The organism is Vibrio sp. 10N.261.52.C2 (assembly GCF_041471425.1).
In the GTDB taxonomy this organism is placed as follows: domain Bacteria; phylum Pseudomonadota; class Gammaproteobacteria; order Enterobacterales; family Vibrionaceae; genus Vibrio; species Vibrio crassostreae_C.
In genome coordinates, this window is the sequence record NZ_JBFROH010000040.1 from 1 (window position 1) to 57,671 (window position 57,671).

The 57,671-nt window shown below is 43.3% G+C and carries 48 protein-coding genes (1 of these 48 running past the window's edge); 22 read left to right on the plus strand and 26 right to left on the minus strand.

All coding sequences use genetic code 11. From position 1 onward, the window contains the following. Positions 1-445: 445 nt before the first annotated feature. The 6 genes from AB4307_RS15785 (at position 446) to AB4307_RS15810 (ending at position 8,875) form a co-directional block, all read left to right on the plus strand. Complete coding sequence (locus tag AB4307_RS15785) at positions 446-658, plus strand: DUF1656 domain-containing protein (RefSeq protein WP_017059802.1); 213 nt, start codon at positions 446-448, stop codon at positions 656-658. A gap of 10 nt (positions 659-668) precedes the next feature. Next, positions 669-1,535 carry an HlyD family secretion protein gene (locus AB4307_RS15790; protein WP_372132440.1) on the plus strand — a complete coding sequence of 289 codons (867 nt, stop codon included), beginning with the start codon at positions 669-671 and terminating at the stop codon, positions 1,533-1,535. Between the two features lie 9 nt (positions 1,536-1,544). Continuing rightward, on the plus strand, positions 1,545-2,900 hold the full coding sequence (locus AB4307_RS15795) for an FUSC family protein (RefSeq protein WP_372132442.1): 1,356 nt from the start codon (positions 1,545-1,547) through the stop codon (positions 2,898-2,900). 326 nt (positions 2,901-3,226) lie between these two features. Then, positions 3,227-4,885 carry a hypothetical protein gene (locus AB4307_RS15800; protein ID WP_372132445.1) on the plus strand — a complete coding sequence of 553 codons (1,659 nt, stop codon included), beginning with the start codon at positions 3,227-3,229 and terminating at the stop codon, positions 4,883-4,885. A 218-nt stretch (positions 4,886-5,103) separates the two neighbouring features. After that, on the plus strand, positions 5,104-7,338 hold the full coding sequence (locus AB4307_RS15805) for a carboxylesterase family protein (protein WP_372102679.1): 2,235 nt from the start codon (positions 5,104-5,106) through the stop codon (positions 7,336-7,338). Between the two features lie 79 nt (positions 7,339-7,417). Continuing rightward, positions 7,418-8,875: a phospholipase D family protein gene (locus tag AB4307_RS15810; protein WP_372132448.1), complete on the plus strand. Its 1,458-nt coding sequence runs from the start codon at positions 7,418-7,420 to the stop codon at positions 8,873-8,875. A gap of 94 nt (positions 8,876-8,969) precedes the next feature. Here AB4307_RS15810 and AB4307_RS15815 read toward each other — a convergent pair whose 3' ends face one another. The 7 genes from AB4307_RS15815 to AB4307_RS15845 all read right to left on the minus strand — a co-directional run bounded on the left by AB4307_RS15815 (position 8,970) and on the right by AB4307_RS15845 (position 18,122). Further along, a complete protein-coding gene (locus AB4307_RS15815; RefSeq protein WP_371725484.1) occupies positions 8,970-9,719 on the minus strand; it encodes an aspartate/glutamate racemase family protein in 750 nt (249 codons plus the stop codon). A gap of 228 nt (positions 9,720-9,947) precedes the next feature. After that, a complete protein-coding gene (locus AB4307_RS15820) occupies positions 9,948-11,666 on the minus strand; it encodes an autotransporter assembly complex protein TamA (RefSeq protein ID WP_029235239.1) in 1,719 nt (572 codons plus the stop codon). A gap of 231 nt (positions 11,667-11,897) precedes the next feature. Further along, entirely contained in the window at positions 11,898-13,187 is a 1,290-nt protein-coding gene (locus AB4307_RS15825; protein WP_017059810.1) for a DEAD/DEAH box helicase, read from the minus strand. Between the two features lie 201 nt (positions 13,188-13,388). Then, the gene (locus AB4307_RS15830) at positions 13,389-14,129 is read right to left on the minus strand and encodes a DUF1223 domain-containing protein (RefSeq protein WP_017059811.1); all 741 of its coding nucleotides are present in this window, start codon (positions 14,127-14,129) and stop codon (positions 13,389-13,391) included. A 175-nt stretch (positions 14,130-14,304) separates the two neighbouring features. Beyond that, complete coding sequence (locus tag AB4307_RS15835) at positions 14,305-14,493, minus strand: hypothetical protein (RefSeq protein WP_017059812.1); 189 nt, start codon at positions 14,491-14,493, stop codon at positions 14,305-14,307. A gap of 313 nt (positions 14,494-14,806) precedes the next feature. Further along, positions 14,807-15,808 (minus strand): TerC/Alx family metal homeostasis membrane protein, encoded by a 1,002-nt coding sequence (locus AB4307_RS15840; RefSeq protein WP_017059813.1) that lies wholly within the window; start codon positions 15,806-15,808, stop codon positions 14,807-14,809. A 574-nt stretch (positions 15,809-16,382) separates the two neighbouring features. Then, positions 16,383-18,122, minus strand: coding sequence for a bifunctional metallophosphatase/5'-nucleotidase (locus AB4307_RS15845; protein ID WP_372132450.1), 1,740 nt, complete (start codon positions 18,120-18,122; stop codon positions 16,383-16,385). A 238-nt stretch (positions 18,123-18,360) separates the two neighbouring features. Between AB4307_RS15845 and AB4307_RS15850 the strand changes: the two genes are divergently transcribed. Then, on the plus strand, positions 18,361-20,112 hold the full coding sequence (locus AB4307_RS15850; RefSeq protein WP_017059816.1) for an ATP-dependent endonuclease: 1,752 nt from the start codon (positions 18,361-18,363) through the stop codon (positions 20,110-20,112). 171 nt (positions 20,113-20,283) lie between these two features. Here the strand turns inward: AB4307_RS15850 and AB4307_RS15855 are convergent, their stop codons facing one another. Together AB4307_RS15855 and AB4307_RS15860 are read right to left on the minus strand one after the other, a co-directional pair. Continuing rightward, positions 20,284-20,778 carry a DUF1097 domain-containing protein gene (locus AB4307_RS15855; RefSeq protein WP_010429538.1) on the minus strand — a complete coding sequence of 165 codons (495 nt, stop codon included), beginning with the start codon at positions 20,776-20,778 and terminating at the stop codon, positions 20,284-20,286. A gap of 203 nt (positions 20,779-20,981) precedes the next feature. Beyond that, positions 20,982-21,887, minus strand: coding sequence for a LysR substrate-binding domain-containing protein (locus AB4307_RS15860; RefSeq protein ID WP_104216361.1), 906 nt, complete (start codon positions 21,885-21,887; stop codon positions 20,982-20,984). A 273-nt stretch (positions 21,888-22,160) separates the two neighbouring features. On the opposite strand from AB4307_RS15860, the gene focA reads away from it, so the two are divergent. Next, positions 22,161-23,612 carry a formate transporter FocA gene (gene focA, locus AB4307_RS15865; protein ID WP_136978570.1) on the plus strand — a complete coding sequence of 484 codons (1,452 nt, stop codon included), beginning with the start codon at positions 22,161-22,163 and terminating at the stop codon, positions 23,610-23,612. A 274-nt stretch (positions 23,613-23,886) separates the two neighbouring features. Here focA and AB4307_RS15870 read toward each other — a convergent pair whose 3' ends face one another. The 3 genes from AB4307_RS15870 to AB4307_RS15880 all read right to left on the minus strand — a co-directional run bounded on the left by AB4307_RS15870 (position 23,887) and on the right by AB4307_RS15880 (position 25,391). Then, positions 23,887-24,456 (minus strand): YceI family protein, encoded by a 570-nt coding sequence (locus AB4307_RS15870; protein ID WP_017064630.1) that lies wholly within the window; start codon positions 24,454-24,456, stop codon positions 23,887-23,889. Beyond that, positions 24,453-24,992, minus strand: coding sequence for a cytochrome b (locus tag AB4307_RS15875; RefSeq protein WP_017067366.1), 540 nt, complete (start codon positions 24,990-24,992; stop codon positions 24,453-24,455). The genes AB4307_RS15870 and AB4307_RS15875 overlap by 4 nt, the downstream gene beginning before the upstream one ends. Positions 24,993-25,145: 153 nt before the next feature. Beyond that, on the minus strand, positions 25,146-25,391 hold the full coding sequence (locus AB4307_RS15880) for a DUF2164 domain-containing protein (protein ID WP_229647529.1): 246 nt from the start codon (positions 25,389-25,391) through the stop codon (positions 25,146-25,148). A 252-nt stretch (positions 25,392-25,643) separates the two neighbouring features. On the opposite strand from AB4307_RS15880, the gene AB4307_RS15885 reads away from it, so the two are divergent. Beyond that, positions 25,644-26,279 (plus strand): hypothetical protein, encoded by a 636-nt coding sequence (locus AB4307_RS15885; protein WP_017069925.1) that lies wholly within the window; start codon positions 25,644-25,646, stop codon positions 26,277-26,279. Positions 26,280-26,855: 576 nt separating this feature from the next. Beyond that, a complete protein-coding gene (locus AB4307_RS15890) occupies positions 26,856-27,593 on the plus strand; it encodes an EAL domain-containing protein (RefSeq protein ID WP_372132455.1) in 738 nt (245 codons plus the stop codon). A gap of 199 nt (positions 27,594-27,792) precedes the next feature. On the opposite strand, the gene AB4307_RS15895 is transcribed toward AB4307_RS15890, so the two are convergent. Genes AB4307_RS15895 through AB4307_RS15905 form a run of 3 tightly spaced genes read right to left on the minus strand, consistent with a single transcriptional unit; the run spans position 27,793 to position 32,992 of the window. Then, positions 27,793-30,852 carry an efflux RND transporter permease subunit gene (locus AB4307_RS15895; protein ID WP_372132458.1) on the minus strand — a complete coding sequence of 1,020 codons (3,060 nt, stop codon included), beginning with the start codon at positions 30,850-30,852 and terminating at the stop codon, positions 27,793-27,795. Continuing rightward, positions 30,849-31,904: an efflux RND transporter periplasmic adaptor subunit gene (locus AB4307_RS15900; protein WP_372083710.1), complete on the minus strand. Its 1,056-nt coding sequence runs from the start codon at positions 31,902-31,904 to the stop codon at positions 30,849-30,851. The genes AB4307_RS15895 and AB4307_RS15900 overlap by 4 nt, the downstream gene beginning before the upstream one ends. Further along, the gene (locus AB4307_RS15905) at positions 31,904-32,992 is read right to left on the minus strand and encodes an efflux RND transporter periplasmic adaptor subunit (protein ID WP_372132461.1); all 1,089 of its coding nucleotides are present in this window, start codon (positions 32,990-32,992) and stop codon (positions 31,904-31,906) included. Before AB4307_RS15905 ends, AB4307_RS15900 begins: the two co-directional genes overlap by 1 nt. 150 nt (positions 32,993-33,142) lie before the next feature. On the opposite strand from AB4307_RS15905, the gene AB4307_RS15910 reads away from it, so the two are divergent. Further along, on the plus strand, positions 33,143-33,886 hold the full coding sequence (locus AB4307_RS15910) for a TetR/AcrR family transcriptional regulator (RefSeq protein WP_136974618.1): 744 nt from the start codon (positions 33,143-33,145) through the stop codon (positions 33,884-33,886). 115 nt (positions 33,887-34,001) lie between these two features. Here AB4307_RS15910 and AB4307_RS15915 read toward each other — a convergent pair whose 3' ends face one another. The 3 genes from AB4307_RS15915 to AB4307_RS15925 form a co-directional block, all read right to left on the minus strand. Further along, positions 34,002-35,273 carry a DEAD/DEAH box helicase gene (locus tag AB4307_RS15915; protein ID WP_017059829.1) on the minus strand — a complete coding sequence of 424 codons (1,272 nt, stop codon included), beginning with the start codon at positions 35,271-35,273 and terminating at the stop codon, positions 34,002-34,004. 57 nt (positions 35,274-35,330) lie between these two features. Continuing rightward, positions 35,331-35,942 carry an acyl carrier protein phosphodiesterase gene (locus tag AB4307_RS15920; protein WP_017059830.1) on the minus strand — a complete coding sequence of 204 codons (612 nt, stop codon included), beginning with the start codon at positions 35,940-35,942 and terminating at the stop codon, positions 35,331-35,333. Between the two features lie 205 nt (positions 35,943-36,147). Next, positions 36,148-36,276: a hypothetical protein gene (locus tag AB4307_RS15925; RefSeq protein WP_017059831.1), complete on the minus strand. Its 129-nt coding sequence runs from the start codon at positions 36,274-36,276 to the stop codon at positions 36,148-36,150. 446 nt (positions 36,277-36,722) lie between these two features. On the opposite strand from AB4307_RS15925, the gene AB4307_RS15930 reads away from it, so the two are divergent. Together AB4307_RS15930 and AB4307_RS15935 are read left to right on the plus strand one after the other, a co-directional pair. After that, positions 36,723-37,946, plus strand: coding sequence for an aromatic amino acid transport family protein (locus AB4307_RS15930; RefSeq protein ID WP_102393231.1), 1,224 nt, complete (start codon positions 36,723-36,725; stop codon positions 37,944-37,946). A gap of 148 nt (positions 37,947-38,094) precedes the next feature. After that, positions 38,095-39,519, plus strand: a complete 1,425-nt coding sequence (locus tag AB4307_RS15935; RefSeq protein WP_372132464.1) for a methyl-accepting chemotaxis protein — start codon at positions 38,095-38,097, stop codon at positions 39,517-39,519. A 408-nt stretch (positions 39,520-39,927) separates the two neighbouring features. Here the strand turns inward: AB4307_RS15935 and AB4307_RS15940 are convergent, their stop codons facing one another. From AB4307_RS15940 to AB4307_RS15950, 3 genes are all read right to left on the minus strand, one after another. Next, the gene (locus tag AB4307_RS15940; RefSeq protein WP_372132467.1) at positions 39,928-40,653 is read right to left on the minus strand and encodes an HAD-IA family hydrolase; all 726 of its coding nucleotides are present in this window, start codon (positions 40,651-40,653) and stop codon (positions 39,928-39,930) included. Between the two features lie 302 nt (positions 40,654-40,955). Then, on the minus strand, positions 40,956-42,764 hold the full coding sequence (locus tag AB4307_RS15945) for an HD domain-containing phosphohydrolase (RefSeq protein WP_372132470.1): 1,809 nt from the start codon (positions 42,762-42,764) through the stop codon (positions 40,956-40,958). A 60-nt stretch (positions 42,765-42,824) separates the two neighbouring features. Beyond that, positions 42,825-43,319 (minus strand): hypothetical protein, encoded by a 495-nt coding sequence (locus AB4307_RS15950; protein ID WP_372132473.1) that lies wholly within the window; start codon positions 43,317-43,319, stop codon positions 42,825-42,827. Positions 43,320-43,567: 248 nt separating this feature from the next. On the opposite strand from AB4307_RS15950, the gene AB4307_RS15955 reads away from it, so the two are divergent. The 4 genes from AB4307_RS15955 to AB4307_RS15970 all read left to right on the plus strand — a co-directional run bounded on the left by AB4307_RS15955 (position 43,568) and on the right by AB4307_RS15970 (position 49,666). Further along, positions 43,568-44,047, plus strand: a complete 480-nt coding sequence (locus tag AB4307_RS15955; protein ID WP_017064645.1) for a CreA family protein — start codon at positions 43,568-43,570, stop codon at positions 44,045-44,047. A 129-nt stretch (positions 44,048-44,176) separates the two neighbouring features. Continuing rightward, the gene (locus AB4307_RS15960; RefSeq protein WP_372132475.1) at positions 44,177-45,481 is read left to right on the plus strand and encodes an inosine/guanosine kinase; all 1,305 of its coding nucleotides are present in this window, start codon (positions 44,177-44,179) and stop codon (positions 45,479-45,481) included. A gap of 294 nt (positions 45,482-45,775) precedes the next feature. Then, positions 45,776-47,524 (plus strand): formate--tetrahydrofolate ligase, encoded by a 1,749-nt coding sequence (locus AB4307_RS15965; protein WP_372132478.1) that lies wholly within the window; start codon positions 45,776-45,778, stop codon positions 47,522-47,524. A 237-nt stretch (positions 47,525-47,761) separates the two neighbouring features. Further along, a complete protein-coding gene (locus AB4307_RS15970) occupies positions 47,762-49,666 on the plus strand; it encodes a sensor domain-containing diguanylate cyclase (RefSeq protein WP_372132481.1) in 1,905 nt (634 codons plus the stop codon). Positions 49,667-49,729: 63 nt separating this feature from the next. Here AB4307_RS15970 and AB4307_RS15975 read toward each other — a convergent pair whose 3' ends face one another. After that, complete coding sequence (locus AB4307_RS15975; protein ID WP_017069882.1) at positions 49,730-50,335, minus strand: beta-phosphoglucomutase family hydrolase; 606 nt, start codon at positions 50,333-50,335, stop codon at positions 49,730-49,732. Between the two features lie 87 nt (positions 50,336-50,422). Here AB4307_RS15975 and arfB point away from each other — a divergent pair, with 87 nt between their 5' ends. Continuing rightward, on the plus strand, positions 50,423-50,833 hold the full coding sequence (gene arfB / locus AB4307_RS15980; protein WP_017059842.1) for an alternative ribosome rescue aminoacyl-tRNA hydrolase ArfB: 411 nt from the start codon (positions 50,423-50,425) through the stop codon (positions 50,831-50,833). Positions 50,834-50,926: 93 nt separating this feature from the next. On the opposite strand, the gene AB4307_RS15985 is transcribed toward arfB, so the two are convergent. Continuing rightward, positions 50,927-51,244 carry a helix-turn-helix transcriptional regulator gene (locus tag AB4307_RS15985; protein ID WP_017059843.1) on the minus strand — a complete coding sequence of 106 codons (318 nt, stop codon included), beginning with the start codon at positions 51,242-51,244 and terminating at the stop codon, positions 50,927-50,929. A gap of 200 nt (positions 51,245-51,444) precedes the next feature. Between AB4307_RS15985 and AB4307_RS15990 the strand changes: the two genes are divergently transcribed. Further along, complete coding sequence (locus AB4307_RS15990) at positions 51,445-51,771, plus strand: DEAD/DEAH box helicase family protein (protein ID WP_017069881.1); 327 nt, start codon at positions 51,445-51,447, stop codon at positions 51,769-51,771. 91 nt (positions 51,772-51,862) lie between these two features. Here AB4307_RS15990 and AB4307_RS15995 read toward each other — a convergent pair whose 3' ends face one another. The 3 genes from AB4307_RS15995 to AB4307_RS16005 all read right to left on the minus strand — a co-directional run bounded on the left by AB4307_RS15995 (position 51,863) and on the right by AB4307_RS16005 (position 55,399). Further along, a complete protein-coding gene (locus tag AB4307_RS15995; protein ID WP_372132483.1) occupies positions 51,863-52,915 on the minus strand; it encodes a S1 family peptidase in 1,053 nt (350 codons plus the stop codon). A gap of 279 nt (positions 52,916-53,194) precedes the next feature. After that, on the minus strand, positions 53,195-54,328 hold the full coding sequence (gene gcvT / locus AB4307_RS16000; protein ID WP_372132485.1) for a glycine cleavage system aminomethyltransferase GcvT: 1,134 nt from the start codon (positions 54,326-54,328) through the stop codon (positions 53,195-53,197). Positions 54,329-54,775: 447 nt separating this feature from the next. Then, a complete protein-coding gene (locus AB4307_RS16005; RefSeq protein ID WP_017059847.1) occupies positions 54,776-55,399 on the minus strand; it encodes a helix-turn-helix domain-containing protein in 624 nt (207 codons plus the stop codon). A 440-nt stretch (positions 55,400-55,839) separates the two neighbouring features. On the opposite strand from AB4307_RS16005, the gene glyA reads away from it, so the two are divergent. The 3 genes from glyA to gcvP form a co-directional block, all read left to right on the plus strand. Beyond that, positions 55,840-57,132 (plus strand): serine hydroxymethyltransferase, encoded by a 1,293-nt coding sequence (glyA, locus tag AB4307_RS16010; protein WP_017072175.1) that lies wholly within the window; start codon positions 55,840-55,842, stop codon positions 57,130-57,132. Between the two features lie 51 nt (positions 57,133-57,183). Next, positions 57,184-57,564, plus strand: coding sequence for a glycine cleavage system protein GcvH (gcvH, locus tag AB4307_RS16015; protein ID WP_017072176.1), 381 nt, complete (start codon positions 57,184-57,186; stop codon positions 57,562-57,564). A gap of 89 nt (positions 57,565-57,653) precedes the next feature. Further along, positions 57,654-57,671, plus strand: the 5' portion of a protein-coding gene (gene gcvP, locus AB4307_RS16020) for an aminomethyl-transferring glycine dehydrogenase (RefSeq protein WP_372132488.1). Its footprint extends 2,862 nt past the window's final position; the window shows 18 of its 2,880 coding nt (coding positions 1-18); it begins with the start codon at positions 57,654-57,656; its stop codon lies beyond the right edge, outside the window.

The window sequence follows — 57,671 nt, forward strand, 5'->3', positions numbered from 1 at the left end:
TAAGGAGTAAATAATCTAACGAATAACTTAATAATGATATTTGTTGGATTATTCAAAATAAATAAAGCATCTCGTTGCTTCGAACCGAATATTAAGAACAAAAGGTTTTATGATGTAATCCCATTTGATGGATCAAATCATCACTTTAACTGTTCGCATAGTTTTTGAAGTGCAATTTACATCTTAAGTGATTATTTTAAATAGATTTATCTTAAACCGGCAAAAGTAGATGATTTTCGAAATCAATTTCAATTAAGTGTTTCCACTTCAAGAACGACAACCTACCTACCGTTGTTTTACTGGCTTACGGCTCTCAACAAAGAGGCAGTTGGCATAATCACCGAATAAAGTTGGATTTTGATGGGTACGATCCTCTATAAGCGATTATCACAATAAATCGAACTCCGTTACCGTTGCATTCATCAAACAAATAGAGAACAGAACCATGAATACCATGCCGCATGAGCTTGTGTGGGATGAAGTCTACTTCCCACCGCTGTTATTGGTTATCGCACTGGCTTACATACTGACAATGCTAACAGGGTCAATCGCGACACGGTTTGGCCTTCATAAGTACGTCGCCTTTCCTGCAATAGCAGAACTGAGCTTGATCGTGATTTTTACTGGCGCTATCGGCCATTTTATTACCATTTTTTGAGGCACTTACTGTGATCAAACGTTATCTCATCACACTTTTATTATTGGCTGCTGCGGGAACTGTGGTTTATAGCTATTACCAGTCGTACTCAAGTAACCCATGGACCAGAGACGGACAAGTCAGCGCTTATATCGTCTCGATTACACCTCGAGTCACGGGTCAAGTCATTGAAGTGCATGTCGAAGACAACTCGAAGGTAAAAAAAGGCGATCTTCTTTTTGAGATCGATCCGAGTATTTACAAGGCGACCTACAGAAAAGCACTTGCGACTCAAAAACAAGCAACTGCCCTACTCGCCAAAGCCAAAAACGAAGAGCAACGCGCGTTGAATTTAGAGAAAAGAACGCCCGGTGCCGTGCCCGTGCTGACACTAAACAACTTGAACAACGCGGTAGAAACCAGCGCCGCAAATGTCGAACTGGCAAAAGCGAACGTAGAAGAAGCACATCTAAACCTTGAGTACACCAAGGTATATGCGCCTACTAACGGCTATATCACCAATCTGAACCTACGTGTTGGCTCTCAAGTTGTCGCGAATTCACCTGTGGTTGCGCTAATTGATGAAGATAGCTTCTGGATTGAAGGTTATTTCAAAGAGACTGATTTAGTCGGTGTCGATGCTCAGGACACTGCTTATGTGACCTTAATGATGCACAACAATGTTCAGCTAGAAGGACATATCAAAAGTATTGGTTTTGGTATCGCGAAGCAAGACGGCAGCACAGGTAATGATTTATTGCCAAACGTGAATCCAAACTTCCAATGGATACGCCTAGCTCAACGCATCCCTATCAAAGTGAAGTTAGACAAAATACCAGAAGACGTACAACTGCGTGTTGGTATGACTGCCTCGATCAAAATAATCAAAAATAGCTAGGTGATTCTTATGTTCACTGCATCGACTAAAGACGCGATTAAAGTCGCACTCTCTATAGTTATCGCAATCTGCCTAGCGTTGTGGTTTGGTTGGGAAAAACCGTATTGGGCTGCGATAGCCGTCGCAGTGATGGCATTGAACGAGAGCTTCGCCCATTCAATAAACAAAGGCCATAACCGGTTAATGGGAACCTTGTTAGGGACCGGTTCTGCCTTTTTCCTCATTGCGATGTTTTCACAAGATCGATTTTTGTTTCTAACATTTCTTACCGTGTTCTTAGGCACTTGTATTTTCATGTCTAGTGACGAGAAATACGGCTACATCTTTTCAATAGGATTTACCGTGTGTTCGATTGTTGCTTGTCTGGGCGGGTTTGATAACCAAACCACCTTTCACTTTGCTGTACTTAGACTTCAAGAAACACTATTAGGTGTTGTTGTGTTCTCTATTGTGTATCGCATCGTGTGGCCTGTGAATACTGAACTCAACTTTGTACAACGTTTCGAAACCAGTAAACAAGCGTTGTTAGATGCGATGGAAAAAACAGACAACATCGACATTGCCGCACTTGAAAGCAACACCGCGAATATTGATAAGCTGTATCAACTTTTAGATCTGCCACTGACCGGAAGCTACCACCTTAAAGAGAACATCCAAACATGGCGCTTGCGTATCGATGAAATGGCACATATCCAAGATACATTACTCAAACAAAGTAACAGCGAATCAGACTTAGATATCCAATGGGCAGTTCTTACTCACAACTTGAAGACGTTCGATGTATTAACACCAGAACAATCTCTTGTTGAGGGTGAACTCAATGTCACAGGTGATCATAAAGACGTGTCTTGGCATCATGCACATCGCACGTTTGTTGAACATTTGAATGAAGATGGGCGCAAAGTGCTGCAAGGCGTGTCGATGTTTATCACATCGCTGTTGGTTTGGATTTATCTTCCAGTTCCAGGTGGTTTCATATTTCCTATGTTAGCCGGTGTATTCTCTTCTATGGTGCCGACCATGCCACCAAGCGTTATTAAGGACGCTTTTTATGGTGTGTTGGGTACAGGGTCGGTGGTTCTGTTGCAATACATCTTTGTGATGCCATTAATGACAGAACTATGGGAGCTGGGACTATTCTACTTCCTTAACATTATGGTGATATGGAAAGTGTTCGCGACACCTAAGCTCATGGTACACCGAATATTGGGTATTAACTTATTAGTTGTTCTCACATCTGGTGCGCTCAACCTCACACCTGTTTATGGAATTGAAACGCCACTTTTGATGCTCGTAAACATTTTGATTATTCTGATGATAGCGAAGTTGTTTACTGATCTATTTAGAGTGAGGGTAACTGCTTAGAACTAAATGCGCTTAACAACTCACAACAAAACGGTCTGCCAAGTATTTTTACTTCACAGGCCGTTTTTTTATCTATTGAAAATCATTATAAATCAATTGATTAACGATAATTATTACTAAGTGAGGATAGCGTCCATCAAAAGCGATTAACGCGATCTGCCACCTCCTCTTAAAATCCTCTCATTGATTGACGCAATGCATTTTTAGTCGCGACATTCACACTAGCAATCCTAACGGATAAATACATAACAACTGAACACGACGTTCAGTATTACATCGACTGTTTGAGTCTCGAAGGTTTGAGGCCACTCAGCGTGGAAACCGTCATGAGTTTTTTTGAAATACGCACCAGCGCCTGTAAGACCCATACTCTTTCTGTGTTAGCGAGCGCCCTATTACTTACCACCCCCAATTTTGCGTCTGCGGCAGAAACCAAGACTTACAGCGAAGTTATGGAAAAAGGTCGAGCACTATTTGACAAATATGGCATCAGTCATGATTTACCAAAGCTAGCAATCAGTTCGCTCGTACAGGGCGAACACCTAGTTGAACACGCACATCGAACCATACAAATTGGCGATGAGGTTCGTGACTCAAGCGTCTATCTGATAAAAAACACAGACAGCAAAGGCAACATCGACCTGCGCATCAAATACAACCCGCAAGAGCTGGATGAAAACGAAAAACTGATCGATGAAATTGAAGAGTTTACGCGCACTGAGTATCGACTAAGAAATTATGCAGAAAGCTTCGATCCATCGTCAGTGAAAGTCAATGAAAAAGACAACGGCGACGTGACCATTAGCTTCAACTATTCGAAATACGGCTTACCACAAGACATCGCCTATTTCCGTTTCTTGAATGTTGATATTGAACTTGTAGGCGGCACACCAAAACGCATGGTAATCACCAACGACAAGCCATTTAATCTTGGTAAGTCAAAAGTCGATACCTATTACCAAGTGATTGATTTCCAAACGTTAGACTCTGGTAAAGTCGTTATTGAACGTAAGACAACTAACATCGAGGGTACGTCTAAAACGAAACCGATGACCATGAGCGCTGTAACTGAACCCGTCGCAATTTATGAAGACGACAACGGCGTTAATGTCCTGCATGAAGAGCGTCTAAAAGAAGTTTCAGATCCTCGTATGCAAGAAGCGAGTGTTAAGTTAGATCGAGTATTCCCTTTAATGGGTGACATGGTGCGTCGTCAAGGTATCGATTTGCCATTACCATTCGGTGTTTCAGTTGCTTATCGCAATCAAGACATGAACCTTCCTATGACCGATTACGTCATTAGCGGTGTGCGCTTGAATGACCTATTCGACCCTGAAGATAGCGTTGCAACGGTTAAAGCAGAAAGTCTTTCAATACGTGGTGATGTGAATATTCTGCCGTTCTGGAATGTATTCGGATATGTAGGAAAGGTAAACGTTGATGCGAATGTTGATGCCTCTTACACCGGCGCTGCGGGAGAATATCTACAAGATAAACTCAATAACAAATTACCTGGTCTAGGCGACAAACTGTGCGAGGGCGTATCAGCACTGTGTAACAGTGGGCGTTTAAATGTACCACTCCATCTCGAATATGACTTACGCGGTGCGGGTACAACATTATCTGTTGGTTACAAAGAGTTCTTTGCCTCAGTGACGGGTACCTATTCACAAACCCGTCTGAAAGGGATGGATGATTGGGGTGACGGCATTGTCACGATTCAGCCAATGTTGGGCTACCAATTAGTTGATTATCGCGCTCAATTCTTCGTTGGTGCTGAATACCAAGGTTTAGATTCACGTATGCAAGGTACTGTAAAGACAGACGATATTGAGTTTGATTACGACGTTGGTGTCGACATTAACCAGTGGGCATTTTTAACCGGAGTCAACAAACAGATTGGCAAGCATTACAACATGACCGTGTTGTACAACAAAGGTGAAACTCGTTCGGCTGTGACATTGAACCTTGGCTATCGCTTTTAGACTAAATCTAACCAAATTTCTGATGTGAACCTACGTTGTATTAGGTCGACATCATACAAATGAAAACGCGCCAACGTTGGTTATCCAGTAGATAACACACGAAGAAACACAACGTCAAATGCTCCAAAGACGGAGCCATCACCTTATGGATCTACAGGTTTGACGGTATCGATGCGCGGTTCGTTATTTTACCGAATTCTATTGTGGACACATTTTTTATGACTATTGCATATCGTTCTCTCATCGCACTCGCTATTGCGGCCGCTCTTGCTGGCTGTGACACAGACGTTGAACCAACGGTTCCAAAGCCAGATAAACCTGAACCTCTCGTACCTGCACCTGCAGAAACCTTTACCACTCAAATCGGCGATGTGATGATTACTGCGACCAAAGAAGAGCTGGTGATTACATCTAATACCGAAGACGACAAACTGGCTTCTGTTGAGTCTTTTAAAGGCATTAAGTTTGCCGACGCAGAGCGTTTTGAGCACAGTGACATTGTTGATCTTGAGGGTGACATTGATGCGACTGCGTTTGGTGATGCTTGTCCTCAATTAAAGACCGTTTCACAGATACAATCTGAAGACTGTTTGAACCTTAACATCTGGCGTCCAGTAGGCGTAGATGCTGATGCTGATCTACCGGTTTATGTATTCATCCACGGTGGTGATTTTGAATACGGTTCTGGTGCAGAGCCGCTCATCCAAGGTGATACGGTTGTAGCGCAAGGCGCCGACGAGGGTAACCCGTTTATTTACGTGACATTTAACTATCGTCTAGGTCTACTGGGTTCAATGTGGGTTGACCATGAAATGGGCGGTAACTTTGGTATTGGTGACCAAAAGCGTGCGATGCAGTGGGTTAACAAGAATATTGATAAGTTTGGTGGTAGCACTGAAAACGTCACTTTGATGGGCCAAGGTTCAGGAGCGATGTCGGTTGGCATACTTCAACAAGATAACGTAGTCGATTCGATAGTTAATGCTGATGGTGACGTAAAGTACTTTGAACGCGCTATTATGCAGAGTAACCCATACGGTTTTGAATATAAAAGCAATGCAACAGCACAAAATAGTAGTGTTGCTGTATGCGAGGCATTAGAGACAACCGATACGAAGCCTGAGCTGAATGGCTTGAAAGTCGCTTTAAAAGCTATACTGGCTTTAAACATATTGCCAGAGGATATTCAAGATACTTTAGAATCTATCGCTGATGATCAGCCATATTTAGCACCTGTAACTGTATGTGCAGATGACTCTATCGAGCAGCAACAAAATTTAACACTAGACAAGATTCTCGATGCGCAACGTAACACCTTACTTTCACCTGTAAACAAGGTACTAAATTGGGTTGAAGGCAGTGTGTTAGGGGTCATAAATGATGATAACAATACTCCAATGTCGAATTTATTGCCATTTGCACCATATATTGACAGCAATGGTACAAATCAAGGTTTACACCTGACCAGCCAACCGATATCAGAAGATTTTTCTGTACCGACAGTCATTGGTAACAATGAAAAAGACGCGGATACGATGGCTATGCTGCCTAGTCTGACATTCCTAATTCCAACCATTTTGGAGCTATTAAAGGAAGATGTAGACAACGGTACTTTTGAATCGCTAAGCGAAAACAATCAAGGTTTAGAACTCGCGGTATGGCTGCAACTTGATGGCAATAAGCAACGCATTATCGATATGGTGTCAGCAATGTCTTCTGAAGAAGTTCAAGCGCAGATTGAACTCGGTGATGTGCTGAATTTACTACCATCCACCGCATATGAAGCCGTGACCAAGCTATTTTTTGGCCTAGGTAACTCTGACATGAACAACGAATTACTGGAACTTGCAGACTACAAGCCTGAGTTGGAAAATGAACTGGGTGGTGCAACACAGAACATGACTGAGTTCAAAATGCTGATGAATGACATGCTATTCCAAGCGCCAGCACGTAACCAAGCGATTCGTTCAACTGAAAATGCAGACGTATACGCGCCAGTTTCAATGTACCATTTTGCGTTCAAGCCTAGCTTCAACGTTTGGACATACAATACTCAAGGTGAAGATGGCGATTTAGATATCGGTGACCTGCTAAAAACGTTTGCTTGTATCTCCGGTGCTTGTGGTGGTTCAGAACTGCCGTTTATTTTCAACAAACCGTATAAACTAGACGGTTCAGAAGTGAGCCTAAGTTCAAAAGACCAAGCTCTGATGAACGACATGTCTCGCCTATGGTTCAGCGACAATCTGTTTACAGACTATGAGTACAGCCAGCAACAAGATAACGTACTGTTCGTCGATGGTGATGGTCAAATAACCATTGAAGACGATTGGGATGCTCTATTCAACGAATCTGAAGATGGCAGTATGCCTAACGGTAGACTTCAAGGCTTAAATGATCTTGGGCTAACCTTAAAATACATGCCTGATTACGAAGTTCCTAACCAGAACTAACGCTTAGTCACCAATCACTCCCACAATGGCCAGTTGTCTGGCCATTGTCACCTATACCCTATTTTTACGGAACATCACAATGTACTTCACACGTATTCACGCGCTGATAGTGCTATTTTTGTCGATCTTAGTTACTGGCTGCGCCCAACCTTACCCCGATGTTGAACCCGACTTCGAAGCTAACTGGCAAAGCACAGAACATCAAGCTCAAATCTATTTGATCCCTAGTGCACCTGAAGCCTTTGCGCGCCGCATTGATCTGGTTCGCCAAGCAAAACACTCGATTGATATGACTTACTTCTCTTGGGAAAACGACACTCTAGGGCTGATGCTGTTAAACGAGCTGAAACACGCCGCTGACCGCGATGTGGCCGTGCGCCTCACACTGGATGACTTGTTGGTATTCAATGACAAATGGCTTGCGGAGTTGGACTCACACGCCAATATTGAGATTCGACTGTTCAACCCTTTTGAGTCACGTAAAGCTGGCTGGATTGGTCGTGCGCTCAACTTCTCTACTCATCAAAAACAGTTAGATAATCGACTGCATGAGAAATACTTTAACGTTGATCACCAATCGATGATCCTCGGTGGGCGCAACATCGGTGATGACTACTTTGGCTACAGCGAAAGTGCCAACTTCTTTGATATGGATGTGCTGTTTAAAGGCGACGTGATTGCTGCTTTCGACCGAAACTACCAAGCGTTGTGGAACAGTGAGCATGTAGTGCCAATTCAAGAACGCATTAAAATCAAAGAGAAAGAGCAATACCAAGCGTTCACCAAAGCGTTGAACAAAGGTGAAAAGAATCAAGCATTGATCACGTCTGAAGTCGAAAGGCAGATAAAGAGCTTAAACCAACCGAAGTTCATTTCAGCCTCTGTCACGCCGGTATTTGACTCACTGGAGAAACTCAATGACAACAAGCCCTACTTTCGCCAACGTATTGAACACTTGATGAAGCAAAAAGTAGCGACGCCAACTAAGGCTATAATTTCTACGCCTTATATGGTGCCAAGCGATAATCAGTTTGTGTTTGTCGATGCGCTCAGAGAGAACCAAGCCGAAGTCACTTTACTGACCAACTCATCGGCTTCCAATGATTCAGGCTTTGTACCAGCTTATTACGAAAAACACCGTGAGACTCTACTCGACAAGGGCGTAAGTATCTATGAGTACAAAAGCCAAGCGATCAATGATGATCACTACTTTCATGTTGATACCTACTACCACAACAAGACAGTAATTTTAGATGAGCGTGTCACCTATATTGGCTCTTCTAACTTCGATCCAAGATCAGACTTTCTCAACGTTGAGTTTGGGGTGTTGGTTGACAGTGAAGAGTTTGCGAAGCAAGTGACACACTACTTAACACGTCAGAAAGAGGAGTTGTTCTGGGCTGTGTCGCGAGAACAATCAGGTGACACCATCTGGGCTTCAGAGGAACAAATCCATACTAAGAACCCGAACTACAGTTCATGGAACAAGGTACCTGATTGGTTATTTCGAAAAATGAATGGCGAGTTCGAGCTTTAAGTGTTCAGCTTCGAATCTTAATTTTCTCCAGTCCAAATGTAAAAAAGCCGCGTAATTCGCGGCTTTTTCATGTTTCAAATACACGTATCTGAGCTTATAGACGGTAGGTCATCGCTCTTTGGGCTACGTAGTTCACCATATCAAGCGTTGTGAAGATCGAATTAACATCATTAATGTTGTAATCCACATGTCCACGCTCCACATATTGCTCAGCGAGACGGTAAATATCAACGACACGCTCAGCTACCGCTTCCATAGGATCAATAAAAGTGACTGTTGGAAATGCCGTTTCAAGTTGCTTTCTAACCAAAGGAAGTTCCGTGCATCCCCAAATAACCGTATCAACGCCCTTCTCTACGATGGATTGAATCGCTACAGCAAGCAGTGCGGCATTACGCTCAAACTCGCCCGCTTTGATCCCGTTGGTTTCTCGGATTGCTTGTCCACACTCTGTCATCTCACCGGTTACTTCACCATAGATAGCACTATGCACGTTATGCTCTTGCTCAAAGGAATCTGGCTTAACGAACACCAGATTCGCGTCCGTTAGGTAACGATCATAGATTCCCGAATTGTATGTGCCGTTGGTACATAAAATACCAACAACAGATTCAGAGTTCTGCTCTTTGATTTGATCAACCGTGGTTTGAAGCATGTCGACGATATAAACGTTGGTGTGCTTTTGAACCTCAGGTCTAAAGTAATGAGCGGTGTTACAGGTCATTACGCCAAACTGAACATTGGCATGTTCTAAAATGCACGCTGACTCAATCAGTTCAGGCACAGGATCGGTACCTTCAGATCGATCGGGGATATCTGAGTTTTTCACCACTATCATGGCCATGTGGTCTTAGTCTTTAAGTGCGCCGTGTTCAATTTCTTTCTTGGCGACGATATCTTGGAACAGAGCATCTGCTTCAGGGCCCATATTACCAAATACACCGAATCGTAGCTTTTTCATTGTTTTTACCTTTGTGTTTGCTAAAGCACAAAGGTTATTACGCTCTTTCGATTTACTTGAATCCTATTAGATGGTTCGCATCCTCGCGAGTGCATAAACAGCGTACAAAAATCAGAATTGAGTACCAAAGGAAAAATGAATACGAAATTCGTCGCCTTCAGGCGCATCTAAGCCGTAAGCAAAATCGAGCTTAACTGGCATTAACTGTGAGTTCCAAATCAAACTCACGCCCGTCCCACGCTTCCAATCCGCTTGTTGATCAAATGCATCACCCACATCAAGAAATGCGCCCAACCAAATTGAACGATAGACTTGATGCTGATATTCGAGCCCAGCAGTTAACATATAACGTGCCCCCGTTAGTTCACCATTCTCGTCTCTAGGGGAGATAGATTCGTAACCATAACCTCGCAGGTTTCCATCGCCACCAGCAAAATACCGCAGTGACGACGGCACATCAGATAATGATTTGGCAATGTTGATGCCTACGTTGGAGCGGAAATGGAGCTTCTGCCTGTCACTAATATCCCATGAAAGGACACTGTTTCCTTCCAACCGCAACAGCCTTGAGTCAGAGAACAGACTAGGGTCAGAATACTCGACAGAATAGATGTGTCGATGATTGAGCTCCAACTGATCATTTTTACGATCAACCTGAGAAAAACTGATGCCAGGTAACAGTAATTGCGATTGCTCTTCCTCAGACGCCTGACGGTACTGTTCGTGCAAGTATTTGACATAAATGGTGCTTTGCCAATCACTGTCTAATTGCCAGTAACGTTCGAACTTAAGATCGTTTGTAAAGCTATTGGTGTCTCGATGATCAATTCGTTTCGATTCAAACTGAATACCAAAGTAATCCGTTGTGACTTTCTCTGTGGGGATTTTGTACCCCAACTGAAGTGATTGCTCCTGTTCAGACAAATATGTCTGTGTTTCAAAGCTGTGGCCTCTCCGGTTATACCAAGGCTTTGACCAACTGAGAGAGGCGCGTAAACCGAGATCTGTAGAATAGCCGCCACCGACCTGCACGATATTTCGAGAACTTGGCTCGGCAATGATTTCAATTGGAACTTCTAGGTTGTCATCAAGTTTGTCAAAGTCACCATGTACGATGACACTTCGAAACCATTGAGTGTCTGACAAATCAGATTGCAGTTCACCTAACTTGATGGTGTCAAAGTCATCACCTTTTTTAAAGGTGGGTATTTTCTCGATACGAGTAGGGTCAACCCCATCATCAGGAATACTTATAGAACCGAACTTGTAGCGTGGACCACTTGCAAAATACAAGTGTATATTCGCGATGTTCTCGCTAGGAATAACTTCAATCTTTGACTCGATAAACCTGCCGTCAAAATAACCTTTCCGCTTTGCTAAAGAGAAAATCGCACGCTTAGTTTGGTCGTATTCTTGGTGAGACAAAGTTAAACCTGAGCCTAACTTGCTTTGATTGAGTATATTGATGAACTCCGCATCTAGGCTAGCTTCACCTGTTATTTTTACTATCGATTCTGCGATGCGCATGACAGGACCAGAATCGATGTTAATGATCACGTTATCAGAATCATTGAGGTCGATATCGAGCTGTGGGTGATAATAACCATAAGGGTTGAGTGCATCTTGAATACGTTTAGATAGCTTCGTTTTCGATAGCTGTGATGCAGGAACATCGGCTAAAGGTTCTAAATATAATTCTACATTTTCGGTGAGAGTTTTATTAACCCCTTTAACCTCAAATTCAGCAGCACTAGAAGAGTGTTGGGTAAACAGGAAAAATGAAGTGGCCAGCACTAATTGTTTAATCGAGGTCTTCACGCGGTTACCCAATTGCTCAAAACCCGAACAGGTTATAAGCAAAGCGTTAAATCGCTGAATCTCTTATGGAGGACGCTATCCTTCGAACGGCTTATCGGGTTGTTTAACACTGCAACAGTCGTTTATTAACGACTCAAATCCCAGCCCTACAGACACAAAAAAGGCGCAATTAAGCACCTTTTGAATGTCTATTACTTATTGATTTATATGGCTTGCTGATTTATATGGCTTGCTGACTCAAGATCAGTTGTTGTTCAGCCACACATCTTGGTTTTTTGGAGCTTTCTTCTTCTTTTTCTTCTTGCCAGTACCGGCCGGTGGCGCAACAGGTTTTAGTGCTGCGATCAGTTCAGCTGTCGCTTCTTCATCCACTTCAAAGCCTTCAATTTGCTCACGCTCAAGACGAATCTTGTTCTTCTTCTCGATGATTTTGAAGTGGTGGTAATCTTCGTGATCGATCAGAGATAACGCAAGACCAACTTCACCTGCACGACCACTTCGGCCGATACGGTGCATGTAGTCTGACGGGCTACGCGGTAAGTCAAAGTTGATTACCACTGGAAGCTTCTCAATATCCAGACCACGTGCCGCGATGTCTGTCGCGATCAGAACGTCAATCTCGCCAGATTTGAAATCTTCTAGGATACGAGTACGTGAACCTTGCCCTTTATCGCCGTGGAATACTTCTGCGATGATACCGCGCTTGTAAAGCTTGTCTGCTAGGTGCTCACAGCTGTTCTTCGCATTAACGAAGATCAGAGCTTGGCGCCATTCATGTTGTTGAATTAGGTGTGCGAGTAACGCTGTCTTGCGACCTTTTTCTACTTCGAATACACGTTGAACCAGTGTGCTCGCATTGGCACTTTGAAGTTGAACTTCAATTGGATCGCTTAGAAGTTCGTGAGTCAGCGTTTTAACTTGCTCTGGGAAAGTTGCAGAGAACAACAAGGTTTGTTTTTTGCTCGGCAAGAGCTTCAAGATTGCATCAAGTTCTTCGGTAAAACCTAGGCTTAGCATTCGGTCAGCTTCATCAAGCACTAACGTTTTCACTTTATCTAGTTTGATAGCGTTGCTCGAAATAAGGTCAAGCAGACGACCCGGTGTTGCCACCAAGATATCAGTGCCGCCACGTAGCGCCTGCATTTGAGTGTTTACCGATACACCACCAAACACACAAACCGTTTTAATCGCGCCATTGAAATGCACAGCGTAAGATTTAACGCTGTCAGCCACTTGCTTAGCAAGTTCACGAGTAGGAACCAAGATAAGGCCAGAAACAAAGTTACCTTTGCCTGAACGACGGTCCAGAGGGGCATCTTCATGAATCTTTTGTAACAGTGGAAGAGCAAATGCTGCGGTTTTACCTGAACCGGTATTTGCGCCTGCAATTAAATCGCGTCCTGCTAACACACTTGGAATAACTTGCGCTTGGATAGGCGTTGGCTGTTGGTATTCAAGCTCAGATAAACGAGCCATCAAAGGAGAGATTAAGCCAAGATCAGAGAAGTTGGTTGGTGTAGTGGTGTTAGTCATTAATTGCAGGAACTCAAAGCTAAAATAATAGCGCGCTATATTAACGTATTTCAGCAGTATTACGTAACTAAATCGCCCTTTCGCTTCTATTTCACTGATTAATATCCGTCAGACGCGAAGTTATCGATGTGAGAACCTCGATACTCGCCGTACCAACTTCGTCTAAGAGTATTCCAGCTACACAATTGTCGTGGGTTGCAGTTAGTTCAGCCAACCTGCTACCGTTTGTTCCGGTGCATACGAATTCGGCTCGGTTAACCAAACAGCGACTGCGTCTGGTGTAGCGACAAGTGGCTCAAAATTGATATTAAATTGCCATTCAGACTCACCACGCTGATAACCATCGTAAACCACAACAAAATCATGTTCGAGTTTCTTACCCCTGTTCTCGCCCGCCTTAACGCTGGTGACTTCGTTCATCGCCAGCAAAGCTATATGAGCAACATAATCCCCTTTGCCTTCGTAACTTACGCTGAACGTATCGCCTTTATAGTTGACCGTTAGCTTGGGGTTATTTTGTTGTTTGAGCGAAGGCAACGTTCTGTCTAACCAGTTAAAGTAACCGCGCCACTCTTTTCCATCGACAACAAAGCCGGGTGTGTAAACCCCACTTGTTACTCCATAAGCTTTGTACAAGCGTTGCTTCTGACTAAACGCCTTACTCGCGAACTTGTCGCCCCAACCTAAGTAATCCCAATAATCGACGTGATAGGCAAGCGGAATAACTTGTGTCCAAAGTTTTGGATGGTCTTCAAAAGTACTGAGGTACTGATCAGCAGGTGGACAACTTGAACAACCTTCTGAGGTGAAGAGCTCGATAACCTGTGCGGGCTGGCCTTCATTACTCCAGGTTTGTGCAAGCGACACTGAGGAATAGAAGCCGATCGGTAAGGCAAATAAACAAAGTTTAATCAATGATGAATTGCGTTTGGCGTGTGACATACCGAGATCCTTGTACAAAGCGAATTGAATGGCGCTCAAATACAGACCGTTATGCCTAGGTTTTTCTTTCAGGTGCTTAGTTTACGAAGAGATTGAGTTTATTTCAGATACAAAAACGCCAGCTTTAGAGGCTGGCGTTTTCTTAAAATTCTATATTTACATGTTAACGCTGAGATTAACGGTTAATACCGATATCGCGTTGCATGTGACCAGATAGGTCGCTTGCGTAGTAACTACGTGGAGAGTTGTCTACGAAAAGAATATCGAAAATGTGTGCAATCAATCCTTTGAAGTTAACCGAGTAGGTTTTCTTATCCATAGAGTTAGGAACAGCGATAGTATTCATTTGTACTGCTTGAGCCATGATTGCCTCTCTATAAATTTATTAATGTGTTTCGTTCTGATGACAAGAATAATAGGTGATCTTTTGCAGGTTAAAAAATGACTAAAATTAGATTTTGGGATTAGTTTTTCTAATAAAACAAACCATTAACAATGCCACAAAATAGATATGCAGATTATGTGAGTACAAATTCAATATAGTGTTTAGATCATGCATTTAGTACAAATACCCCGCAAACAACAGTGGCCAATGTCACAGAAAATTTACATAAATAAATTTTCCACTTCATCAGCCACGTGTTCATTATCGACTTTTCGATAAGTTATATTTGTTTTTAATTTACTTGTTCAATGCCTGGCTTCTTCGCATAAACCGACGCTATAACCGCAATCGTCATCGTAGAAACCAATACCGCCAATGACCAGTAAGTTGGGATAGCCCACTCGCTATCAACCAGAAGCATTTTCACACCAATGAACACCATGATGAATGAAAGCGCGGGTTTCAAATAGATGAACTTGTCCATCATACCTTGCAGTACAAAATACAACGAGCGAAGACCAAGTAACGCAAACACGTTAGCCGCAAGTACCAAGAACGGTTCTTGTGTTACCGCAAAGATCGCAGGGATAGAGTCTAATGCAAACATCACGTCCATGACTGCGATCGCACCGATGACCAACATCATTGGAGTGAATGCCCATTTAGCACCCTGTTTAACCATTAATGCAGGGCCATGGAAGTCCTCTGTTACCGGCATCACTTTACGAAGTAGCTTTTCAGGCAGAGTATTCACACTCTCCTCTTCGCCCTTGTCTAATGCCAGCTTAATACCTGTACCAATCAAGAACGCAGCGAACACGTAAAGCACCCAGTGATATTCCGCCAATAGCTGTGCGCCTAGTGCGATCATAATTGCACGAAGCACCAATGCACCAATTACGCCCCAAAGAAGCGCACGAGGTCTTAGATGCTCAGGAACTTGGTATTGAGCAAAGATCATCGCAAAAACAAACAAGTTGTCTACGCTAAGGGATTTTTCTAACAAGTAACCCGTAATGAATGACACGGTTGCTTTTTGCGCTGTGTAGTCACTGTTCGGCGCATAAATGTCCCAAAATAGGTAAATCGAGCCAGCAAACAAAAACGCAAGTACAAACCAGAAAACACTCCAGATTGCCGCTTTCTTGATAGTAACGTTACCGCCACGAGTCTGATAGATATCAATAGAGACGAGAATAACCGTTAGCAGGAAAAAGCCCGCATAAGTCGTCATGATTGGCGATGAAAAAAAGGATTCACTATTTGTAGATAATAGAGATTGAGTTGAGTTCATTATTCCTCCGGGCGGAAGAACTGTACAAAGACCTTCCGCAAACAAAGCATATCAAGCTCCATTACGGATCTTGACTGTGATTGCGTTGGTCTCGTTGAAGTGAAATATGGGATTTCACTTTTACATACCGGATAGACTCTTGGCCTAACGAGATGACGATATGTAAACTTGCGCTAACTACTCCCCAAACGCGTGGATAATAATCCTCTGGTTGTGTTTCGTCTATATAAATTTGCACGGAAAAAGCAAAAAAGGAGCAAACGCTCCTTTCTGATTGATGCCACTTTGTCAAATAGACACGCGAATTGATTCTAAGAATAAATTCGCAAGTCAAACACACTATTGCACTGCGTAATGAAGTTGCAAAAAGAGCAATTTACAGCCCTGCGGCAGGTATTAAATACACTAACGCTGACCAAACTGATACCCAACCGACAACCGCTACCGCATCTAACCAATCTTTCTTATCCATGCATATCTCCACAAGAAGGCGACCTGCAGAGATAAAGCATAAACAATGCCAATTTTATAAATAACCCAAAGTAATAGTGTTAAATATCAGTATCAGCTTTAGTTATCTAAAACACTCCATGCAATTCAACGGTTCATTGAGTTGAAGCGACTCTGGGTGGTCTTGCAGAAACTCGATGAAGCAGTCTGCCATAGAGTCAGTGGTGACCGTGCCATCACCGATCATATCCAACACAGCGTTATAGCCCTCTTTGCCTTTCATTGTATAGGCTGACGACGCGCCCCGGTAAATACGGTTGCGAGAAACAGCTTGCCAACCTGAATCATCAGAGTGAATTTCTAGATGGTGAATCCTGTGTCCTATAGGCGCTTCTTTGTGGTAACAAAACCTCAAATTATGTGTATAAGGAAAGCTACCTGAACCTGTGCCCACGACACCATTATCAATCGCGTTATTGATTGCACCTTCAAGCATGCCAGCGATCGTTTCACCTTTTACTTCATACACACCAATAGGTACGGCAAACGGTAGTAGTTTTCCGGCAATATCGGCAACAGAGACATCGCCGCTGTTCAGTGAATTTCTTACACCACCGGCGTTGTGAATGGCAAAGTCAACCTGATGCCCTTTCTTGTTCATTAGATGGTGAAATGATTGAGCAACCAAGGGGGCTAGTTGACTCGGGCCTTTAGCATCTGGAATACGTACATGGCGAAGTTTAGTGTCTGCATGAGCAATCACTTGTTGCTGAAGCTTTCGAACTCGCGGCTGGTATTTATCCGTCAGAATGCTCTGCAGCTCAGGATCTTTCTTACACACTGCAATATTAGGGTGATTGTTTAAAAACTCACACGCCATATCGTGGGCATCGTCTTGCCCTACTTCACTCAGTTTCGCGTCTATAAAGAGTCGACGGCCTAATAACAGTTCGTTTTTACCATTGAAGTGCGTCACTTTGCCTTGAGAATCGAACTCGATTTCGCAGTGTCCTAAGCTCATGGCGTGGAAACCCGATTGCACAACATAGGTATCGCCAATTTTCACACCGTATTCATCATCTTTAACTAAGCCGATATCAGAGAAATCACCTTGTAAGCGATGACTATGACCACCAACGATGACACCAATACCTGTTACGTTGGCTGCTAACTCTAAATCAGCTTCGTAACCAAGATGGCTAAGTAACACAATCTTGTTGATACCTGCTTGATGGATTTGCTCAATGGTCGCTTTTGCTGTTTCCAAAGCATTTTCAAACGGTGTATCGATATCTGGGTTAGCGATGCCTGCCATCTTGTCGATGCTTAAGCCGAATATTGCGACCTTCTCGCCATCAAACTCTTTCGTTATAAAAGAAGCACTTCGTGTTTCAGGCCGATAAGGCTTAACAATGTCGTTGTCCGCTAGCGTATGAGTTTTATTGATATCCTCATTCGATAGATTCCAGTTACCGGCCAACAGCGGGAATTTGATTCTTTTCGCGAAAATCGCAACGGGCTCATTACCCATGTCTAACTCGTGATTACCGAGCGTCATGGCATCTATATTAAGGGCATTCAACAAATCGGCATTGGCTTTTCCCTTGAATAAGGAAAAGTACAACGTGCCTTGGAAGCAGTCACCAGCGTGCAAGAACAAGGTTCCAACCTTCTGACGCTGGGCATCTTGTTCTATTTGTTTGAAGCGTGTTGAAATTCGAGCAAAGCCACCAGCACTGACATAAGGTTCAATGATGTGGTTGTTCATTTTAAGTGATAGCTGTAACGAGGTTGGTTCAAAGTATGAGTGGGTGTCGTTGATGTGTGCCAACACTATTTTTGTCGGCTTATTCTTTTTAGTCATATTTTCTTCTCTCTTTGTCCCTTCATACTAGGTCGAGAATCATGACAGAATCGTGAATTTTATGAAACTGCACTGCAAAAAAATACTCGAGATAGATCAAAAATCTCATTTTGCACCGTATTAATAAACAACGGGTTTTGTGACAGGTGAGCATACCGGATTTGGATTTTTCGATTATGATTAAAGATATCTGTTAGCTTTCAAATAATTAGCAGAGCCTTCCGTTAGGAGTAAGCCTATGCAACTAGAAAGAATCGAGATTTCTGGCTTTCGAGGTATCAAGCGCATGTCACTCGCGTTTGACGAGCTAACCACGCTTATTGGTGAAAATACTTGGGGTAAGTCTTCATTATTGGATGCCCTTTCCGTCATTCTGCCCTCAGACGGTGTGCCATATCACTTTGAAATGACCGATTTTCATGTCGATTACTCTGTTTCACACCCGCAGTCTCAACATCTTCAAATTGTTCTCGCTTTAAAAGCTAACGATAAGAGCGAACTTAACGCAGGTCGTTATCGCAAACTCAAACCTATTTGGGTTCAAGATGAATTTGGCGTATTTCGCATCTACTATCGCATCAGCGCGACGTTAGAACAGTATGAGACAACAACACACTATGCATTTCTTGGTTTGGACGGTAATCCGCTCAAACTCCATCACTCAGAAAAGCTTGCTCAAGAATTAATGACCTTACATCCCGTTATCCGTTTGCGTGATGCAAGGCACTTTGATCGTCCTTTCAACGGCAAGTCCCTTAACCACAATGCTCACCTGCCGACTAATGTTCACGCAACTAATGCAAATTCAAACGGGAACGGGAACCATCACACGAGCAATGGCACAACAAATGGAAACGGCGCCAATAACGGTAATGGTCGACAAGCAAGAATAGAAAAACGAATAGACAACACCTGCCGCCGTCTTATGGCGATACCCGGACATGTTAATAAAGGTGAAATGCGCAGTAGCCTAGAGTCGATGCAAAGTTTGATTGAGCACTATTTTTCTTTCAAAAGTACTTCTCGTCGTAACCCTAGAAAACAGCGAGACGGATTGCTTTATTCTGCGGGTACCAATGATCAGAGTATTCATCAACTCGTCGAAGAGACCAAGAACAAACAAACTCGCTTATTATTCATGGGGTTACTTAACGCTTATCTACAAGCTAAAGGGCCAAACGACTTAAGGCGATGTGCGCGCCCTCTGTTGATCCTTGAAGATCCAGAAGGTCGATTGCACCCAACACACTTGGCAAGGGCTTGGAGCTTGATGCAGAAATTGCCCATGCAGAAAATCCTGACCACCAACAGTGGCGACCTACTTGCGGCGGTCCCACTTCAATCGATTCGTCGCTTGGTTCGTCAGTCAGACAAAACCATCGCCAATCAACTCAACATGAACCATTTCAGTAAGGATGAACTTCGACGAATTGGTTTTCATATCCGCTTCCACCGCTCTGGGGCACTATTTGCTCGCTGTTGGCTATTAGTAGAAGGTGAAACCGAGGTTTGGTTGTTCAATGAACTTGCCAACCAATGTGGCTATAACCTAGCAGCAGAAGGTGTGCAGATTATTGAGTTCGCCCAATCAGGACTTAAGGCACTGATTAAGGTCGCGCAAGAGTTTGGCATCGATTGGCATGTGGTAACTGACGGCGATGCGGCGGGTAAAAAATACGCAGCAACGGTGCTATCGAAGCTTGGTAATGATCAGGAAAGACATCGACTCACGGAACTGCCAGATAAAGATATCGAGCATTACCTATATATGAATGGATTTGAGAGCTTTTTCCGTGACATGGTTAAGATTCCATACGATCACCCTATCCCTCCAAAGAAAGTGGTTGCCAAGGTATTGAAGAAACATGCAAAACCCGACCTTGCACTCGCCATTGTTTCTCATTGCGAGAATCAAGGACAAGAATGCATTCCGCTTTTATTAAGGTGGACATTAAAACGCGTGATCACCATGGCGAATGGAAATACCTAAACATAATTTGTTTTATAGATGCTATCAGTTGCTCTACTGATGAAATATTTAGCTAGTCGCCTCAACCAAAAAAGGCACACCAAACGGTGTGCCTGTATAAATCGATATACAAATTAATTGGGGGTTATCTTGCAAGAGTTCACAGTGACTAACTAAGGTTAGGTTAACGAATTAAGCCTTTGCCTGTTTAGCGTGTTGTTCAACAACTTCCGAAGATTGAGTCGATTTCTCGTGAAGCCATAGCCCCGTTGCTTTCATCAAGTATCCGAATACACCACCAAGCAGCAAAGACGGCACTACAAGTTGCCAATCGCCACCTGCAGCAAACGTCGCACAACAACCAATAAAGGTGCCGGGGATATAACCTAGCCACGCTTGTTTCGCTTGAATACACATAAAGAAAGCAACGATAGCGGTAATCATATAGCCTAAAATCTCTAGACCTGCGAAGGTTGAGCTTTCGATAATCACCATCGCCCAGAATACACCTGTCATATTGGTTAATAAGCTGCTTGCTAGCCCTTTTACACCGCCCGTTGGCGAAGCAAAGTAACTGGTGCAACCTAAGAAACCTGCCCATGACAACAGACCGAAAGAGATAGCAATCCACCCCCATAGACCTGACAAGATACCTGTTGTTAATGAAATCGCGACTAATGTACTCATACTATTTCTAAAGCCTAACTGTAGGGTTTCTACAACCGGATTTAGCCTCACTTAAAATCGAGTGAGTATATTATGTGAAGAGAGTTCTGATTTAGCCGATCATGATCACATTAATAATGTATGCGAATGTGCATTTATCACCATATAGAGACCGACATCGCTTATTCAACATATTTGGTTATTAGTATTTTATCAAATCTAGGTTACAGAACCGACCGTTTACCTTTCATCATGCGTTTACCTTCACGCTTAATGCACTCAGCGAGTGGGTTCTCAGACATATCTGCACGCCAAATAAAGGACAAGGTTCTTTCCATTTCAAGCTCAGGGACATTTAATGTGACCAGTTGACCAGACTCAACAAACTGTTCGACATCGAGATAAGGTAAACACGTTAAATATGGGCCGTTTGCAACCAAACTTCTTAAAACAGGAACGTGTTCATACTCTCGCCAAACATCAAGATCACCAATTAAATGGTGAATAGAGCTATCAAAAACTTTGCGAGTACCCGAACCATGTTCACGTAATACCCATTTTGCTTGTTCTAATTGCGCCAAGCTTACTCGTTCACGCTTCGCAAACGGGTGATGAGCCGATGCAACCACCGTTAAATGGTCCGTACACCACACTTCTTGGTGAACTCGGTTGTCATCACAACGACCTTCGATAACACCCAAGTCATATTGATAATCTAATACACCATCAATGACTGCGTCGGTACTTTGCACGCCAAGCGAGATTCGCATCTCAGGAAAGTCGTTATCAATAATACTGATGAGATCCGGAACGAGGTGTTCCGCTGGAGTTTGGCTAGCACCTAATTTGAGTTCGCCACTCAACAAATGCTGCTCGTAAAAACCCATCTCAATTTGCTGCGCATCTTGCAGTAAACGCTTCGCTTTTGGTCTTAACCACATGCCCCAATGAGTCAGGGCCATTTGCTTGCCCTGCCTTTCAAACAAAGGCCTGCCGAGCATTTTTTCCAACTGTGCAAGAGACATACTTGTTGCTGACTGAGTCAACGCCAATTTGTCTGCTGCCTGACTAACGCTCCCGGAGTCTGCTACTGCATCAAATACCGCGAGTTGCTTTAATGAATAACGCAAAATTCATCCTTAATGCTTTTAATTATTTGTGTCCTGATGCTCGTTTTTTATAAAGCCAATGAGCAATCAATTTCATTCTACGCGTAACCAAATCTATATCAATAAATTTGATGTGGTTTCTAAAAATTATCAATTTTACCTCTACCCCTCAACGCCCTAATCTGGAATGGCAGGACACAACGAGCCCTGCAAAACATTACTGATTAACCATTACGGATTAACCAGGTCATTAACACTAGGAATTACACATGACGGATTGTTCAAGGGGGGGATATGGCAACCAGCACTTCTGAAAATCATCAACTGTTCTCACCAACAGAAATGATGGCGGAAGCAGAGAAGTTTGCATTAAGTAAAGCAAATAAAACCAGCAGCATGACATTGAGTTTGGCAATCATGGCTGGCGCATTCATCGGGCTTGCTTTTTTATTCTACATCACGGTAACCACGGGCAGCGCTGATGCTGGATGGGGACTGAGTCGCTTAGCCGGCGGTCTTGCCTTCAGTATGGGTTTGATCTTGATTGTGATTTGCGGTGGTGAGCTATTTACCAGCTCAGTGTTATCAAGCATCTCATGGGCTAACAAGCAAATCACCTTCACGAAGATGCTGTCTATCTGGGGCAAGGTGTATGTCGGCAACTTTATCGGTGCCATGTTCCTATTGGCTTTGGTAAGCGCAGCAGGCTTGTATCAACTGGATGGCGGGCAATGGGGCTTAAACGCTTTAAACATTGCTCAACACAAGCTACACCACACCCCAGTTCAAGCGTTTGCTTTGGGTGTGCTTTGTAACTTGTTGGTGTGTTTAGCGATTTGGTTAACGTTCAGCTCTGCTAACGCAATGACCAAAGCAATGATGACCGTGTTACCCGTTGCAATGTTCGTAAGCTCAGGCTTTGAACACTGTGTGGCGAATATGTTCATGGTTCCTCTAGGCATCACGATTCAAACATTCGCCCCGGAAAGCTTCTGGATGCAAATCGGTGCAACACCAGCGCAGTACGCAGACTTAAACGTCATGCAATTTGTCACAGCAAACTTAATACCAGTGACAATCGGCAACATCGTAGGTGGTTCAGTATTGGTCGGCTTAGCCAACTGGAGTATCTACCGTCGCCCACAACTTAAAGCAGCAAAAATTACCGCTATTACACAAACAACAGAAATTACGTCAGTTAAGGAAATTACTATGAACACAGCAACTACTATCAAGCAAATCATGAACACTCAACCAATTACATTGAGCGTTGAAATGCCAACATCAGTCGCGATTGATACACTTTTAGACGCGCAACTTGTTAGCGCTCCTGTTTGTGATGTTGAAGGCCGTCTAGTGGGTATCTTCTCTGTTCATGACGTAATGGTTGACCTTTGGTGCCAAGATTACATCCCAACTAAAGGCCAAAAAGTCGTAGACCTAATGAGCCGTGACGTTGTGGCAATCGATGCAAACGACAAGCTAGTAGACGTTGCTGAGTTCCTATGCATCGACAAAGAGCAACTGTACCCGACGACAAGCATGGGCTTCGCAACTCGCTTGACATCTCTTTCTCTAGAAGAGCGTGCAAAAGCGATGAAAGTAAGCCAACCACATATGCTTCCAGTGTTAGAAAATGGCGTGATGGTGGGTGTGTTGACTCGCATTGAAGTGATGCAAGCACTGCGTCCAATCTACGGTGACCGACTAAACGTGGTTCCTCAAGCTGAACTAGAAACAGCTTAACTAATCGTAAGTTGAACTATTAGGGATTAGTAGTTCAATTAGATAACTCAGTCATGGCAACGTTGACTGGCTAGAGGCAAATGGTGGCTTTTAACGTACTAAACGGTTTGACACAAAACAGACCTAAACGCGTTGCCATTTATCTCAATAAAAAAGGCGCAAAGTGAAAACTTTGCGCCTTTCTCTATTTCTAACTGCTGACCTATTTAGTATCGACCAAACTTTTGATATTTCTAAATAATGTTGATACCTGTCAGAGAGCTAGAAAGCTAGATTACTTTTTTACGCCTTCAACGTGTAGTTCCATGTCTACATAGCTTGAAGCGCCCATTACTGGAATGTTGAAGTCAGCAAGTTCTAGACGAGTTGTACCCACGAAACCAGCACGCTCACCGCCCCAAGGGTCTTGACCAGCACCGATGAATTCAGCTTCGATAACGATTGGCTTAGTTACGCCGTGAAGCTTAAGGTCACCCATTACTTCAAGTTTGCCGTTGCCTTTATCAACCACTTTTGTGCTGTTGAAAGTAGCGTCAGAGAATTTACCTGCATCAATGAAGTCAGAGCTACGGATGTGCTTGTCACGCTCTGCGTGGTTTGAATCAAGGCTTGTTGTATCAATAGTTACGTTTACTTTTGATGCTTCAACGTTGCTTTCATCAAATGAGAAATCACCTGAGAATGTGTTAAAACGGCCTTGGATAAAGCTATAACCTAGGTGGCTAACTTTAAAGTTAACTGAAGCATGCGCACCTTTTGTATCAATCACGTAATCAGCGGCGTTCGCAGCGAAAGGCATTGCCATAGCAAATGCTAATCCTGTAGCGATAATTGACTTTTTCATTTTGAAGCTCCTATCATTTTTCGTAGCGTATCGTCTTTGTCGATAACGTGGTGTTTTATCGCCGCTAAGGCGTGCACTGATGCCATAATGATCAGTACCCATGCAGCATAGTAGTGAACCGTACCTGCGAGATCAGATTGGTTTGCAAACAGTTCGCCCATACTTGGTACAGTGAACCAATTGAATACCTCTATCCCGCGGCCATCTGATGTCGAAATCAAATAACCTGAAATAAACAAAACCGCTAAGTTGATGTACATGAAGCCGTGAGCGATCTTCGCTGCTGCAACTTCATAGCTTTTACCTTCCACTTTAGGTGACGCGGTAACTAGTTTCCAGACCAAGCGGATAACAGTAACGGCAGCCAAAAGAATGCCTACCGAGCGGTGATAGTCTGGCGCTGTTTTGTACCACTCGCTGTAGTATGAAAGATCAACCATCCACAGGCCTACACCAAATAAGCCAAATACCGCGAGAGCTGAAATCCAATGCATCGCTCTTGCTAAAGGGTTGTAATTTCTAACGTTGTTGTCCATGCATCTCTTCCGAATGTTAACGAGTAGTGTAGTTTCGAAAAGCGTACCCTACACCAAGTTTGTGTAACATATTATTTACCAAGCTTTACATTGGTAACATCATTTCAAATTAAACGAGTTATTCAAATTATTTGAACAAGTTTGGGCTAAACGTTAGATTTCAACGATTTGTTCGATCTCGTAAAGCTCATCTGAGATATCTAACATTTTACGTTCCATGACTTTTTGAGCGTCTTCTATCCCTTTGTTGTAGTAAACCGCCCCAAACTTTTTACTTATGAAATCGACCAAGAATTCCGTGTCGAACTGACCAAGCTCCACATCAAGTTCATCTTGCAGGTACTTTTGGAGCGTATTAGTAAGCTCAGACTTTTGTTTCGAATCTAATTGAATGGTCATGAATGTTTCCAAATAAAGAGTAAGTAGATCAATTGTGATTTGCTGACTAGACTATAGTCGAGGTAACTAGCTAGAATTCCTCATAATTTAGAATACAGACCTGTAGAGCGCCAGTGCTATCCATAAAATCACTCAGCAATGGTTAATTTTGATAGAGAGATCAAGAACTCGCACTTTGACGATAGGTAACGGAACCGCAATTACCGTACTATTGCCCATCAATAAGATAGTAGCTGTGTATAAGGGACTTCATTGTTATTAGATCTAGTGATTAAAAGCGTTAATCAATTTCAAGACGATTGCCTAAAGCTCTGTGAACGCCATTACCCTACGGTGCACAATCAAGGGATCAGTGAGCACCATATAGGAAAGGCATTTGCTCGCCGAATGGAGCACACCTTCGTTAGCTTTAATCATGCAAGCAACATCAGCCCACTTGAAATGCTTTCTTCTGGCGAAACGCCTCGACACTTCCGAATATCTTCCGAAATTGGTACCGTTTGGATGATCAGTCATCATATGGTGAGCGCCGGGAAAACCTGTCGTAGAAAGTTAATGTTGGACATCCATAATTGGCAACAAGAGTATGGATTTTCCATTCAACCCAATGACGTTTTGATCATTGTCTCCGACCATTGGATTAGCCGAAGTAAAAACAGTGGTGAATTATTGCATTGGTGGATGGGTGAACTCCCAGACGAGATCACGGAATATAGCCAACAAGGTATCACGCTAAGAGAGAGTGATTCTCAATTCGCTACTGACTTAAATAATAATTTTAAAATCAGCCCTTGCTTCATTAAATTTGGACACCCTTTAAAGCGGTCAGGAAATCAACAACTGGTTCGTAAATACCTGCAACTTTACGCAGTACTTCAATGGCAGTAAGAATACGGGTCAACTTTTTTAATCAGTCTTGAAAGTAAATAGTTAGACCTCCATCCCAATATTTTATAAAACCCAACTCAAGCCCTACCCAATAATCAATCAAAATTTATCTTCGATAAAATAATAACTTATCAGCTCATCGTTCATATTTTGAGAAGTAGATATCATTTATATGCAAACAGAGTTGTTTGTTAATAATGTAACTTTGACATTCCCCCATAACCTGAGGCTTTATCCTTACTTTCACCTGGTGTATTGACGTTGAAAGCTTATATTGATTGGTGTTGATATGAGATAGATTACTCAGAGATTAAATTCACAATAGTCATTATTAATGGTGAATAATAAGTAATTTTAATGACTAATATCAATTATCATGCTGTTTTTTCGTTAATTATATTTATTTAAATATTGACTCTACAAATGAGTTTTTATTAATTGACAATTTACTTACACCTGTCAATATTGTGACAGCCGCGACATGTACGTCCGCCATTGAATAAGCCCTCTTTACTAGCGACTATGATTTTATCAGACAGAAGTGAATTTATTAGCTGTATATCCGTAGATGCTGATATGCAGTTTATTGCGAAATACCAAGACCTGACGCTTAGAAGCGTCTATCAACCTATATTCGACTCTTCTATGACTCAAATAGGTGTTGAGGCTTTGGTGCGCATTTCAAATAACAAAGGTGATATTGTTCGTCCTGATCACTTCTTCCATTCCGACGAAACCTCAAGCACAGACAAAATCAATGTAGAGAGGTTGAGTCGAGCGATTCATATCCGTAACTTCGCACAATCGACAATCCGTCATTTACATCTATTTTTGAACGTTCTTCCAAACGTTGGTGAGTTGTTTGCTGCAGAAAAGGTCAGCGATAGCTTGTTAGCTAAACGCCTTCACGAGCTTAACCTTTCATGCGAACAGATAGTGATGGAGTTGGTAGAGTTGAACGCAGAAAGTGAAGAGCGTTTGAAAGATGCCGCTCTTTCTCTTGCGGATAATGGCTTTCAAATCGCTGTCGATGATTTTGGTACACAAGCATCAACCGAACAGCGCGTTCGTCACATTAACCCTCATATCATCAAGATAGACCGCTCGGTTATGTTGGACTTTGAACAAGGCGACACATGTGAAATGGAATTGGCCCTAAAGCTTGCTACCCAAATCGGTGCGAAGACAGTAATCGAAGGGATAGAAACCCAACAACAACTCGCAGCGATGCAAAATTTAGGCTTCGATATGTATCAAGGTTATCACTTAGCTATGCCAAAGCCGATTGAGTTGGATATTCGCCTCGCAATCTAGAAGTGCCCTCTATTCTCTATTCTACAGGAAGCCGCTTTACCATTGGTTAGCGGCTTTTTGATACCTATCTCTTTCTTAACGCAACGCTCGCTGACGCTATAGTCTCTTAGCACGATCTTGTATCGCCAAGTCACACCCATAAAAAAGCCCAGTCAAAATTGACTGGGCTGGCTTAAAAGAATCTGTTTTATATCAATCCCTAATAACCCGCAGTGGACGGTTTGATTCTATATAGAATAGCGAACATCACTGGTACTACTATTAGCGTTAGTACGGTAGCAAAGCCTAAGCCTGCCATGATGGTAATCGCCATTGAGCCGAAAAATGCATCGAATACCAAGGGAATCATCCCCAAGATAGTCGTCAGTGCTGCTATAGATACCGGTCGTACACGACTGATCGCGCTGTCTACAACCGCTAGGTATGGGTCTTTACCTGTTGATAGCTCACTGTTGATCTGGTCAAGCAGTACAATGCCGTTCTTCAAAATCATGCCGCTTAGACTCAATAAGCCAAGGAACGCTGTGAAGCTGAATGGCATATTGGTACCTAACAGACCAATTGAAACACCAATGATAGAGAGTGGAACCGTAAACCAAATCACAAGCGGCTTACGAACCGAGTTAAACAGAAGCATCGTGATGATAAACATCAGCAAGTAACCCATTGGCAGTGAGCCAAACAGAGATTCTTGCGCATCTTTAGAGCTTTCGTACTCACCACCCCAGCTAATGCTGTAGCCTTCTGGTAAATCTAATGCTTCTACCTTTGGTTTCACACGAGCAAACAGACTCGCTGGCGTTTCATCACCAAGAACATCGTGGTCAGCCAATACTGTTAGCGTACGTTTTCTGTCGCGACGCTGAATCAGTGGCTCAGACCATTGAAGCTCTACGCCATCAATCACTTGCTCAACTGGGATGTAAGTTTGTAGTGATGGGCTCCAAATCTTCACATTGTTTAGCGATTCGAAATCAAAACGCTCTTCTTCCGGTAAACGCGCAACAATAGGCAACATATGAGTACCATCACGCAGTAAACCGATGTTGTAGCCACCAAACGCCATCTGTAACGTCTCGGACAGATCCGTCTTTGAAATACCAAGACGACGCGCCTTTGATTCGTTAAACAATGGCACGAGCTCTTTGGTACGTTCACGCCAGTCGTGACGAACATTTCGAGAGCCTGGATCGGCTAACAAGATGTCTTCCACTTCAACCGCAATACTGCGCAAGATTTGTGGGTCGGCACCACTAATACGAGCCTCGATTTTTGAAGCTGGTGACGGGCCAAACTCAATCAACTTGAACTGGAACGTTGGTTGCTCAAATTCGTTCGCTAAGTCTTTGTCTAGCGCCGCTAGAGCCTTAAACATAGTGTCGCGGTCAGTGGTTCTTACTTGTAACTGGGCGTACGCTTCGTAGCTTTTCTCTGGTTGGTAAGTCAGTGCGAAACGTTGCATGCCCTGCCCAACCGTTGTCGTTACAAACTCCACGTCGTCTTGCTGGCGAATGTAGCTTTCAACTTTTTCTGTCTGCTTGATCGTTTCACGAACATCGGTGCCTTCTGGCATCCACATGTCTACGTAAAACATTGGGGTATTTGACGGCGGGAAGAACTGCTGCTTCACCATACCAAAACCGACGACAGAAACTGCTAATAGAGCGACCATACTAACTACAGTAAGCCATCTAAATCGAAGTGCTACTTTCAGACACGCACCGAATACCACAAACAGGATGCCTTTGTATGGGTCTTCGTTCTCATCAACCTTGTCTTCTTCTTTAAGCAACATCTCGGCAAGGAATGGCGTTAGTGTTAGTGCAGTTACCCAACTCAAAAACAGTGAGAAACACAGTACCCAAAACAGTGAACCCATGAATTCGCCTGTCGCATCCTTCGACAAACCAATCGGTGCAAACGCTGTGATAGCGATAATGGTCGCACCTAACAGTGGCCATTGTGTTTGCTTGACGATGTCTTTCGCTGCTTGAAGCTTGGTTTTGCCTTTCTTCAAGCCCACCAAAATACCTTCAACGACAACAATCGCATTATCCACCAGCATACCCAGCGCGATGATCAGTGCCCCCAGAGAGATGCGGTGCAGTTCAACATCGTTGTAATCCATCAGGATGAAGGTACCGAATACCGTCAATAGAAGAACCAAACCGATGATCAAACCACTGCGTAAGCCCATTGCGAACAACAATACAATGATAACGATGGCTACCGCTTCAACTAGGCTGATTAAGAAGTCAGCCACAGATTTGTCTACTTCTTGCGCTTGGTTGTAGAAGTAATTCAGTTCTACACCCGCTGGCTTAATGCTTTCTAGGCGATCCAGTTCCGCATCCAGTGCTTTACCAATCTCAACCACGTTTACACCAGAAGAGAACGCAATACCCAAGTTGATTGCTGGTTTACCGTTGTACGTTAATACATTGCCCGGCTTTTCTTGAATACCACGAGTTACTTCAGCGACATCTTTCAAGCGAATCAGGTTACCTGTATCGCGACCATGAATGATCAGGTTTTCTAGTTCTTCAACCGTGCTTAAGGTGCCGTTTGGCTTGATCGTAAGGCTTTGACCATTCAGCATCACCTCGCCTGCCGATACCACACTGTTTTGCTGTGCTAGCAGTGACGTAACCGTCGACATATCTAGGTTCAATGCGGCTAAGCGTTCCAGTGACATCTCAACAAACAGTTGTTCTTGTTGGTCACCTGCAATGCTTACTTTACCGACACCGTCGACCAGTTCGATTTCACGCGTTAGGTAATCTGCGTACTGTTTGAGCTCAACGTAATCGTAACCATCACCGGTCAGCATGATCATCACACCAAACACATCACCAAAATCATCGATGATCTGAACGGAATTTACACCACTTGGCAGTGTTGGTTGTAGATCGTTGATCTTACGGCGCATTTCATCCCAGATCTGAGGCAGCTCGTCTGGACCGTAGTCCATCTTCATACTGACCATAATTTGGGACATACCGTTCGATGATGTCGAGGTAATCTTGTCGATGTACGGAAGCTGTCTTATCTCTTTTTCTAGTGGGTAAGTCAGCTCTTCTTCAACTTCCATTGACGTAGCGCCAGGGTAAGTTGAAATAATCATTGCATCTTTAATGGTAAAAGCTGGGTCTTCTAAACGGGATAGATTACCAAAAGAGGTCACACCGCCAATGGCCAAAATGACTAGAAACAGCCAGCTGATTACTTTGTTCTTTATTGAATATTCTGCGATGTTCATTCTGCTTTTCCTGACAATTGGATTCCGTCACGGAGTTTTCTTAAATTCGAATTTACGAGTAGCTCACCTTGCTCAACACCATGAGCGATGAGTGCGCCTTGGCCACTGATCTTGTCGACTTCTACTTCGCTTTTGAATGCTTGTCCGTCTTCCATTTTCCACACATAGAACTGATTCGCTTCAGAGCCCGCTTCTAGCGTTGTCATTGGTAATTGGTAGCCTTGAACATCGCTCAGGCCCGCTTTCGCCATATCTACATTGACCGTAACGCTCGTGCCTGGCAGGATTTCACTTTCAGGCTGCTGCATCTGCATCCAAAATTCGTAGGTACGGGATTGTGGGTGCAGTTCACTGGTGTGTTCTAGATACGTCAGTGGATATTGGCCTGTGTGACCGCCAAAGGTCGCCTCAGGACGATAGCTATTTGAACGCATGTCTGGGCTAATTGACGCCAAGATCGAATCTGATACTTGAATTCGCACATACACCTTGTCGTTCTGGTACACACTCAGTAGTGTTTCTCCAGGCGTCGTATTTTCGAATCGTTGCTTATCGACAGTTGAGACTGTTCCTGAGAATGGCGCTAAAAGTTCTGTGTAACCTAGCTTGCGTTTTGCCGCCGCCAAATTCGCCGATGCGAGCTTGTAGTTAGCCGTCAGTTGGTCGTGTTCTGATTGCGATAACATTTCGCTGCCAAACATCTCAGTACCACGGGCCAACTGTTTGCTCGCCAGTTTGAATTGAGATTGAGCATCAGTCAGATCTTGGACGTACGTTGCGTTATCTAAGGTGGCTAATAACTGCCCTTTTTCGACATTGTCGCCCGCTTCTACTAATACTTGTTGAATCTCACCTGCTAGCTTAAATGCCAAGGGAGTCAATTCAGCTGGCATCACCTGTCCATTAAAACTTCTGAACTGATTAGTAAGCGGTGCGCCAACTTCAAAGGTAGAAACCAACAAAGGTGGTTGTTCACGGTGTACAGCTTCATTGTTACAGGCTTGAAGTAACAGAACCGACGCGACAACAACTGATAATTTTGAAAGGTTCATTAAATACCGCCCTCACGAAGCCAAGCTTTTACTTGTTGTCCGTCTGATAACACATCCACACCCGCTTCAACGATAAGGTCACCAGACGACAATCCGTCGATAACCTTGCCTTGCTCATCAAGAAGGACTTGTACTTTAGAAATCAGTTGAGAGTCAGGGTTATAACGCCATAGTTCACCATGGCCTACGTCTTTGTTTAACCAAGCTGAATCCACAATACCAATGCCGTAGTCAGATTTACTTTTCTGAACTTCAACTTGCGCTGTCATACCAGAAAGTAGATTGATGCCTTCTGGCTTTTCGATAGACACAACCGCTTGGTAGCTGTTGGTATCTTCATCTGGTTGCGTTGAGATTTCTTTAAAGCGAGTCGGGATACGAATGCCGCGGTGGCCGTCCATCACAACCCACATTTTTGAGCTCGTTAGGTCTTGAATAGAACGGTCTTCAAGCTTTGATACTGGAATTGAAAACGTCACATCCATTTCACTGTGATTCAAAATATTCAGTACAGGCTGCTTTTCTGCGATCAATTGATATTGCTTTCCAAACACCATCGATACCACGCCATCGAATGGAGCAACTAAGGTAGTGTAGCCAAGGTTTGTTTTTGCTTGGTCCAACTCAACTTCAGCGGCAGTAAAGGTGTTTACGGCTTGGTCGTAGTAATCGGTACTGACCAGTTTTTTCGCATACAACTCAGAAGCTTGTTTGTATTGGCTGTTCGCCAGATCAAATTTAGCTTGGGCTGCGTCAACGGCAATACGGTAATCCGTCGCGTCTAATACGGCTAACACCTGACCTTTCTTCACTTCTTGTCCCATACGAACATCGAAGGTTTCTATATCTCCACCCACTTGGAAAGAAAGTGCCGCACGGTCGGTTGCATCAACCTTTGCAATGAAGCTATCGAGATCAATATCAGTCTGTTGTGGGATTTCGAACAGCTTGACTGGCTTGATTACCTGCACATTTTCCTCTGACTGAACTTTGTCACATCCAGTTAGAGAGCCTGCGAGCAATAGTGCTGCAATAACAGCTCCCATGCGCTTGCTCGATATGGCATTGATAGACAAATTGAACTGCATGATGTCTCTCCATTTAATTATTATGATTTATTACACAGGTGGGCAGTATATTCAAAATTCCGTAATCCACAAGCTTTACTTTCCACCTGTGCAGTATTTTTTATTTGAGTAAAAACAGTGTAGAATGTGGTAATCAGGTAAATGTGTGAAATGAAGATGACTGAAAAGAAACAAGGCAGAAGAAGCGCAAAAGACGCTGAAGAGACGAGATTTTTGATCATGGGTGTTGCTGCGGATATGTTCTGTGAGCATGGTTATGATAGCGTTTCGCTTCGTAACATCAGTGAGAAAGCAGGTGTATCGCATAGCCTTATTCGCCACCACTTTGGCAGCAAAGAAAAAATCTGGCATGCGATAAGCGATTGTTTACACGCCTATTTTCAGTCTTATATTGCTAAGATAGTGGAAGAGTTACCAAAAGGCGTCGCACCAAACATTACTATCTATTTATTTAGTATGCGCCTTTTTAGCAACATGATTCACTCACGAAAACCGATGCAACTTATCACTGACTCTGTTCGCCAAAAAGACAACTTGGTCGATTACTTTATCGACAATGTTGGCGATGTCGAAAAAGAAATCAACATGTTAGCTGAACAATATAACGATGCGAATCCAGAGAACTTGATCAACATTTATGAGATTAAGTGGCAAATGATCATGTATGCGCACGGAGCGGTATGCCTCACTCCCTTTATGGAAAGCACTTGGAATGAAGGCGATATGGTCACCTCTCCTGAAGATGCTCTACTTAAGCATTGGCAGCTTTTCAACACGCAGATGGTCAGCAAGTTCAATATTGATGAAGAGTGGGTTCTAAACCCAACCTCGATTGAAGAGCTGATTTATGAAGTGCCATGTGAATGGAAGTGTAACCAGGAACATAAAGCTTAATCGGGTTCATACCCATGATGAGCTTATAAGATACAAAAACGCGCCGTTACAGAAGTCACTGTAACGGCGCATTTTTATATGTATAGATCTTTAAACTGGAGCTTTGTCCAGCTTGTTAACGACGTGCTTTACCGCGGTTTTGGTGAATCTTAAGCTTCGCTTTCATCTTACGTTTTTCTGATGAACGGCTCTTGCTGCGACCACCACGATCGGGCGCTAGATCTTTTTCAAGGCTTGGTTCAAAGCCCTCTAGCCACTCTTGAGGCAAGCGCGTATCAAGTAATCGCTCAATGTCACCCAATAGGTAAGCTTCATCCTGACTCATCAAAGAGATCGCTAAGCCGCTGTTACCCGCACGGCCAGTACGTCCGATGCGGTGAACATAATCTTCTGCTTTAAATGGCATGTCATAGTTCACAACTTGTTCTAGCTGCTGAATATCAATACCACGAGCTGCCACGTCGGTTGCGATCAACGCACGAACTTTGCCTGACTTGAAATCGTCTAGGGCTTTTTGACGCGCACCTTGGCTCTTATCGCCATTGATTGATGCCGCTTTAATGCCGTCTAACTTAAGCTCTTTAACGAGAGCATCAGTGCCCTGCTTAGTCTTTGTGAACACCAACACTTGTTGCCAGTTTTTTGAACCAATCAAATACGCTAATAGCTCACTTTTACGCGACTTATCTACCGGGTAAACCATCTGTGTTACGGTTTCAGCGGTGCTGTTTTTTGGCGTAACTTGGATTTCACTTGGCTTCTGCATCATACGGTGTGCAATCGCTTTGATTTTGTTATCAAACGTTGCAGAGAAGAACAGAGTTTGACGCACTTCGTTCATGCGAGAAAGAATACGCTTGATGTCAGGCATGAAGCCCATATCTAACATACGGTCAGCTTCATCCAGTACCAGTACTTCCGTTTGGCTCAACATGATGTTTCTAGTGAACATGTGATCAATAAGACGACCAGGCGTCGCGACAAGAATATCTGCGCCACCGCGTAAGTTATCAGTTTGCACCTTCATGCTAACGCCGCCGTAAGCCACCACGACTTTAATGTCGGTGCCCTTTGCGTAGCTAGTTAAGTTATCGAAAACCTGTTGTGCCAATTCACGAGTTGGCACTAATACAAGCGCACGAACGAGCTTAGGGTTCGGAATAACGTTGTCTTTTGTCTCGATTAATCTTTGAATAATCGGTAAACCAAACGCAGCCGTTTTACCTGTACCCGTTTGAGCACCAGCCAGTACATCTTTGCCTTCTAATACCAATGGAATTGCTTGTTCTTGAACACTGGTAGGAGCCGTAAAATTAAGCTCAGACAACGTGGCAAGAAGATGCTCAGATAATCCTAGTTGGTTAAAAGATTTTGTAGATTCAGACATAGTATGATGCTCAAAGATTAAATAGGCGCGGATTGTAGCAAACCTGCATTACGCTGTTTACCTTTCCTTTTGATTTTTCTTCATTTGAAGCGCATTAAACTGCTTAGCTTCCTCTAAAACGTTGGGATAAAGCTCATTAAAGTGACACTGCAACGTATCATAGTGACGTTCGAGGTCATCGTAACATGCCTCGAGCATACCGAGCTTAGGCCTTCTCAACGCCATTCGCTGCAACACCACCTCTATAGATGACATGTCTTGATAGCTCTCTAACCATCTATGCTCAGCCATTTTCTGATGAACCATAACGAAATTTTCAGGCCAGTGTGGCTCTTGATGTTCAAAGATCTGCTCATGGCTATCTAAACAAAAACGCTCTAATGTCTGCTGTGAAAACTGATCCCAATGATTGGCTAAGCAGTGATCCCAAAATACATCGAGTGCGATAGGCGCAAAGCGTCGTGTTTGGTCTGAGAAAAGTGATTTTGCAGAACGAGATACATCATGACGATCAGTATAGCTATCAACAAATCGATGAAGCCTAATACCGTCAGAAAGGGAATCAGAATAGTGTTTATTAGGGTCGCCTTTAACAAAATCACCTAACAGGTTACCTGCTAAGTTGCTGTTACAGTGCTTGGCGATGTGAAGGTGTGCGAGAAAGTTCATTGAACCTCATTAAAGTATCGAGAACTAAGTAACATGGTAAACGTACTCGTTTATCTTCGCGAACTTTAATGAGGATAGTTTTGGTATGACGTGTGAGCGAATACGATTTGCTCAGTTTAGAATTGTTTGCTTTGAGAAGCTTTAGCTAAGAAAACTTTTAGCTTTAAAACGTTTCAGTTGAAACTGAATTAAAGATCTTAAAAGCTTAGTTCGAAGACTTGAAAAGCTCTTCTGCTAACTGTTTCACTGTCTGCTCATAGTCAGACAAATCAATGCCAATTTCCATAGCATCTAACAACTCTAGACTTTCGTCGTTATAAGATTGGTCACTCATTGTGCCCCCTCTATTCCTTGATGTGGACATGATGTCCGATTAACTAGTGCACCATCTTGGACTTATATTATGTCACTTTGATGAACGCACTCTACTCTACCCATTCCATATTCATAGCTTAAAGCTACTCGCGATCATTAACGCTTTTTTGCGCTAAAGGGGTATACGCGAACGACATATGTACTGCCACCTTACACCAAGTACAACAAATTACTCTATAAATTTTGAAACCGATCATGGTCAAACGTTTGCTTTGCTCATTTGAATGCTGACACGCCCCTTTGTGTAAATATTAATTTACAGTGGATGTTTTTTATTACAATAAGAATTGCATTTGGAATTAAATTCAATCAGAATACTTCAAAATCGAGATATTCTTTGGGTTTATGCGCTTAAGCTAGAAGAATTACAATGAAAACACACCCTAACGTAAAGAATTATATACAATGAATAAATCAAAGGTTTTTGGTAGTACTTTGATCATTGCAGGCACAACCATTGGTGCTGGCATGCTCGCTCTTCCACTTGCTTCTGCAGGTATTGGCTTTTCAACTTCACTTTTCTTGATGCTGGGTTTATGGGCGTTAATGGCTTTTACTGCGCTATTAATGGTAGAGCTTCACCAATTCGCAGAATCTGACGCTACCCTACACACGTTAGCTCATACCATTTTGGGGACAAAAGGAAAGTGGATTGCGAGCTTCGCGGTGATGTTTCTTTTCTACGCTCTGTGTGCGGCATACATAGCTGGCGGCGGTGCGCAATTTAACCAACGAATTTCGGATATCGCGGGTATCGAACTTAATGCTCAAATCACCACGCTTCTATTTACCCTATTAGTTGCCGGCGTTGTTACGATTGGTACACACAGTGTTGATAAAGTTAACCGCGTTTTGTTTGGCTTAAAGCTTATCGCGATGGTTTTGGTACTCAGCTTCCTAGCGCCAAACATTACCTCTCAATACTTAATGAGCATGCCTTTACAGCAAGGCCTGATTGTTGCGGCTATTCCGGTTGTGTTTACCTCTTTTGGTTTCCACGGCAGCATCCCATCAATTGTTCGATACCTAGATGGTGACGTTCGTTCTTTACGTAAGGTAATGATTATTGGCTCGGCACTGCCTCTGGTTATCTACGTTTTCTGGCAAAGTGTTACTTTGGGCGTGATTAGCCAAGAGCAGTTGTTGTCTGACACAAGCTTGGGCGCGCTATTAGTCTCGCTATCGCAAACGGTTCATCAATCCAACCTAAGCGTGATCGTCGGTGTGTTTGCAGACCTTGCACTGCTGACATCTTTTATTGGTGTGAGCTTGGGCTTATTTGAATTCATGGGCGACTCACTGAACAAGAAACTAGGTAACGCAAAACGTGTTAAGACAGCTGCTATCACCTTCTTACCGCCACTGGGGTTTGCCTTATTTTACCCACAAGGCTTCATCATGGCTTTAGGCTACGCAGCCATTGCACTTTCAGTGCTCGCGATTCTGTTACCAACAGTGATGGTCTACAAGGTTCGTTACACTGATTTCTCTGTCAAACCACAATCTTCAGAAGCCAGTTACCAAGTGTTAGGCGGTAGCAAAGCGTTGTTTTTAGCAGGTAGCGTTGGCGTATTTATCATTGCGATTCAAGTTCTTATTTCAGTAGGGTTACTGCCTTCTTTAGGCTAATAAACCTATACAGAACTAATTTACTTGATTCAGATCTCATAAATGACATATCACTATCATTGATTTTCACAATTAGTTGATTGAAGTCACATTTTTATTGAGGTCGGTTATTTAGAGTCCACGGTAAAGGATTTACCGTGGAGTTTTTATGAAAGAAGTACAATTTCGAACGATAGACAAACTGTTTATTAAGATGTCGATCAACGACAAGTTTTGGGTCATTTTCTTAATCTTTTTTGCCGCTCTGGCAAGCCTAGCTGGACTGAACTACGTCAACAAAATGGAACACATTGACGTAACTGCAAAACAGCAGGTCGAGTATCAACTGCAAGGCATTTTATCAGCATCAGATTCCCCGGCATCTGTTCGCTCTGTTAGCCAGCAAACTCGCGCTCAACAAACCACTATTTCAAATAATGGTTCTGTGACTGCCACAGCACTCGCACAAGATGGCAACTACTACTCACTTACCGTTTCAACTAACGATATACAGAATCAAAAGCAGCAAGCACTGTACACTTTATTACTGAGCTTCTTGTGGTGTGTGCCTTTTGGTCTTTTCTGTTACTGGGTAGCGACTTTCCTAGGCGGCGCACTTTGGGTTCTTTATTCAACGACTCAAAAGATTGGTGATGGTGACTTAACATCACGCCTTGGCTTCCACCCTGGCCGTGATGAGTTCGGCACGATTGGTTGTGCGCTTGACCGTTCAATGGACACGCTTAGTGAGTTAGTCAACAACGTAAACCACAGTGCAGCAACGCTAAGCGAAACATCGGCTTCTTTCGAAACTGAGATGAAGCGCAGCGAAACACAAATCATGAGCCAAAATGCCTCTCTAGACTCTGTAGCGACAGCAATGGATCAGATGACAGCTTCGGCAAATGAAGTCTCTAACATCTCTGCACGCTCAACTGAACAAACAGAACAAGACGCGCAGCAAATCAACGATAGCCACGCGAAGGTTCAACAGGCAATCTCGGAAATCACCACCCTTTCTTCTTTGATTGAGCAAACCTCATCTTCTGTTACTAGCTTGAATGTGAATACGAGCCAAATTAACGAGGTCATCACGACGATCAATGCTATTTCAGAGCAAACTAACTTACTTGCTTTAAATGCCGCGATTGAAGCCGCTCGTGCGGGCGAGCAAGGCCGAGGTTTCGCTGTTGTTGCTGATGAAGTAAGAACACTGGCAAGCCGCACTCAGTCGGCTACTGTAGAAATCCAAGCGATGATTGAACGCTTACAGCAAGAGAGCCAAAATATCGCGAAGATCACCGAACAGACGGTTGACCAAGCGCAAACCAGTAGCCAGTTGATTTCAAACATTGGTCACGACGTAAACTCGATTGCAGATTCAGCTCAAGCACTAATGGACATGAGTATCCAAATCGCAACATCAGCCGATGAGCAAAGTCACGTTGCCAATACGATTGCAGCAGAGCTTAACGATATTCGAAGCCAATCCGATGTGATTAAAGACGTGGCTCAGAATTCTTCAAATGGCGTATCTAGGCTAACAGAAGCGTCGGTTTCTCTATCTCAGACATTGGCACGCTACCGAACTTAAGAATCAACTGGTGAACTAGCGGCGTGAATTGAAAACAAACTAATGAGGACTCGTAATGGGTCCTTTCTTTTTGGCTTTTGTTTAATAACATTACAAGAACCATGGTCAATAACGATGACATTATCAATTACCATGAAGCAAGTCGCAAAGGAGAGATTAAGAAGTGTCAGAACTGTCTAATATTCGAGCTTAGGAGTAATCTAATTGAACGGGTCTTTTTTCGCTTACCCCCTTGCTGCAGGTGACACATAATGAATAAAACAGAAACACCAAACACCGACGACATTACATGCCCTTTATGCCAACACGACGAGTATCTGCTTTCAGAAAGTGGAGAAAAGTTTACTTGTGCATCTTGCGGTTTCCACACCAAACAATTTAGTAAGGTAGTCAGCCTTCAACTAAGCTCTACCCCACCAAAGCTGCAGAATTCGATATACCACCATTTGAGCAGTGCTTGCCATTAATCCAAACTGAAATTTCTTCTAAACTGTAGATATCCTGAGCCGCGAGTTCTGCTGAGTCGGCTTCGGGATCTACGATTGCTTCATCAATACTCGGGCGTAATCGAAACGATTGGATACCCGCGCGAACACCAGCCTCAATCCCTTTCAACGTATCATCCACGTAGATGCACTCATTTGGCAGAAAGCCCATGTTCATGGCCGTGTACATGATTAGATCAGGCTCTGGCTTCCAGCTGTTAGCATCAAAAGCTGAGAACACTTTGCCTTTGAAGTCGTCTAGCATGCCTGTCATCGCCAATGAAGATTCAACCCTAGATTTCGGTGCATTGGAAGCAATACAAAACTCGATGTCTTGTTGTTTGAGAAATTCAATAAGTTCGATAGCGCCATCCATCGGTTTTAAATGACGCTGGAACAGTGCTTGTAATTCATTGCGATATAACGGCTCAAGTGTATCAATCGAGATAGATAACCCAAGACGTTCTTGTGTATCCATTAAGATGTCGGCTAGCTTCCCGCCTTGAAAGTGCGCATAGCAGTCGTTGACGTTTAGCTCCGATCCAAAGCCAGTGAAAACGTTCACCAAAGCTTGGCAGCACAGCTTTTCACTATCGATAAGTGTTCCGTCACAATCGAAAATCACACATTTAGTCTGTTCTAACCGCATAGGTACCTCACTCAGATTGAATCCAAGTTTTATCCTATAGTGTTCTTTCAATGCGCGAGATGATTGAGGTAACAGTTTGCAGATACAGGCTTATTTCTCTTCGCGAAATATGGAGTTGATCACTTTATCGCTCAGCATAAGCAACAGTTTTCATTAAATTAACCCAGATTCTACGAAACCAAATACTGCGAGGTTTACATAAGCTACTCAATTTCAGGAGAAAATATAAATCACTACTTCCTAGCCGGATCGTGGTGAATCGATAAAAAAATGGCTTATAGGCTACTCAGATAAAGAAACGGTTAGCTAACAACCGACTCTTCTAATACCTTTGCTTCAATAGTAGGTGCAGACGCATATTCTATAGTTCCAGTATCGGGATACGAATCTCGGATAGCGACAAACTCGGGTAAGTGTTTCAGTAGCAATTTAGTTAGCTGAGGATCAAACTGGTAGCCACACTCTCGCTCGAACAAATCGACCACCATCTCTAATGGCCACGGCTCTTTGTAGCAACGTGCACTAAGCAGTGCATCAAATACATCGGCTACGGCAGTGATACGAGCAAACAGGTGTATTTCATCTCCCACTTTGCCATTAGGGTATCCAGCACCATCCCAACGCTCGTGATGTTCGTTAGCAATGATTGCCGCGAGGTTGGTAATATCACCCGCTCCGCTCTTTAGTAAGTTATAGCCAGCCGTAGTATGAAGCTTCATCACCTCCCACTCTTGGTCGGTTAATTTCCCAGGTTTATCCAAGATTGATTCAGGGACTGAAATCTTACCCACATCGTGCATTGGGCTGATGATCTCAATCATCTCGACCTCGCGATGGCTCAAGCCACGATACTTAGCAAGCAGTGCAGACAACTTGGCTACACGCTTAACGTGATTACCAGTTTCGCCAGAGCGGGTTTCAATTGCCTCTCCGAGAACATGAATCATATCCTTTTGGATATTCAAGGTCTGTTTCTGAAGCTTTAAGATTCGTTTGTTCTTATTCGCCAACTCTTTCTTTTGGCGCAGAGTGACAAATTGCATCAAGATGATCAGGCTCAAACCCGCAATCACCATCGACAGCCCCAATAACAACTGGAAGTTTTTGCGAATAAAGGATGAAGGCTCGTTAATGAAAACCGCTTCGTCAGGTAACGCGTTTCCACTAATCCCGTATCTCTTCATTGCAGGGTAATTGAATACAAAACGTTTGTTGTCTCCGGGAGTTAACGGTGTAGTAAAACCAAGTGGAAGGTATTTATCCAACGCATCGACGGCCTGTTCACCCATGCTTTGTGAGTGATTAACGTAACCACCGAGTACATCACCCGAAATATAGAACTGCCATAAAGCAAACACCGGAGCAGCACTCGCTTTTGACAACGTATCCGCAATCTCTTGGTAAGTGTGATAAACCCCTTGCTTTAATTCGGTGTTGTAATGACTGAGCAATACCGCATCGTCCGCAGAGATCCCTTCCAAAAATTGGCTCGTATGCTCCAGCGACAAGTCGCGAATTTCTACGAGATTGATATTTGAAAATTCAGCCATCATTTTGTTCATTTCTTTATGAATCAATTCAGACGTGACACTGTAATCATTTACAAAATAGAGATTCTTTAGATTAGGTCTTAATTTGGAGATCAGCTTAATATTAACGTCTATCTGATCGTTCTCGTAAAGCACAGTTGCTCTGTCAGACACCGCGTACATGTCGGTGCTGAAATCATTGATGCCGGCTGCAACGACAGGTGTGGAGCGATCAATCAAATTAGGCAGAGATTCAAGAAAATTGGCTGCGTTATCGTCCGTCGCAATTACGCCATCAAATTTATAACCTGCATACTTCGCACGTAAGTAGTTCGCGAGAGAGTCGTAATACTCTGGGCTGTGGACACGCTTTGAATCCAAATACTCTATTGAGAGTTTAGCTTCGGTTTGAGACTGGCTGAACGCACTGTCTATCCCTTTTTGGAAGTCAGCAGTCCATTGATAAGAAGGTTCGTATGAGTGTAAAACTAGGATGCGTTTAATATCCCAGTCGTTAGCAAAACTGAGTGAAGAATAAGCGCTAACACATAATACAGCGATTGATATCAATAGCTTGTACATACAATACCCTTTAAATAAGACGGGGTATTGTACTTAGATTAACGCTTTGTCAAAGAATCTTTAGTTCTCGATCCATACTTTATCGCAAGAAGCATGATCTTGTGCCCAAAAATCGTGTAACTGCTTAGCAAAGTTGTTGATACTTTGACCATTTTCAGAAACGACATCCGAGATCAATAGGGAACCATCCGCTTCTGTGACGATAGCGCTCGCCACAACTTCACCGTTTTGAGTACCAATATATAATACATGATCGTCAGAAAGCATAATTTGGCTCAAGAACTCAAGCATGTGTGCCCTTTCGATTTCATCTTGGTAAACGCTTGCTTGGTTGAGTGAAAATAGCACGGTCAATTTATGGAAATCGACTTTATGCAGTTCATCAATTTGGGAAGGAGTTTGATCTTGTGCTAGGAGTTGGTATGTCTTGGATGGAAGTTTGCTTTGATAAAGTTCACGGCCGAGGAGGCTCTCTTTTGCGGGGTAAGCAATATCGAGCTGACTAAATAGCCATTGGTTTTTCTTGTGTGCAATTTCAGGTATTTCGTTATTCATTCTTTTAGTACCTACGGTTAGTATCCCCAAATATCGCAGTTATTTGGAAGACATACGGTCGGCTGAGGTGCCGAGCTACAAGCAGAGAGCATACAGAGCATGACCAAGGCCAACAAGTACTTTAAATGCTTCATATTTTTCATTATCCAACAACATCCTTTAAGAACTTAACGAAAAGCTCTACACTCGTATCCAAGCTTTCAATATCCTTATAGTAAACAGAACTATATAAATAAAAAGGACTTCTTATGAAAAAAGCCTTAATAGCAGCAGGTATCGTGACAATGTTAGCTGGCTGTTCGGACAACGAGGTTGGCGACGTCTCACTGGGTTTCTTCACAATGAAGGATATCAAGATGTCTTCATTAGATGACGATAAGATCGCGGGTGTTACCTGTCATATCGCATCAATCGAAGCAAACCTTAGCCTTTCTGATCCAAGTGATAGCTCTATATCTTGTCGTCAAACAGGTGAAATTACACCAGAAATGATTGCTCAAATAGACAAGAGTAAGTCTGGCGAAGTGGTATTCAAGCAATCGAAAAGTATCTTCTTTAAAACAATGAAGGTTCGTCGCATCTACGATGCAGAGAATCAGTCGCTGCTTTACTTGTCTTACACCACCAAAGAAACAGAAGGTAGCTTCAAACACAGCCTTTCAACTGTTCCACTATGGGGTACAGAGGCTTACGTTGATCCAGCGACGTTAGTACAGCCAACCGAGTAGTTTCAAACATATAGTTAGTTGAATCACCTGTACAGACATTGTGCAGGTGATTCAAAATGTAATAAAAATGAAAGAAACAGAAACAAAATGTGATATCATGCGGCAAAATTTTTTCACTGTATTTTTCATATGAAGTTTCCTGGACAGCGTAAATCTAAGCACTACTTTCCAACTCACGCACGTGATCCGTTGGTCAACCAAATTCAACAAACGCCTAAGCTTCACCGCGCAACGATTGTGGGTGTTGGCCAAACGATTGTTGATATCGAAGCCCGTGTTGACAACGAGTTCCTAGAAAAATACGAGCTGAGTAAAGGTCACTCACTGGTATTGGAAGAAAGTAAAGCAGATGCGCTGTATGAAGAGTTAGTTGAGCGCGGTTTGATCACGCATCAATATCCTGGCGATACTATCGGCAACACACTGCACAACTATTCCGTACTTGCGGACAGCAAATCTGTCCTGCTTGGCGTAATGTCTAAGAAGATTGAAGTTGGCTCATTTGGTTATCGTTACCTTTGCCGCACTTCTTCTCGTATGAATCTAAACCACCTTCAAACTGTTGATGGTCCAATTGGTCGTTGTTACACGCTGATTTCTGAAGATGGCGAACGTACGTTTGCAATCAACGAAGGCCACATGAACCAACTTCTTCCAGAAAGCATTCCTGAAAAAGTCTTCGAGAAAGCTTCTGCATTGGTTGTGTCGTCATACCTAATGCGTGGCAAACCTGAAGATCCGATGCCAAAAGCGGTACAAAAAGCGATTGAATACGCGAAAGCGCACAATGTGCCTGTTGTACTAACACTTGGTACTAAGTATGTGATCGAAGGCAACGCTGAATGGTGGCAAGAATACCTGAAAGAAAACGTAACCATCGTCGCGATGAACGAAGATGAAGGTGAAGCGCTAACGGGTGAAAAAGATCCTCTATTGGCTGCTAACAAGGCACTTGAGTGGGTTGACCTAGTTCTATGTACTGCAGGTCCTATTGGTCTATACATGGCAGGTTACACTGACGAACCAGCGAAACGCGAAACCACACTGCCATTGTTACCGGGTAACATCCCTGAGTTCAATAAATACGAATTCAGCCGTGCGATGCGTAAGCAAGACTGTAAAGACCCAGTAAAAGTGTACTCTCACATTGGCCCTTACCTAGGTGGCCCACTTGAGATTAAGAATACCAATGGCGCTGGCGATGGTGCACTTTCAGCACTACTTCACGACATGGCAGCAAATAGCTACCACCACGTGAATGTACCAAACTCAGAGAAACACGAGCACACTTGTCTAACTTACTCTTCACTGTCTCAAATTTGTAAGTACGCAAACCGTGTAAGCTACGAAGTGTTGACTCAGCACTCTCCTCGCCTTTCTCGTGCATTACCTGAACGCGAAGATAGCTTAGAAGAAACATACTGGGAACGTTAATCGACCATATTAGGCAGTTACCTCTTAAAGGTTAACGCCAAGTGAGATTACCCATTCCTTGAAGGGCTGCTATATGCAGCCCTTTTTGTATTCAACACCAATATAACGGCAGCTGAAGTTAATCATATCGAATATTTTGCTCGTTTAAGATTTGATCTCGCGCAATGACTCTTTAGATCTGTTATCTTCCAGCACATAATTCGTGTGGTTTGCCTTTACTTGGCAAATTTATACAGTACTATCGCCACGCAAACGTTTACGTACCACCTTTCGGTTCTGATATAAGGATCAAATATGCTGTCTGATATTGATATTTGTCGCTCTACTCCCCTTAAAAACATCAGTGAGGTTGCCAAGCAAGCTGGCCTGCACCACAACGAACATCAGCCATTAGGGCAATTCAAATCTAAAGTGTCTCTCACATCACTTGAACGCCTCGCCAACCAACAAGATGGTAAGTTAGTCGTAGTCACGGCGATCACACCGACACCTCTTGGTGAAGGCAAAACCGTCACTACTATCGGATTAGCACAAGGCCTCGCAAAGATTAACCAATCTGCAATGGCCTGCATTCGTCAGCCTTCAATGGGCCCGGTATTTGGTGTAAAAGGCGGCGCAGCGGGCGGTGGTTACTCTCAAGTTGCCCCTATGGAACAATTAAACCTGCATCTCACGGGCGATATTCATGCTGTTACGGCCGCTCACAACCTCGCCTCCGCCGCCATTGATGCACGTTTGTATCATGAACAGCGTGAAGGGTTAGACGCCTTTGAAACGCGCTCAGGCTTAAAAGCATTGAATATCGACCCAAGCAGAATCGTTTGGCGACGTGTACTTGACCATAATGATCGCGCATTACGCATGATCACGGTTGGCAAGAACGAAGCAGACAAAACAATTAATGGCTTTGAGCGCGAAGATGGATTTGATATCTCAGCCGCTTCTGAGCTAATGGCCATTCTTGCTCTAGCTGATGACCTTCAAGATTTAAGAAAGCGTATCGGACGGGTGGTACTTGCTTACAACAATCAAGGCTTGCCGCTAACCGCAGATGACTTCAACGTTGCAGGCGCAATGACCGTGACCATGAAGGATTCTATTGAACCAACATTGATGCAAACCCTTGAAGGCGTTCCTACCCTAATTCACGCCGGGCCTTTCGCGAACATCGCACATGGTAACTCTTCAATTATTGCCGATAAAATAGCGTTAAAGCTGAGTGACTTTGTGGTAACTGAAGGTGGTTTCGGCTCAGACATGGGCTTTGAGAAAGCGTGCAACATAAAAGCGAAAGCGTCGAACAAGAAGCCCGATTGCGCTGTGGTTGTCGCAACCTTACGTGGATTAAAGGCTAACTCTGGTTTATACGATTTGAGACCGGGCACTCCGTTACCTGATTCAATCTTTAATGATGACCAAGACGCGCTTGTTGCAGGGTTTGAGAACCTAAAATGGCACATCACTAACGTTAAGCAATACCAAGTGCCTACAGTTGTTGCGATTAACCGATTCCCACAAGACTCAGCTCAAGAGCTCGATGCTTTGAAACAGATGATCACCGACTTCGATCCAAGCGTTAGCGTTGAAGTAAGCGAAGCATTTGGTCAAGGTGGCGAAGGGGCGACTCAACTGGCTCACGCCGTGGTAAAAGCTTGCCAAAAACAGAGTGGATTTAAGCCTTTGTATCACTCAGAGCAAAGCCTAGAAGAAAAGCTGATGGCAGTCGCTGAAGTTGGCTATGGCGCAGCAAGTATTACGCTATCTCCACTGGCTAAAAAACAACTGGCCGAACTCAAACTGCATGGCTATAACGACCTATCGGTTTGTTTAGCAAAAACACCATTATCGATCTCGACAGAAGCACACGTAAAAGGTGCACCAATCCAATTTGACGTGCCCGTTAGAGAACTAAAATTGTGTGCTGGTGCTGGTTTTATTTACGCGTTGTGCGGCAATGTGATGACCATGCCAGGCTTGCCTGACAAACCGGCGTTCATGTCGTTAGATATTGATAGTAATGGAAATATCGTAGGCCTAAGCTAGCTGTCCTTAGTTAGATAAGCGGCAATTAATCGCAATTAATTTGGCTAATATTTCGGAACATCGTTATATATTGAGCAATCAATTACTAACAAAGTGATTGCTCAACAATCAAGCTTAAGTGCAATAAGTTGCACTTAAATCGTAGTTATATGCGAATCTTGTCTTAACTTCTGGGTCAAGATCACATTAAAAACCCTATAAAATATATAGTATTGCGCTGATTCTTTGAGGACAGTGATGAATACAAGTATAAAAAAACTAGTCAGCCAATTTCTATGTACCATCTTTGCCCTAGGACTAGTCCCTGCCCTCTACATCAATTCTGAACTTGACAGAATTGATGCTCAGCACACTCTAAATATTAAGCAGTCTAGCCAAAATCAAATCGAATACAGCTTTCATGAACTCGCTGTTATTGTTGAGCAAATCTCTAACTCTATTCCTTCAATCGCCGACTCTCAAACACTACTCCGAGCGATTCGAGAACCTTCTATTATCCATAAAGAAACCCTGCAAGATCTTTGGGTGATGTTAGCTCGTGGCCAAAAATACTATTCCCAGCTTCGTTACCTCGATCTAGCTGGCAACGAAGTGTTTCGCGTTAATTATAAAGACAATCAAGCAATCGTGGTTCCAGATAGTGAACTGCAGAACAAGTCTTCGCGTGATTACTATGAGGTACTACAGCAATTAAAGATTGGTGAGATTAGCTCTCGCGGTATTGATCTTGAAGTCGAAAACGGAGAGATCGTTCGCCCTTTGATTCCAGCGCTACGCATTATGACGCCAGTCGCTGAAAACAACCGCATTATTGGTTACTTCATCGCAAACCTGAACATGCTTGAGATTTATAAGCGCCTTCACTATCAAATTGGTGCATCTTCTGCTGTTCCTATTATTCTCAACAAAACCGGACACATAATCATGGGGCCGGATCCTACGGAATCTTTCGGACATGTAATTGAATCACGTTCAGAGCAGACTTACGCAAAGTTATACCCTGAGCTTTGGACTGCGATTCAAGACAAGACATCTTCGAGCTATTTCGATGGTGAGAACTGGTATTTTCATTCCGACATCAGCCCTAAAATCAAACAGTTTGAAGGCCCTATTTACATGGTTCTTCACATTGAAAATCAGCAGTTCAGCAGTCAATACCGACAAGAAAAACAAGCGATCGTCGTTCAGATCATCACCTTGTCTTTCTTGATTTCGATGATCTCCGCTGGCTTCGTATTGTGGAACAGCAACCACAAGAAGAACAGTATCGAGAGCCAACTTGCTAAGGCCGCAATGAATGGCATGTCTGCCTTGGTGATTACCGACAGAAACAACCGAATCATCAAAGTAAACCAAGAGTTCACCCGTGTGAGTGGCTACGAGTTAGAAGACGTAAAAGGCCGCCAACCGTCCATGTTTGCCTCTGGTCGCTACAACGAAGAGTTCTACATCAAGATGTGGAGCATCATCAAAGAGAAAGGCATGTGGGAAGGCGAAGTGGTTAATCGTCGTAAAGACGGGTCTTTGATCACGGAAATATTGCGAATCCAAACCATTAAAGACTCGAAAGACGTGATTCAGTTTTATGTCGCTTCATTTGTGGATATAAGTAAACACAAAGAGCTAGAAAACAAACTGAGAAACCTGAGTGAAAAAGATGCCTTAGCTGGGTGTTGGAACCGCCGTAAATTCGATCTTGAGCTGCGAGATGAGTGCTCTCGTGTTAATCGTTACCCTACTCGCGAACAGTCTTGTTTAGCGATTTTGGACATAGACCACTTCAAACGCATCAACGACAGATTTGGTCACGATTATGGAGATCGCGTCATTCAAACCGTTGCTCAAGTATTACAACGAGAGTGTCGAGAAACTGATTTTGTGGCTCGTATTGGTGGCGAAGAGTTTGGCGTTATTCTGCCTCATACCACAACAGAAGAAGCTGAGTATGTACTTAACAGATTGAGAATCGCAGTCAGTATTGAGCTCGATAACGTGGTGACGGTCAGTGGTGGAATTACCAACCTGACCAACGACCCTGCTCTTAACTACAAGTGCGCCGATTTAGCACTTTATGAAGCCAAAGCAGCAGGTCGAAACAGTGTGTGCCTGTTCCTAGACAGCGAAATGAGCGAAATCGCCTAACAGAAAATCAGTATTGTTCCGCTAGGCTATTAGTTTGGCGGTTTAACAACCCAATCCTTGCAATCAGCTTGGTGCAGGATAGAACTCTAGTTTGTTCCCCTCTACCACTAGAATACAATCCATGTTCGCAGCATGAGCAGCCTGCTTACCTAGGTTCGTATCTTCAAACACAACACACTGCTTTGGCTGCAAACCCATACCAAAACACGCATCTAAGAAAGTATCCGGATTTGGTTTGTGATTCTTAACGTCTGTTGCTGTCACGAGAATATCGAGCTTACTCAAGATCTCTGTCTTATCCAGTAACTGTTCGGCACTTTTACGTTGACTGCCCGTTCCGACTGCAATCTTCTTGTTACCCAGATGCTCTAACAACAGAGAGTGAGTACAAGGGATAACGTCTCCTTTGTCTTCGATAGCCGCAAACGACGCCATTTTAAACGTAGAAACCGCTTGTGGGTCGAGCGATAAACCGTATTTGCTGTTCACCTCACCGGCTATCTTATAACTCGGCATGCCACCTAAGCTATGCAGCCAAGACGCTTCAAAATGAAAGCCAAACTCTTCAGCCGTTCGCTCCCACGCCTTTACATGTGCAGGCATTGTATCGATCAACGTACCGTCCATATCAAAGATTAATCCTTCATATGCCGTTAAATCTATTTTCATCACTACTACCACTCTTAAATAAAGTTACTGATACCATAACCAATATTCAGTATCATGGCGCCATATTACCGTTCAAAATGGATGTTTATGTTACAAATATCTAACTCTGTTTCGATTCAAGACTGGGAACTCCAGTTAACAGCGATCAGAGCACAAGGAGCCGGCGGTCAGAACGTCAATAAAGTATCGAGCGCGATACATTTACGTTTTGATATCAAGCACTCTACCCTACCTGACTTCTATAAAGAAAAGCTCCTCGCACACAAAGATAGCCGCATCACCAAAGACGGTGTGATTATCATTAAAGCGCAACAGTATAGAACTCAGGAACAAAACCGAGATGATGCTTTAGTGCGCTTGAAAGAATTGATCTTGGAAGCGACAAAGGTTCAAAAAGTAAGACGAGCAACTAAGCCGACGCGTGGCTCTCAGAAAAGACGTTTAGAAAGCAAAAAACAAAGAAGCACCACCAAACAGCTGCGTGGAAGAGTGAGCTGATGGCTTCATGCCCTCAGAGAACACATTACCCTAGAAGTATCTGTCAATTTGACTAACGAATCGATCTATTACGCTGTTTATTTGAAAGAAAGACTACTGCTTCTTTTTGACCGACAAAATCAGCTTGATCAACAACAGGCGCTCTTCGCTGGTCAGCAGACGACTGACCGCAGCTACATCTTCCGCTGTTACTTGTGATGCGCCAACAATATCAAGCACCACATCCAAATCCGTTACTTTTAAGGTTCTAGTGATTGAACGATACTGAGACATCTTGATGTCCGCCTCTCCGCGTTCAATCCTTTGATAGGTTTTTAAGCTCATTCCTGCACTCGAGGCTAACTTTTCTTGAGACAAGTTGGCTTGTTTCCTACGCTCAATCAGCGCCAATATTATGGGTTCTTGTGACATAAGCTCATCCTCAAAAGACAGTTATGTCCTAAATTCAGCAAGAAGCAGACCATATTGACTTGTGATGGTTTACATAAGCCATCAAAGGCATATTATTCGCTTGATAAAACCGTTACGTTTCATAAACCTTCACACTGATATCAGTTGTGAACGTACAGGCTAGGTAACTTGAGTATTCAAGTGTTGGGAAATAATAAAAATTGCATATTGCGAATAAGAAAGACGTCAAATTGGAAATTGCGAATCGTTATAAATTGGCATTTCCTTGCATTAAGCACGCATTAGAAACGGACAATGCCCGCCCAGAAATTATTGCAGTGCAGCATAGGCTACTCACTTACAAAGAAGTGCTGCTGCACGGAAGTATGTTGGAAGAGAAAGAATTGAAGCAGGCCTTTTCTGCTCTGAACCAAAATGAAAAAGGTGTCGCACAAGGCGGTATTCAAAGCATCAACGACGCAGTTAAAGAGATGGATGTGATTGTCGAAAGGTACAGTAGAAAAGCGTCTACTGAATTCTGTGCCTAATCCTCTGAACGGCTTAAACAAACAAAACAAAAACGGCCAGTCATAGTTGAATGACTGGCCGTTTGTTTAGCTAACATGAAGACGTGGGTATCTAACAAGACATCGCTCTTCTAAACCTACCGAGTAACATCAACGCGCCTAGTAAGCCAAATGACACACTGCCTCCTGAGCCAGATGAGCTTCTACCAGCAGAAGCAGTACGTTTCGCGTCTGTTGAAACAAACTTAGCAGTTTCAGTTCCAGCCATAACACTGTCGATCCAATCTTTATAGTCATAGATTTCTGTGAATACAGAAGTTATGGTGGAGGTGCCACCACATGTACCTGGACCGAAGCTAGTTATTCCAACCTGCCTATAGTCAACACCATCTCTCCAGTAAACTGGACCACCTGAATCACCTTGGCATGTGCCATTGAATAGTCCGGTAGATGAGCTGTAGTTGCCGTTAAAGCAGATCTGGTTGTTAGTTAAAGCTGCTTCATTAATAAAATCGGCCGTTGCACAAGTCGCATTATCTACATAATTAAGATCTGCTTTTTGTAATAAGGTAGTGCCGTCAAATTCAGAACGTGTATCACCGTGACCCACAGCAGTAAACGTCTCTAAAGAACTACGATAGCCCTCAGAAGTTGGTCGCTTCACAATATCATTAACGGAATCTATGTTGAGCGCACTTTCAAGTTTTAAAATGGCTACGTCATTACGTAATAAATCGTTCAAGCTATTTGAGTAATTACTAGGATAAAACACCTCAGAGACTCGAACCTTTTCAATGCTTCCATTTGGAAATTGGGAAGAGTCTTCCAATTGAGGAACAACTACCGTGAAAAGTTGAGCATTCTCATCACCATAAATACAGTGTGCAGCAGTCAGTACATGATAGTTATCTAAAATTGTCGCACCACAGTAAGGGCCTGTTGAGTAAACACCGTCATAATCAATACGATCAATGAACAAGCTTGCCATCGAAGGAAATTCCGTGACTGAAGCGTCGCTACCATTCACAATATAGGGTGTTACACCCAAATCAGGAGTACTTTCGTCCGTGTTTTCCGTTGCCATAACACTTGATGTGTAAATTAATGGCGTTAAAAGCCCTAAAACGGCTTTACGAACCGGACTCATTGTATGGTTTACGTTCATAGTTAACTCCTTGTAACCCCTACTACTTATTTACAAAAATGATGAATCGTCACCATAACACGTCACAATCGTGATTATAGTAAGTATTTGTAACGATATCGCCACATATCTCATTTTATAAACGAATTTTAAGTAACCGTTGTTAGTGGGTAACGTTAAAAGCAATACGTTACCAAAGACATACGCTACCAAAATCAAAAAAGCCTACCGTTAGGCTTCCCAATAAAGAGAAGCAAACAATAGGCTTTCATTTAGCTTAGTGGTTTCTCTTAAAAGAGATTAGCCACGATAGTAACGCTGAGGTACGAATGGCATTTTTTCTACTGTCATTGGTAGCTTCTTGCCACGAACTTCAGCGAATACTTCAGTGCCAATAACCGCTAGGTCAGTACGAACGTAAGCCATAGAAACAGGCTTGCCCGCGTTAGGACCCGCAGTACCACTTGTTACAACGCCAATCTTGTTGTCTTCAGCATCGAACAGCTCAGCGCCTTCACGTACTGGTGCTTTAGTCTGACCAACAAGACCAACACGCTTGCGTTGAACGTCTTTAGTCGCGATTTGCTCAAGGATGATATCAGCGCCAGGGAAACCGCCTGCACGTTCACCGTCAGTACGACGCACTTTTTGGATACCCCATAAAAGGCTAGCTTCTACCGGCGTTGTTGTTGTATCTAGATCGTGACCGTACAGACATAGACCACACTCAAGACGAAGTGAGTCACGAGCACCAAGGCCAATCCACTCTACTTCTGCTTCTGATGTTAGTTTACGAGCAAGTGCTTCAGCGTGATCGTTCGGTACTGAGATTTCGTAGCCATCTTCACCGGTATAACCACTGCGGCTTACGATGCACTCTACGCCTTCGATATCGACTTTTTGAACATCCATGAACAGCATGTCTGCAACGCTTGGTTGGAAACGAGCCAGAACTTCAGACGCTTTCGGACCTTGAAGTGCTAATAGAGCGCGGTCATCAATCACTTCCATTTTTACGTCTGCAGGAAGGTGAGCCGTTAGGTGGTCGATATCTTGTGTTTTACACGCCGCGTTCACAACAACAAATAGGTGATCGCCAAGGTTAGCAACCATAAGATCATCCATGATGCCGCCCTGTTCATTAGTAAAGAAGGCGTAGCGCTGCTTACCAGAAGGCAGGTCGATAATATCTACTGGAACCAGAGATTCTAAAACAGCGGCTGCATTTTCACCGTGTAGACGCAGTTGCCCCATGTGAGAAACATCAAAAAGACCAGCAGCGTCACGAGTGTGTAAGTGCTCTTTCTTTACACCTAGTGAATACTGAACTGGCATGTCGTAGCCAGCAAAAGGAACCATTTTTGCGCCGACTTCAACGTGAAGTGCATGCAGAGGTGTTTTTAGTAGGTCTTGATTAGCGTGTTCTTGAGTCATTTTATTCTCCATGAAGCGTTGCAGGCTTTCCAAATCGAATCTGCCGCTTATATCTCTATTTAGAGTCGCCTCTAACGATATGGGTTAACGTTAGAAACAGTAGATAGTAAAAAGTGATGTCTTCTATATAGGCTTTTATTACTAGCGATATAAAAAGAGGCTTCTGTATAAAAGCTATACGACTCACTTTCTAAGAATTCACTTCAGTAAACTTCAATCAACATGAGTAAACTGTGTTCACTATAGTAAACAAGCCTGAGTCAGTTTTACACCCTTAACAAGATTAAAACAGCTCAAAATGTGATATTTAACAATTTAAAAACAACTTTCAGTCGCATACAAAAACGCGATATTGATGCTTTTCACACCAACATCGCGTCTTTTGGCAAACGTTAGAAACAAAAGCAAACGTTTGCATTCACTATAAGAAATTCTAACTTTGTTAACTTATTTTGCAGTCACCCACAAAATCAGTGCATCTTCTGTACTAGTAGAAATCAACATATGCCCCATGTTGGCGTCGTAATACATGCTGTCACCTTCGCTCATGGGTACCGGCTCATAGAATTCTGAGTAGAACATCACATCACCAGAGATCACCATCAAGAACTCCTCACCATCGTGGCGAACCCAATCGTTATACTCTTCAAAGGTGCGTGCTCTCACTCGGCTCTTGAACGGCATCATCTTCTTATTCGAAAGTTCTGTCGCGAGCAGTTCATGCTCGTAAGTCGGAGTTGGGTGAGGTTTGCCCTGACCTGCTTTAGTTAAGTCACGACGTCCTGTAGCAACCTTTTTTCTTGGTGGCTCAAAGAGTTGCGGCATATCAATTTGCAAGCCCATAGCCAATTTCTGCATCGCTTGGAACGTCGGTGAGATTTGTTCGTTCTCGATTTTACTCAGCGTAGAGCGCGCCAAACCAGTACGTTGGCTCGCCTCTTCTAACGTAATGCCCAGCTTGCTGCGGATATCTTTAATACGCTGGCCGAGCCTAAGTGGTTCGATATTCTGATCTAACGTCTCTTTCGCCAACGTTAAAGATGGGTACTCATCATAAATGTCTTCTGACATAGGTCCCTCATTCATTTCTTACTTCCTGTCTATTGATTTCATTGTTGCATGAAGCGCTTTGTTGATTAAAGAGCACACAGGGAAATAAAGCGTGCTCCCTGTAGCAAAACGAGAAAATCTGTTTCCTATTGGAAATTTTTGTTGAAAATTGATTTTATCGGAGCTATGTTATCGACTTGTTAGATGAAGAGATGCTACTTCAGCTTGCAGCAAGTGATAGATTTAACATTTGTAAGAGCTGTTTTTTACCCGAAATTTTTGGGAACCAATTCGTGCTGCATTGACCCTACAACGATCGCTTTGACGCTATGGTCGTATAAATAAGAAGCAACGCACTATTTATACACCTATATAACGCAAACGATACCGATGCAGAAATCAACGTAAGACCTAATGGACTATAAAAACAATCACCATTAGCTTAATGAAAGGTCTCGACAATGAACGCTTATCAAAACCATAGCTTAGACAGTTTTTTCTCTACGAACCTATCTGCGACTGACGACGCAGTATTTGCTGGAATCCAAGCAGAGAACACTCGTCAAAACGAACAAATCGAACTTATTGCTTCTGAGAACATCGTTTCTAAAGCAGTAATGCAAGCTCAAGGCACTTGCCTTACCAACAAATACGCAGAAGGCTACCCAGGTCGTCGTTACTACGGTGGTTGTGAGCACGTAGATACAGTAGAAGCTATTGCGATTGAACGTGCTAAACAGCTATTCAAGTGTGAATACGCGAACGTACAACCTCACTCAGGTGCTCAAGCGAACGGCGCAGTTAAACTTGCCCTACTTCAACCTGGCGACACTATCCTAGGTATGTCTCTTGACGCTGGTGGTCACCTTACGCACGGTGCACGCCCTGCGCTTTCAGGCAAATGGTTCAACGCAGTTCAATACGGCGTAGACCGCGACACTCTTGAAATCGATTACGAAGCGGTACGCGCTCTCGCTATCGAATGCCAACCTAAAATGATTATTGCAGGTGGTAGTGCTATCCCACGCGTTATCGACTTCGCTAAATTCCGCGAAATCGCTGACGAAGTTGGCGCTATCCTTATGGTAGATATGGCACACATCGCGGGTCTTATCGCGACAGGTGCTCACCCTAGCCCACTACCACACGCACACGTTGTTACAACAACAACGCACAAAACACTTCGTGGCCCACGCGGCGGTATGATTCTGACGAACCACGAAGACATCAACAAAAAGATCAACTCTGCAGTGTTCCCTGGCCTACAAGGCGGCCCACTCATGCACGTTATCGCGGCTAAAGCAGTGGCGTTTGGCGAAGCACTTGGCCCAGAATTTAATACTTATATTGATTCAGTGATCGACAACGCAAAAGTTCTTGCTGAAGTGTTGCAAACTCGCGGTTGTGACATTGTGACTGGCGGAACAGACACGCACCTAATGCTGGTTGACCTTCGTCCTAAGGGCTTGAAAGGTAACGTAACTGAAGAGGCATTAGAGCGTGCAGGGATCACATGTAACAAAAATGGTATACCATTCGATTCAGAGAAGCCTATGATTACCTCTGGCATTCGTTTAGGTACGCCAGCTGGAACCAGTCGTGGTTTTGGCACTGAAGAATTCAAACTTATCGGTGAATGGATCGGCGATGTACTTGATGGCTTAGTTGAAAGCCCTGAAGGCAACGCTGAAGTTGAGCAACGTGTTCGCAAGCAAGTTAAAGAGCTTTGCAAGCGCTTCCCTCTTTACCGTTAGACCGTTTTTAAGATTTAAATTAAAACCTCATAAATTTTTGGAGAATAAGCAATGGACAATACACTAAAGTTTGCAGACAGCCACGAGTGGGTAAAAGACAACGGTGACGGTACTGTAACTATCGGTATTTCTGAGCACGCTCAAGAGATGCTAGGTGACGTTGTGTTTGTTGACCTGCCTGACACTGACGACGAAATCGAAGCTGGCGAAAGCTTCTCTCTAGTTGAGTCAGTGAAAGCTGCTTCTGATATCTACGCACCAATCTCTGGCGAAATCGTAGAAATCAACGAAGAATTAGAAGATAGCCCAGAGCTAATCAACGAAGAACCTTATGAAGGTGGCTGGATTGTTAAAGTGAAGATGTCTGATGCGTCTGAACTAGACAACCTTAAAGATGCGGAAGAATACCTAAGCTCTATCGAAGAAGACTAATAGGTAACCTCATTACGATAAAGCTGCTCTTTTGAGCAGCTTAATTTTAGGGGCTAGCTCACGGCTCCAGAGAGAAAGTAGAACATATCATGACTGAATTACTTCAA

Coding starts and splice junctions, on each gene's coding strand:
- AB4307_RS15785 (WP_017059802.1), top strand. CDS start 446: ATGAATACCATGCCGCATGAGCTTGTGTGGGATGAAGTCTACTTCCCA.
- AB4307_RS15795 (WP_372132442.1), top strand. CDS start 1,545: ATGTTCACTGCATCGACTAAAGACGCGATTAAAGTCGCACTCTCTATA.
- AB4307_RS15800 (WP_372132445.1), top strand. CDS start 3,227: ATGAGTTTTTTTGAAATACGCACCAGCGCCTGTAAGACCCATACTCTT.
- AB4307_RS15805 (WP_372102679.1), top strand. CDS start 5,104: ATGACTATTGCATATCGTTCTCTCATCGCACTCGCTATTGCGGCCGCT.
- AB4307_RS15810 (WP_372132448.1), top strand. CDS start 7,418: ATGTACTTCACACGTATTCACGCGCTGATAGTGCTATTTTTGTCGATC.
- AB4307_RS15815 (WP_371725484.1), bottom strand. CDS start 9,719: ATGGCCATGATAGTGGTGAAAAACTCAGATATCCCCGATCGATCTGAA.
- AB4307_RS15825 (WP_017059810.1), bottom strand. CDS start 13,187: ATGACTAACACCACTACACCAACCAACTTCTCTGATCTTGGCTTAATC.
- AB4307_RS15830 (WP_017059811.1), bottom strand. CDS start 14,129: ATGTCACACGCCAAACGCAATTCATCATTGATTAAACTTTGTTTATTT.
- AB4307_RS15835 (WP_017059812.1), bottom strand. CDS start 14,493: ATGGCTCAAGCAGTACAAATGAATACTATCGCTGTTCCTAACTCTATG.
- AB4307_RS15840 (WP_017059813.1), bottom strand. CDS start 15,808: ATGAACTCAACTCAATCTCTATTATCTACAAATAGTGAATCCTTTTTT.
- AB4307_RS15845 (WP_372132450.1), bottom strand. CDS start 18,122: ATGACTAAAAAGAATAAGCCGACAAAAATAGTGTTGGCACACATCAAC.
- AB4307_RS15850 (WP_017059816.1), top strand. CDS start 18,361: ATGCAACTAGAAAGAATCGAGATTTCTGGCTTTCGAGGTATCAAGCGC.
- AB4307_RS15855 (WP_010429538.1), bottom strand. CDS start 20,778: ATGAGTACATTAGTCGCGATTTCATTAACAACAGGTATCTTGTCAGGT.
- focA (WP_136978570.1), top strand. CDS start 22,161: ATGGCAACCAGCACTTCTGAAAATCATCAACTGTTCTCACCAACAGAA.
- AB4307_RS15870 (WP_017064630.1), bottom strand. CDS start 24,456: ATGAAAAAGTCAATTATCGCTACAGGATTAGCATTTGCTATGGCAATG.
- AB4307_RS15875 (WP_017067366.1), bottom strand. CDS start 24,992: ATGGACAACAACGTTAGAAATTACAACCCTTTAGCAAGAGCGATGCAT.
- AB4307_RS15880 (WP_229647529.1), bottom strand. CDS start 25,391: ATGACCATTCAATTAGATTCGAAACAAAAGTCTGAGCTTACTAATACG.
- AB4307_RS15890 (WP_372132455.1), top strand. CDS start 26,856: ATGCAGTTTATTGCGAAATACCAAGACCTGACGCTTAGAAGCGTCTAT.
- AB4307_RS15895 (WP_372132458.1), bottom strand. CDS start 30,852: ATGAACATCGCAGAATATTCAATAAAGAACAAAGTAATCAGCTGGCTG.
- AB4307_RS15900 (WP_372083710.1), bottom strand. CDS start 31,904: ATGAACCTTTCAAAATTATCAGTTGTTGTCGCGTCGGTTCTGTTACTT.
- AB4307_RS15905 (WP_372132461.1), bottom strand. CDS start 32,992: ATGCAGTTCAATTTGTCTATCAATGCCATATCGAGCAAGCGCATGGGA.
- AB4307_RS15910 (WP_136974618.1), top strand. CDS start 33,143: ATGAAGATGACTGAAAAGAAACAAGGCAGAAGAAGCGCAAAAGACGCT.
- AB4307_RS15915 (WP_017059829.1), bottom strand. CDS start 35,273: ATGTCTGAATCTACAAAATCTTTTAACCAACTAGGATTATCTGAGCAT.
- AB4307_RS15920 (WP_017059830.1), bottom strand. CDS start 35,942: ATGAACTTTCTCGCACACCTTCACATCGCCAAGCACTGTAACAGCAAC.
- AB4307_RS15925 (WP_017059831.1), bottom strand. CDS start 36,276: ATGAGTGACCAATCTTATAACGACGAAAGTCTAGAGTTGTTAGATGCT.
- AB4307_RS15930 (WP_102393231.1), top strand. CDS start 36,723: ATGAATAAATCAAAGGTTTTTGGTAGTACTTTGATCATTGCAGGCACA.
- AB4307_RS15935 (WP_372132464.1), top strand. CDS start 38,095: ATGAAAGAAGTACAATTTCGAACGATAGACAAACTGTTTATTAAGATG.
- AB4307_RS15940 (WP_372132467.1), bottom strand. CDS start 40,653: ATGCGGTTAGAACAGACTAAATGTGTGATTTTCGATTGTGACGGAACA.
- AB4307_RS15945 (WP_372132470.1), bottom strand. CDS start 42,764: ATGTACAAGCTATTGATATCAATCGCTGTATTATGTGTTAGCGCTTAT.
- AB4307_RS15950 (WP_372132473.1), bottom strand. CDS start 43,319: ATGAATAACGAAATACCTGAAATTGCACACAAGAAAAACCAATGGCTA.
- AB4307_RS15955 (WP_017064645.1), top strand. CDS start 43,568: ATGAAAAAAGCCTTAATAGCAGCAGGTATCGTGACAATGTTAGCTGGC.
- AB4307_RS15960 (WP_372132475.1), top strand. CDS start 44,177: ATGAAGTTTCCTGGACAGCGTAAATCTAAGCACTACTTTCCAACTCAC.
- AB4307_RS15965 (WP_372132478.1), top strand. CDS start 45,776: ATGCTGTCTGATATTGATATTTGTCGCTCTACTCCCCTTAAAAACATC.
- AB4307_RS15970 (WP_372132481.1), top strand. CDS start 47,762: ATGAATACAAGTATAAAAAAACTAGTCAGCCAATTTCTATGTACCATC.
- AB4307_RS15975 (WP_017069882.1), bottom strand. CDS start 50,335: ATGAAAATAGATTTAACGGCATATGAAGGATTAATCTTTGATATGGAC.
- arfB (WP_017059842.1), top strand. CDS start 50,423: ATGTTACAAATATCTAACTCTGTTTCGATTCAAGACTGGGAACTCCAG.
- AB4307_RS15985 (WP_017059843.1), bottom strand. CDS start 51,244: ATGTCACAAGAACCCATAATATTGGCGCTGATTGAGCGTAGGAAACAA.
- AB4307_RS15995 (WP_372132483.1), bottom strand. CDS start 52,915: ATGAACGTAAACCATACAATGAGTCCGGTTCGTAAAGCCGTTTTAGGG.
- gcvT (WP_372132485.1), bottom strand. CDS start 54,328: ATGACTCAAGAACACGCTAATCAAGACCTACTAAAAACACCTCTGCAT.
- AB4307_RS16005 (WP_017059847.1), bottom strand. CDS start 55,399: ATGTCAGAAGACATTTATGATGAGTACCCATCTTTAACGTTGGCGAAA.
- glyA (WP_017072175.1), top strand. CDS start 55,840: ATGAACGCTTATCAAAACCATAGCTTAGACAGTTTTTTCTCTACGAAC.
- gcvH (WP_017072176.1), top strand. CDS start 57,184: ATGGACAATACACTAAAGTTTGCAGACAGCCACGAGTGGGTAAAAGAC.